Here is a 56,795-nt window from a genome sequence, read left to right as displayed (position 1 = left end):
TGGCTGCACTAGCGCTCGTTCCAGTCGCGGCCGTGCTCGTCCTCGCCTTCCGCTCTGCCGACGGGGGAGCCTTCACGATTTCGAACCTGACGCGCGTCTTCGCCGGCACCGACGTACTGCTGTGGCTCACCAACAGCCTCGGGGTCACGCTTGCCACCGTCGCTGTATCGGTCGGCGTCGCGGCGCCGGCTGGGTACGTCCTCTCCCGAAGCCGCAACCGTGCCGTCTCGGCCTACTCGCTCCTGTTGTTCGTGGTTCAGTCCCTTCCCGTCATCACCATGGTGATCCCGCTGTTCATGCTGTTCTCACGGATCGGCCTGGTGGACAACCTCCTCGGACTTGCCATCGTCTATGTGGGCAGCACTATGGCGGTCGCCACCTGGATGATGGCGGCCTACATCGACACCATTCCGCGTTCTCTCGAGGAAGCGTCATGGGTGGACGGGTGCTCCGTGTTCGGTTCGTTCGCTCGAATCGTCCTGCGCAACTCGTTGCCCGGCGTCCTTTCCAGCGCTATCTTCGCCTTCCTCGTCGCCTGGAACGACTACCTGATCGCGCTGGTCTTCATACGCTCCAGCAACATCTTCACGCTGCCCGTCGGTGTGCAGAGCTTCTTCCAGCAGAACTCCACCGACTGGGGCGCGGTTATGGCCGTCGCGGTAGTGATGCTGCTGCCACCGGTCATCATCTTCGCGCTGCTGAACAAGTACTTCAGCGTCGGTGGAATTGGCGGAGCGCTAGCCGGAAAGTGATTTGGGACTCGATCCTCATCGCCCACACCAGCTGCACAGACCTAAGAGTGCTCGACTAGGAGACAAATGCCCCTGCCCGTAGCCTTCCCGCAACCCGATCTGTTCCGTGAGGACTCGTCCCCGCCGTTGCGGTGGGGAGTGATTGGTCCCGGATGGATCGCCTCGGAGTTTGTGCGTGCCCTCCATGCGCACTCGAGCCAACGCGTTGTCGCGGTCGCGTCGCGCGCCGAAGACCGTGCCGCTGAGTTTGCGGGGAGGCTGGGCATCCCGCACCACAGCGGCAGCGTCGATGAGGTCGTTAATCGCGACGATGTCGACATTGTCTATGTCGCGGCACCGCAGAGCGAGCACAACCGCCTGGCAAGAATCGCGATCGGCGCGGGCAAGCACATCCTTGTCGAGAAGCCGCTGGCGACCTGCGCGGACGACGCACGAGCATTGTTGGGAGCGGCCCGCGGGGCCGGAGTGTTCGCGATGGAGGCGCTCTGGAGTCGCTACCTTCCGCAGGCGTCCATCGTTCGGCGGTTGATAGAGGACGGCGAGCTGGGCGACGTGGACGTCCTCCTGGCCGATCAAGGGCAGGCCATCCCTCCCGGGCACCAAATTATGGACCCGGACCTCGGAGGCGGGGCGCTCCTTGACCTGGGGGTCTATCCCGTCGCGATGAGTTCCGAACTGTTCGGTGCTCCTGAGCGGGTGGTCGCCACCGGATCGCTCACCGACACAGGCGTGGACTCCTATGCCAGCGTTGCACTCGAGTTCTCCAGCAACCGTCATGCCGCGCTCACCGCGAACATTCGTACGCGCACACCTGGCAAGGCTGTGATCGCCGGTAGCCGCGCGCGCATCGAGATGGGCGGCGCACTGCCGTTCCATGCGCCTACCACTCTCACACTTGCCGAACCCGAATTCTTCGGTCCGACCATGACCTGGACCGACCCGACCGGACTGGCTGGCTTCAGCGGTCTGGTCTGGGAGGCGAACGCAGCTTCCCGCTTCATCAGCGAAGGGCGCCTCGAGTCCCCGCTGCACACGCATGACGAGACGGTTCAGATCCTCAAGACATTGGACGACGCCCGCCGTCAGGTCCACCAAGGAGCAGCGGAGTGAGCATGAAAACTCTTGGTGTCGGGTTCGTGGGAGCCGGTCCGGCCACTCAGGCGATCCACATACCGACATTGGCGAGACTGACCGACTCGTTCCACGTAGCCCACGTCATGGACGTCGACGCGGAGGTCGCGAAAGCCGTCGCCGACCGAGTCGGTGCCGCCCACTCCGCCAGTTTGGAGGAGCTGCTCGCGGATCCGAGCGTAGACGTCGTCGCCATCTGCAGCCCTCCCCAGTTCCACACCGAACAGGTGGCGGCCGCATGTCGAGCCGGCGTCCGCGCCGTCCTCTGCGAAAAGCCCTTGGCGACGAGCGGACAGGATGCCGCACGCATCGCCGAGGTCGTCCGAGAGACCGGCGTTCCGCTCGTCGTCGGGGCGATGCACACCTTCGACCCAGCGTGGCAATGGGGCTTCGAACGGATGGACGCCATGCCCCATACCGTGCGTTCGCGGATCGTGCTCCCCCCTAACGCCCGCTTCGAGGATGCCGCGACCGAGGTCATCGAACGACCCGAGTTCCCCAAGCGGGACCTCTCCACCCCCGAGGCTGAGGCCGCGTTCCTGTCCGGCGTGCTGTTCAACCTCGTGATCCACGACCTTCCGCTCGTGCGCCGCTTCGCACCCGACGTGGACCGAATCGAGTTCGCCCGCGGTATCGAGCCGTTCGCCTACGTCATGCGCTATCGCTCCGGCGACACGCTGGTAGACCTAACCGGCGGACTGAGTGCCAACTGGCGACCGGACTGGAGCCTCGAAGCAATCTCGCCCAGTAGGTCGCTGCGGGTCGGATTTACGCCCTCGTATGTCCACGCCGGTTCGGCAGGCGCCGAGGTCTCAACACCCGACGGCACCGAACGAATGCGTCGCGACCGACACAACGGCTATGAGGGCGAGTGGGTTCGCTTGGCCAGGTACGCGCGAAGTCGAACTGCGAACAGCACAGAGGTCCAGGAAATGGTTCAGGACCTCCAGTACACGGTGGATCTGTCCGCCGCTGTCGCTACAAAGGTTTTGGAGGATGTCCGATGAGTGCGCGAATCTGGGCCGACGACGAGGCTAGGGCGATCGCTTCGACCGTGGTCGCGAGCCTGCCGCTATCGCTCGAGTGGGCGCACAAGGACGCCGACGTCCTTGTCCTCGGCGGTTCCGGGGGCTGGACGAGGCGAGCCGCCACAGCCATGGGCTCTTCCTCAACGCAAGCCGCGGTCATCGTCTCCCCGTCACCCACGCCGCCGTACGAAGTCCGGAAGTTGCGGATGGCTGCAGGTGGCACACCTGTCCTGATCGACAACGACTACATGTCCGACCCGGCGGTGCAGACGCTCTGGAGTTGGCGGCCCGACGGCCCGGGGCTCCTCGAATGCACCGTGGCTGCCCCTCTCAATACCGACCCATATGCTGGCCTGCTCGACGCGGCGCTTTTTCTCGGCACGGCGTTCGGCGCTCTGCCGCTGGTCAGCTCCGCGATCGTGGAGCGAGACCGGATCGCCGTCGCAGGTGGTCTGTGCCTCGCAGGTGTGCGAGGTGTGGCGTCCCTCAGAGTAATCCTTACCGACAGCCTCGAGCCGAGTCTGTGCGTGAGCTGGGTCAGCGCGACCAATCACCTGCGCGCCACGTTGTATCCGAGCGAGACCGCGCGCCCCGCTCTCGTGCATCTGAGCGACGACGATGGTGAAACACTCCTTCCGACCCTCTACGAGTCAGGTCACCGCGCCTCCGTCCGACGATTGCTTAAAGCCCTGGACGCCGGCGGAGCCACCGACGACCTCGACGACCTGCTCGACGCGCTCACTTTTGTTGACGAGGTTCGTGCACAGGCATCCGTGAAAGCCGCGACCCTATGACGACGACGCCCAGGCCCGCGAGACAATCATCGGAAGAGGATCAGTCGGTGCGCACCCGGTTCCGAGACCTGAACCACAACGGCACGATGGACCCCTACGAGGACCCGTCCAAGCCGACCGCCGAGCGCGTCGAGGACCTGCTCGGGCGGATGACGCTCGAGGAGAAGGCTGGACAGATGGTCCAGGACAGCGTCCGGGCCGGAAGGGACGGTGAGATCGCGGCCGGGGCTGCAGGGTTCACCGGTCGGAGCCTGGGAGAACGCGTGTCCAACCTGCACATGAGCCACATGAACGTGCACGCACTACCCGAACCGCGGCTGGCTGCGAGATGGGCGAACCGTGTCCAGGAGCTCGCTGCCACAACGCGTCTTGGCATCCCCGTCACGCTTTCGTCCGACCCCCGGCACGGGTTCGTTGAGAACGTGGGTGTGTCTTTCGAAGCCGGTCACTTCTCCAGGTGGCCTGAGCATCTCGGTCTGGCGGCAATCCGGAACGCCGACCTCATCAGGCAATACGCGGACGTCGTCCGTCAGGAGTACAGGGCCGTCGGGATCGCCTCGTCGTTACATCCCACCGTCGACCTGGCGACAGAACCGCGCTGGGCGAGACAGCTCGGCACGTTCGGACAAGACCCCGTACTCGCCAGCGAGTTCGTCGTCGCTTACCTGCAGGGAATCCAGGGGGAACGGCTAGGACCCTCCAGCGTCGCCGCCATGACCAAACACTTCCCCGGCGGCGGGCCCCAGCGCGATGGTGAGGACCCACACTTCCCGTACGGGCGAGAGCAGGTTTACCCGGGCAACCGGTTCGAAGAGCACCTCCGACCGTTCCGTGCGGCCGTCAGCGCGGGCACCGCAGCGGTTATGCCCTATTACGGAGTGCCCGTCGGCTTGGTCCGCAAGGGTGAGCCGATCGAAGAGGTGGGCTTCGGGTTCAATCGACAGGCCATCACCGGGATCCTGAGGGAGGAGCTCGGCTTCGACGGTGTGGTGTGCACGGACTGGGGCCTTGTGTCCGAGACCGTGGTTCCACGGGAAGGTGGTGGCGCCCCGCTCAGGTTGCCGGCCCGGGCGTGGGGAGTCGAACATTTCGACGCGCTCGCACGTGTCGAGAAAATCCTTCACGCTGGCGTGGACCAACTGGGCGGTGAGGATGCGCCCGAACTGATAGTCGAGCTGGTCACGATTGGAAGGGTTCCTGAGCCCCGGATCGACGAGTCCGTCCGCCGCCTGCTCAGAGTGAAGTTCGAGCTCGGACTCTTCGACCATCCCTTCGTCTCCGAGGAGACGGCAGCGGAACTGGTCGGCAACGACGACTTCGTGGCGCTCGGCGAGGCCGCACAAAGACGCGCCGTCACGGTCCTGCGTGGAGGAGCGCCGTCCGGGCCGGCACGGATCTACGTCCGAGGTATCGATCGACTCACCGCTGCCGACTACGCCGAGGTCGTTGAACGACCCGAGGATGCCGACCTTGCCGTAATCAGGATCATGGCGCCGTACGAAGAACGCGACGACCTCTTCCTCGAGTCGAAGTTCCGCGCTGGCAGTCTCGAATTCCCCGACGACCAGGTCGAGGAGATCCGCACAGTCGCTTCCACGACTCCCACGCTCGTGGACGTGTTTCTTGATCGACCTGCGGTCGTCGGGCCGCTTCTAGACCTCGGAGCGGCGGTGACGGCTACGTTCGGTAGCTCCGACCGTGCCCTTCTCGATGTCGCTTTCGGACGCGCAAGGCCCGAAGGGAAGCTGCCGTTCGATATCCCGTCGTCGATGCAGGCCATCGAACGCAGCGAGCCAGACGTAGCCGGTGATAGCGCCGACCCGACATTCATTGCGGGACACGGTCTCACCTCGTTGACACTGGATGCCGGAATGTTTGAGTACCCATGATGGGTGGCGACGTCGGAAGACCAAGGGCGGGATCCCGGCCCCTGGGAAGGAATGCGTGCCGTAGCCGAGCCAACCCGAACACACACTCCCCCAACGTCCTCATCTTGGGGTGGGGTTGACCCCCGTTTCGTCGACATCGGTTAAGCGGCTCGTGCGGTCTGAACCGCCTGTAAGTCTCTTCGTGGCTGGCCTGGGGCTGGCTGGCAGGGTTGGTGCTGGTCCTTCTGCTCGGGCGTGACTCCTGAATCGTCCTGGGGTTGGTGGAGACTCGTGAGTTTGGGAACGAGGATGGAGTCATGCCACGAGAAGGGATCGCTGGGAAGCCGTCGACGCGTCGCTACAGCGAAGAGGAGAAGGCTGCTGCGGTGCGGATGGTCCGGTCGCTGCGCGCCGAGCTGGGCACGAGTCAGGGAACGATCAGCCGGGTCGCCGAGCAGCTGGGCTATGGGACCGAGTCGGTGCGGATCTGGGTGCGCCGGGCTGATGCCGCCGAGGGTATCGAGGGCCCAGCCCCGCCGGTGAGGGCGGAGAAGTCCGAGCGCGAGAAACAGCTCGAGCAGGAGGTCCGCGAGCTGTGGCGGGTGAACGAGATCCTGAAGCGAGCTGCGAGTTTCTTCGGGGCGGAGCTCGACCGCCAACACAAGTGATCACCGCGTTCATCGACGCCAACCGCGACGAAGTCGTCGAAGGGCGCCGGCTCGGGGTCGAGCCGATCTGCCGCGTGCTGAGTGAGTACGGGATCAAGATCGCCCCGAGTACCTATTACGCCGCCAAGACCCGGCCGCCCTCGTCCAGGGCCGTGCGTGATGAGGAGCTCAGGCCACGGTTGCGTCAGTTGTGGGAGGCCAACTACCGGGTCTATGGAGCCCGCAAGCTCTGGAAAGCCGCCCGCCGGGCGGGGATGGGCGTCGGGCGTGACCAGGTCGCCCGGCTCATGCGCGCCGAGGGCATCGCCGGGGTGAGGCGGATGAAGAAGGTGCGCACCACCCGCCGCGCGGAGGCCGGCGCGCGCCATCGCGATCTAGTCGAGCGGAAGTTCACCGCCGAGGCGCCGAACCTGCTGTGGGTCACCGACCTGACCTACGTGCCCACCTGGGCCGGGATCGCGTACGTGTGCTTCATCATCGACGCCTACTCGCGGATGATCGTCGGCTGGCGGGTCGCGTCGAACATGCGCACTCAGATGGTCCTGGACGCCATCGAGATGGCCCGTTGGCGACGCGGAACCAACCTCCCCGGACTGCGGTGTCACAGCGATGCCGGAAGTCAGTTCACGTCCCTGCGATACGGCGAGCGGCTCGCCGAGATCGGCGCCACGCCTTCGATCGGCAGCGTCGGGGACTCCTACGACAACGCCCTGGCCGAGACCGTCAACGGCTACTACAAGGCCGAACTCATCCGCGGCCCAGCCCGAGCCGAGCAGGGCCCCTGGAAGTCGGTCGAGGACGTCGAGCTAGCCACCCTCTCCTGGGTCCACTGGCACAACACCGCCCGGCTCCACGGCTACCTCGACGAACTACCACCAGCCGAGTACGACCAGGCCCACTACGCTGCCCGCCAAGACCCCGAAGTCCTGATGGAAACCCAATGAGATGAGCCTCCATCAAACCCAGGGCGCTTCAGCTGCCGAGGTCGGCGTAGGTGAGTTGGTAGGCCTCGTCGACGAGCAGGACGTCGGCGTGATAGGTCGTCGGGTCGATCCACTGCCACCGGGCGGTGATGGTGACGACGCGCCGTCGCGGCTGGTCAGCCGACGATTCGTGGTGATGCGCAGATCCGGGTGGGCACCGGAGGGTGGTTTGCCGTCGGAGGTGACTAGGTGAGTGACGGCTCCGGTCTGGGCTGTGTGGTTGCCGACGTCCAGGGCCTGCGCGCGGGTCTGCCCGGCGATGGCCACGCGCATGTTCAGCCGCGTGGTCAGTTGGTGGGCAAGGTGAGTGATCAGGTGGGTCTTTCCTGCGCCGGGAGGCGAGGAGATGACGACGGTGGGGTCTCCGGAGGGGACCGCGAATCGCGCCTGACCCAGCGTCGGGTTCATTGGCGCTGCCGTCACCGTCTGGTCCGGTCGCGTCGGCGTGGTGGCCGCTCGGCCCGGGGAGATGGTCCCTGTCCCCTTCATGCCTCCAGACCACCGCGAGCCACTGACACCGGACAACCGGGTGCAGTGTTAGCCATCGTCACACGAAAGATGATCCGCGGCAGGTGCCGCTGGCACAATGGCTTGCCGCTCGGGGAACGCGCACCGAAAAGTACACCTTCAATGGCGTCGCCTATACCGACGTGAACGAGATCGATTGGCGGCGCGCTAACGATTACTGGACTACACCACGGCCCTAGATCGTCTATCAGCGATCGACGATGAGGTGGATGATGCGCCATCCGTCGGGGACCTGGGCGTAGAGCTCCTCGCGCCCCTGGTGACAGGCGCTTGCGCTCGAAGTGATGCCTCGACCTCGAGCGGCGGCTCCTGCTGCGTATTCGAGCTCGAGGCGTCTGGGATGGGGTTCGAGCCGGGCATAGACGGTTGTCACGGCGTGTGAGCGTAGGTCGTCGGTCAGACACCTTGATGTGCTATTGGGTGGTTTGACCCACGGGCCTTGCCACCGGCGGTGAGGGTTGTTCCGCCTCAGGACTGCCTCCGTCGCGGGGACCTATTGGCATCCGACGCCTGATCCTGAAGGAGTGGGGCGCTTGCTGGCTTCGTCGGGGACTGGCTCAGAGGTTACGAGCCGACGTTCTCGCTCGGAAGCGGTGCCATGGCTCAGATCCTTGCCGGCCAACTGCGATCGCGTGAAGCTGCTAAGTGCTTTGGTGCGTGCTGCTCCCAGGTGGGGGTGTCGCCTGCCAGCGTGCGATCGACGATTCGAGGTAACGAGTGATGTGATCGACCAGGTCGATGCCCGGGGTGAGAAACCACTGGATCTCGATTCCGTCGAGGACTGCGAGGAGCGTGTGTGCCTCGTAGCGCAACGTGGCCGCGTCCATCGCTTCGACCTCACCGGACTCCATCGCCTCACGCAGCCACTGTTCGAAACGGCGTTGGGTGCCGGCGTACCGCAACGTCATGTAGTCATGTGCCGGATGGGACGGGTCGGTCGCTTCAGTGGCTAGGGTCAGGTAGAGCTCCAGGAGTCCTGGGTGCTCGGTGTGCCAGATCATCCGGTCGCGCAAGCCGCGTATCGCGTCGAGGCCGGTGTGCGTGCGCGGCGACTCGACCTGGGCCTCGTCCCAGACTCGGAGCACCTCGAGGAGGAGTTGTTCCTTGCCGCCAAAATGCTTCATGACCGCGGCCGGGGTGATGCCGACGCGGTCGGCGATCTCGCGGATGGTGCTAGCGCGGTAGCCGAATGAGCTGAACACCTCGACGGCCTTCTCGATGATCTGTGCCCGACGTCGTATGCCGCTGCGGTAGGGGCCCCGGGTGCCTCGAACGGTCGTGGTTTGGTAGTCGGTCACTGAGTCTCCTCTGCTCTGGCTGGGGTCACGGACAGTCTGCCCCGCTGCCTTGACCCATGCTGGCCGCCGAGCTACGCTCAACAACCAAAGGTATCGCGGACAAAACTATTCGCAGGAACCGCGGTTCACCGGACGGACAACGAGGTCGTCGAAGGGACAACATGCCATCTCGAATTGCCCGCGTCGGTGTCGTCGGCGCAGGAGCCGCAACCCAGGCCATCCACCTGCCGACGTTGGCACGGTTCCAGGACACATTTCGGGTCACCGCGGTCACTGACGTTAATGAGGCGCTCGCCGCCGATGTTGCTCGTCGGGTCGGCGCAACGGCGGTCTCGTCGCTGTCAGACATGCTCACCGATGACGTGCCCGACGTCGTCGTGATCTGCTCGCCCAACCCGGTCCACGCCGAGCAGGTGATCGCCTCGTGCCGCGCTCGGGTCGGAGCGGTGCTGTGTGAAAAGCCGCTCGCCATGTCCGTGGGGGAGGCCGAGAACATTGCCCGGGTCTCACGCGAGACCGGAGTACCGGTCATCGTCGGTACCATGCACAGCTTCGACCCGGTATGGCAGACCGTGAGCCGACGCTGGGCCGAGTCCGGCGCGAGTGCACACACGGTCCGCATCGCCACCCATATCCCACCCAACCCCGTGACGGAGGACCTCGCAACGGAGGTCACCGGCCGGCCGGCGGGCCCGAGCGTTGCTTCACCTGCGCCCTCCCGGCCGTCACTGGACGATCGCATCGCCCGCCTGCGCGGCGGTGTGCTCGGCCTGGCGATCCACGACCTCCCACTGGCCCGGCAGCTGTTGCCCGACGCACCACTCCGCGTAATCGCGGTCAGGGAACCCGCCCCCGGCGGCTACCTCATCTTGGCCGATGTGGGGGGCCACCTGCTCGAGGTTTTCGGCGGTTCGTCACGAAACTGGTTCCCCGACTGGCAGCTCGAGGCGATCGGCGACGACAACGCGCTCCTCGCCGACTTCGGCCCCTCCTACGTCCACGCCGGATCCGCCGTCGCCGACCTGACCGCGCCCTCGCCGGAGACCGGGTTCACCAGCACCCGCATGGGGCCGACCACCGACAACGGATACATGCGCCTGTGGCGCTCGATCGGTGACCTCCTCGACGGTCGGGGCACGGCACCGGCACTCGACACGTTGGTCGCGGACCTCGCCTTCGCAATCGAGCTCGCTGACCAGGCCACAAACCTGCTGGCGACGCAGCCGGCACCCACAGAGGTGAGGGCGTGATCACAATGCCGCTGACATTGAGCCTGAACGAGCTCGACGACAAACGCGACCGTGACCGGCTGAACACGGTGATCGGATCGTTGCCGATGACGTTCCGTCCCGCCGACGACGCCGCAGTCACAGAACCCAAGGATGTCGTCGCCGTCGGTGGCCCGCGGTGGGCGGGCCGGATGATGGCAGCCGCAGCCTCAGGGGCCCGCGCGATCCTACTCGCCGACCCGTGGCCGCTCGATGCCGTGTCCCTGCGTGAAGTCGCGTCCGTCACCTGCCCGGTCGTGATTGACGCGGGCTGGCGTCACAGCCCGGCGGTGGACGCGATTCGCGACGGCGTCGCCCGGTACCGCAGACCTGACGCCGTCCTCGAGGTTCGGTCGACGGCCGTGCCCGGTACGGACCTCCTCCGGGCCTCCGTGGGGCTGCTCGATCTCGTCACGGCAACTGCCGGTGGGCTCATCGACCTGGCGGTGCTGCGCCGCGATGAGCGTCACTTGGTCCTGAGCGGTCGGCTAACCGACGAGACGATCGCCATGATCACGATCGTCACCACTCACGCCAGACCCCGGTGCGCCTCGCTGTCCATCTCGGGCAGCGACGGCCGGGCACAGCTGCTGCTCCCGGATCCGGCCACCGCTGCGTCGCCCATTGCAAAGGTGACGGACCCGAGCGGCCAAACCATGCTGCCGATCGGCCACGAATCGGCACACCGCGTCGCGATGAAGCGACTGGCGGCCGCGGTCATCGACAGCACAGCAGCACCCGACGACCTCCCACGTTTTGTCGATTACGCACGACTGCTGCTGATAGCCGTGGAGCAAGAGCCCGTGTCGTCAGGTCCACTACGAATCGATCACGGAACGGGGGCCATGTAATGCCGAGATCGCTCTACCCGAGGCCGGGCACCATGAGCAGGCGGACGGTTCTGCGAGCCGGGATGGCAACAGTCGCGGCTCTGGGGCTTTCCAGCTGCGCCCGATGGGGATTCTCCGGCTCGGACACTCGCCTCAAGTTCTGGAACATGCCCTGGGGCCAGACGAACTTCTCCGAGGTGGACCGTGCGATCACGCTCGGTTACGAACCCGAACCGGGAACACCGCCATCCAGCTATCAAGTGATCCAATGGGCCAACTTCATCCAGACCTTCACCTCGGCAGTCGCTTCACGCACCGGGCCGGCCGTCAGCTCGGGAGGCAGCACCCTCGCGTTCCAGTTCGAGACCCAAGGTGCCATCGCCTACGCCGATAATCTGATCGACAGCTGGAAGTCGAACGGCCTGTACGACGATTTCCTGCCGGGCCTGCTAGAGACGATGAGGGTGGCCAACGGCTATGCGGCCGTGCCCTACAACCTCGACATGCGCGTCATCTGGTACAACCGCACGCTCATGGAAAAGGCCGGCGCCGAACCGCCGACCGACTGGCAATCCTATCTCGACGCGTGCGCGGCGCTGAAGAAGATCGGCGTATACGGCTACGGCACCGGTTCCGGCGCTGGTTCCTTCACCGGAAGCCACGCGTTGACGTCATGGATGATCAACAACGGTGGCGGACTCTTCGACGCGAACCAAGAACCGGCGTGCGTGACCCCGCAGAACATCGAGGCGATGGAATTCGTCCTCGAGATGGTTCACAAGGGGTATGCCGATCCTAGGAGCCCGACCTACACCAGCGACAACGTCCTCACCCAGTGGAAGCAGCGGACCTTCGGGATGGGCTACGACACCGGCGGTCTCGCAAACAACGCCGGCGGGGCGATCAAGGACGAGCTCGAAGTCCTTTCCCCGCCGACGGGCCCCTCGGGAGACAAGGGAGCGCTGTTCTTCCCGAACAACATCATGATGTATAGGGACACCCCGAGCCAGCAGGCCTCGGAGGCATTCATGACGTACTACTTCCAAAACATGGCGCCACTGTGGACCGAAAACACAGGTATTGGGCTGCCGCCGCTAAAGTCGATCACCCAAACGAACGAGTTCCAAGCCGACAAGAACAACACCAAGATCATCGAAGAATGGCAGCCTGTGGCTCGAACCTGGGCTGCCCCGGGCGGTGACGCATTGTTCTTTGGCGTCACGGCCGTTGACGCCACGCCCGTGATGACCAACTTCACCCAATCGATCCTGAGCGGTCAAACCGACGCCCGGGCTGCGCTCGCGCGGCTTCAGCGTGAGGTCGAAGCCACCATCAGCAACTCCTAGATCGGGGAATCGAATATGTCGACACGGTCGCTGAGAGAGGGGCTGGACCGAGCCCGACAGGGAATCGCCGTCTCGGGGCAAGGTCGCCCCGGCCGACCGCCGACTCCGCGACAAGTCGGTCCGGGTGGCCGGACACTGCTGGTGTTCGCCGCACCTGCAGCCCTCCTGCTCCTCCTGATCAACCTCTATCCGTTGATCTATGCAGCCATGCAGAGCCTGCGCGACGGCACCTTGATCGATACCGGTGACTTCGTCGGTCCGGCCAACTACCGCGAGGTGCTGTCCGACCCGGGCTTCTGGAACAGCGCCGGGTTTACGCTGGTCTTCACGCTCGTGGGCGTCTTCGGTAGCTGGGTCATCGGGCTCGCCCTTGCGATGTTGCTGCGCACGCACATCCCCGGGGGAACCCTGTTCAAGGTACTGCTCCTCCTCCCGTGGGTCGTGCCGATCGTCGTCTCGGCCACGGCGTGGAACTGGCTCGTGGCGACGCCGCAGAGCCCGATCCCGGTGATGACGCAGGCGATCGGGCTCGGGAACATCAACTTCCTGGCCGACCCGACGTTGGCGCAGGTCACGGTCTGCGTGTTCAAGGTCTGGATCAGTTTCCCGTTCATGATGATGATGATGTCCGCAGCGTTGGCAGCGGTGGACAACAACGTCTACGAAGCGGCAAAGGTCGACGGTGCGAGCCGCTGGCGCGAGTTCACGCAGATCACGTTGCCGCTCATCTCGAAGTCGACGTACATCAGCTGGATCTTGATGACGATCTTCTGCGTGAACGACTTTCCGACCATCTTTCTCCTGACCGGTGGTGGGCCGGTGAACGCCACCAGCACCTTGGTCGTGCTCGCCTACCGCACCGTGTTCCAGGAGTTCGACACAGGAACGGGCGTCTCGATCGCCTTCCTCATGACGGCGGTCCTAATCGTGGTCTCGGTCGTCCTCTTCCGGCGCATCAGGAAGGTAAACGTCACATGACCAACACAGACCTGCGCACCACGACAGTGGGAACGGCGGCCCCGAGCCGCCGACGCCCGAATCTGAGCCAGAAGGAGATGCGCGGCCGATGGTGGCGTTTCGCGGTGATGGCTGCCATCACCGCGCTCGCTCTGATCCCGATCGGCGCCGTCGTCGTGCTGTCCCTGCGGCCGTCGCTGGGCAGCACCACCACGTCAGCGGTCACACTGGAGAACTTCGTCACGATCTTCCGCGAGACCGACGTGCGGCTCTGGTTGGAGAACAGCCTCATGGTCAGCGCGGTCACCGTGGCGATCGCCCTAGTCGTCGCCGCACCGGCCGGCTATGTGCTCTCCCGCGGCCGGGGTAAGCTCGTGTCCGGCTTCTCGCTGGCGCTGTTCATCGTTCAGTCACTGCCTCTGGTGACTGCCGTGATCCCGCTGTTTATCCTGTTCGCCGAGCTCGGGCTAGTCGATACCTTGAGTGGCGTCACGATCGTTTACGTCGGTATGACGATGTCCGTGGCGATCTGGATGATGGCGGCCTACTACGACTCGATCCCCATCAACCTCGAGGAAGCCGCTTGGCTAGACGGATGCACCGTATTCGGCGGCTTCGTCCGCATCGTGCTCCGCAACTCCCCGCCCGGCGTGCTCTCGACCGCGATCTTCTCCTTCCTGCTCTCCTGGAACGACTACCTCGTCGCCCTGGTGTTCCTGCGCTCCGACTTCGTCTACACGCTGCCCGTCGGCCTGCAATCATTCTTCCAGCAGAACGCAACCAACTGGGGCCTCGTGATGGCAATCGCAGTAGTGATGATGCTGCCCCCCGTGCTGCTCTTCTCCGTGCTGAACAAGTACTTCAGCATCGGCGGGATCGGCGGATCCCTAGCCGGCCAGTAGAACCCGGCCGACCAGTGGGTCGGCGTGATGCCCGCTGCCTGGACTGAGCCCAATTTCCGACAGAACTCCGCGGTTGGCTCACCACGGCACCTAAGACTCAGCGGGCGGGTAACTCCTCAGACGATCTTCAAGCGCCTTAGAGCGAAGCGCTCGCAGCAGGTGAATTTGAGGGTGCCTACGGCGGGATCACGGCGCTCCCAGAAGATGATCTTCGACAATTCTCACGAGTACAGCGCAGTTGTCAGCGACGACTGGATTGCCTGGCTGGACCGGAGTCCTACTCGGTGGCCGATGCAATCGTGAGGTGGTTACGAGCTGCCGCCTCGAGATGCGTCAGATCGCTCGCAATAGTGACGCCCGTGAATCCTTGGGCCAGCCGGCGATGCGCAGTTCGTCCGTCAGGTGTGTGGATGACAGCCGCGATTCCCACCTCGCTCGCAACGTCACGGACTTGTACGAGGGCTCGCTCGAAGTCGTCCGCAACGGCTGGGTCCTTGGGGTGGGACGCTCCCAGGCCAAGTGCGAGGTCTGACGGGCCGACGTAGAGACCCGAGATGCCTGGGACTGCAGCGATTTCCGGGAGGTGGTCGAGCCCACGGGCGGTCTCGATCATCACGAGGACAGCGACATTCGCGTTCGCGACGGCAGGCTCAGGACCGATTCGAAGGCGGGAGCGCATAGGGCCGAAAGAGCGCTCCCCGAAGGGCGGATACATGGCAGACGCCACGGCTGCCTTTGCCTCTTCGGCGCTGTTGATCATCGGGACGATGACGCCGCTCGCGCCGGCGTCGAGTGCGACGCCGATATCGGCTGGGGTGTTCGCGCGCACGCGGACAAGTCCAACCGTTCCGGTCTTCTGCGCGCCAGCATCCACAGCCATGAGATCGGCAAGCATCCCGGAATAGCCGAGCAGCCCGTGTTGGGCGTCGACCGCAATGTAGTCATAGCCGACAGTGCTGAGCCACTCAACTGCTACGGGAGCGTCGAGGACCGACCAATATCCGATGACCCGTTCACGTCGCCTGAATCGGGCGGATAGATTTTGCAAGACGTTTCCCTTCGATTACCGCTTGTAATGGGGTACCGGCCCGGCCAGCCAGTTGCCGATCGCGTCCACGGCTGAGACGAGTTCGGCGTCGAGTTGGCCCTTCGCTGCCATGTCAAGGTTCTCGGCGACGTGGTTTGTCTGAGAGCCTCCGACGAGGAGGCCTGAGATTTGGGGTTTGCTGAGCAGCCAGCGCAGTGACAGCTCGGCCATCGACAATCCGGACCGTCCAACGACCGTTCGCAGACGGTCGATTGCCTCGAATATCCGGGGGTCCCAGTATCGTTCTATGTACATCGCTCCGAGGCGACCTTCGCCGAACCGACCATGCTGAGGCTTGTTCTCATACCGGTGACGGTCGGTGAGCAGTCCACCGGCAAGTGGGTTGTATGCGATTATCGGGGTGGCAGCGTATTTTGCGGCTGCGACGAACTCATCCTCAATCTTCCGGCAGATCGCGTTATACATCTGCTGGCTCGCAAGCGGGGCAGCGAGCCCGATCGAAGAGGCGTTGTTCGCGAGATCCACAAGTTGCCACGAGGCGAAATTGGAAAGGCCCCAGCTGCGAATCCGTCCCTCCTGGAGTAGGCCAGCGAGGGTCTCGAGTGTCTCCAGAATCGGTGTGTCCGGGTCGGGCTGGTGAAGGTAGTAGAGGTCGATCTGGTCGCGACCCAGCCGACGTAAGCTTCCGTCGATGCTCCTGAGGATAGCCTCGCGGGACAATGGTGGGAATCCCTCGGAGTCGGGATGTGGGATGCCCACCTTGGACGCAACGAACAAGTCGTCCCGACCGCGCAAGAGACTGCCAAGGATCTCTTCGCTGGCGCCACCCGCGTACCCGTTCGCGGTGTCGACGTGGCGCCCACCAGCAGAGAGGTAGATGTCCAAGACGGATGCGGCGTCAGACTCACCGATCGAGTCTCCGAACGTCATCGTGCCGAGGACCACTCGGCCATCGGGGAGCGTCACCTCGGGGTTCATTTTGCCACCGTCTCGGGGCCCACGATCACGTGTTTGATCGCCAGCCGATTGTATGAGTAAGTCACGTGGACCTCTCTACCGACGACTATCACGGAGGGATAACTCATCTCGTTCTTACGCTTGTCGCTCGCGGCGCGGAGATCTTCTTCTGGGACCTGTCCTGCTTGTTCAAAATCCACAACATGCACCCAGGTGATTCCTCGGTCATCCGAACGCAAGAGCGACAACGGGATGCGCGGCGGTCCCCACACGGCATGACGGTCGATCGGTGTGGTCTCGCCCGGGGCAATGAGCTTTCCAGGGTCAGTGGATCGAGCGGGATCGCCATGCTCACTCCCAGGAGGGGCTTGGACTGGGTTAAGTGCCGCCACGAGGGTGTCAGGACCGTACTCAGGAGCCGCGCGCACCTGGATGGACGAGTTGTTGTTGGGCACGTCGAGGGGGCTGGGTGGCGTCCATGTCTGACCGCCGTCGTTGGATTCGCTCCGGTAGACGTAGTCAGCCCACCGCGACCGGAAGAATGCCACCAGCCCTCCATCCTCGAAGGGCACAATGTTCATGTGCACGGCGCCGACGCTGGCAGGCACCTCGACTTCGTCCCAAGTGCGGCCTTGATCGGTGCTGCGCAATACGACGCTGGTGTCTGCGTCTCCGTGCCACTGCCTTCCCGGCAGGACGGTGCAATGGAAGGCGGGAAGTAGCAGAGTCCCGTCCGAGAGCACGATCAGGTCGTGTCGTATGAACACGCCCGTCTTCTCAAGAAGCGCCGCCGGCTCGCTCCAGGTCAGGCCATTGTCCAGAGACACGCGGCGCATGACCCTCGCCGTGTCCTGCGCGCCTAGGTGCTGCGACGTGTAAAGCAGCCACAACTCACCTCCTGGAAGGCTCGCAAGAACTGGGTTTTGGTCGGAGCCGTCTGTGTCCGGCGACAGCTGTTCGGCCTTCCCCCATGTACCCATCTCGCGCACGGACCAGTAGATCCTAACGTCGGGCCGACCCTCTCGCGAGCCACCGAACCAGGCAACTGCGAGTCGTTCGTCCGGTAGCCGATGGAGGAAGGATGCGTGGTTCTCGGGACATGGTGTGGGGACCAGAACCCCTTTGGGACGTGTGTTCATCTGGGCCAACTCGCCTCCTAAGTTGCGCTTTTCGCGCAGCTAGAGTAGCACGAAACACGCACATCAGTTAGGGTGGGCTCGTACCGTTAGCGAGTCGATCCGGAGGGTGAGTCGTCCGCAATGAGAGCGTCGGAAACACGCCGCGAGGCGATCCTCGATATGGCGACCGAGCTCGGGCTGGCGAGCGTCGATGACTTGGCCAGGCGGTTCGGCGTCACGGCTTCGACTATCCGGCGGGATCTCGCCGTGCTCAGTGCGAGCGGGCGATTAGCACGGACCTACGGTGGAGCCATCTCGACGTCCCACCTTCCTGAGACCTCCCTGCTGCAGCGTCGCAACGAGGCTCTAGACGCCAAGCGAGCCATCGCTGCTCATTGCGCGAAACTCGTCGGCGATGCGGACTCTGCCTTTCTGGACGCAGGCTCGACCATCGCCATGGTGGCTCGGGAACTTGCGACTTCGGCAGTCGAAGCAGACGTGACTACATCTAGTTTGCCCGTCCTGACGCACCTACAGTCGAGCGAGTGCTTACGAGTGCAGTGCATAGGTGGCCGGCTGCGGCCGCTCAGTGGCGGCTTCGTCGGGCCGCTGGCCGAGATGTCCGTCAGCCGGATGACGTTCGACATCGCATTTGTCAGCGCCGACGGTGTCTCGGCCCGGTACGGCCTCTGTGAGGCGGACCTGGAACAGACGCGATTCAAGGAGCTTGTGGCCGCCCGAAGTCGCGCCGTCTACGTACTCGCCCACGCGGCGAAGTTGAACCACGAGCCGTTCGACGCATGGACGCATTTGGGCGCTCAGTGGACGCTCGTTACTGACACAGACGCAGACCCTGGCGTAATAGATCAGTTCCGCGCCGCAGGGGTGGACGTGGTATTGGCTGCCGATAATGGCACCCGGTAACGGACTCCCCGAGAATCTCGGGTACCTAACCAGCCAACCCGCCACCGTGCTCGCAGACGACCTCACGGGCGCGGCCGAGTCAGCAGGGGTGCTCTACGAGGTCTTCGGCGGCGCTCGACTCAGCCTCGGCGTCGCCCTCGACCCAGCGCCCCAATCCCCGCTCGCGATAGACCTGAGTATTCGTGACGAGCCTGGAGCCACGGCGACACATGTCCTGATCCGCGCATTAGCCACGGTTGGCAATCGGAACTGCTTCTTCAAAGTCGATTCCCAGCTCCGCGGGCCCGTCGGATCCATGCTCAGTGCAGCCCGGCGGCGTGGACCTGTGGTCTTCTGTCCGGCGCTCCCGGCCCGTCGGCGCGTGGTCACAAACGGCGAACTCACGGTGAACGGCCGCGTCCTCCGAGACAGTCCTGCCTGGAAGGCAGAGGGCGTCTCCGCGCCCCCGCACCTGGCTGGCCTCGCTACGTATGACCTACCGATCACAGTAGTCGCGCTCGACGTCGTGCGATCCCCAGACCTTTCGAGAGTGCTCACTTCCAACGCGGTTGGCGGACTCGTCTCTGCATGTGACGCCGCTACGGATGGCGACCTTGCTGCGATCGTGCGTGCAGCCTCGGGACACGTGTTGGTGGGTAGTTCGGCCTTGCTGCGAGCCGCACTGGGGCAGACCCTAGGGCGCTGTCATGAAGCCGGACCGCGCGGCGGCACTGATCTGGTTGGCGTACATACGAATGTCACCGCGCCACGGACGATCCAACACGGTTCCGCAACTCTCGTTGTGCTCGGCACCATGGACCCCGCCGCCCGCCACGAGGCGCAAGCGGTCACCACTGCCGAGCGGCACCTGCAGGTCGACATCGCCGCACGGAAGTCCACGAGGCGAGCCTTGTCTCCGTCAGACGCCATCGATACCGCGAGCCGGATGCTGAGTGATGGTGGCACGGTTGTTATTACCGCCCTAATCGAGCGCGGGAGGCGAAATCTGCAGGCGTCCGTCCGACTCGCCGAGATCGCGACGGCGGCCCTGCAGCAAGCACCTCCAGAAACCGCGGTGGTCATTCTCGGTGGCGAGACGGCCCATGCCACCTTGACCCGGCTGGCGAACCAAGGTGACGAATCCGCGGTGCTCGCCGTCACCGATCAGTTCCACGTCGGAGCGGTCGCGCTGCGCGGCAGCTCCCGCCGAGACATCGTGCTGCGACCGGGGAGCTTCACCGACGGGACGTCGCTGTCCTTGATTCTCGACCACCTCAACAGACCGGCCACCAACCCAGCTCAAGTGAACGAAAGTGAGACGCCGTTGCCTGTTGCTTCGGAAACCCAGACCACCCCGCTCATCGCCGTCTCGATGGGGGACGGGGCCGGCATAGGTCCAGAAATATGCTTGCGTGCCATCTTGGAACTCTCGTCTGACAGCTCGCTACGCCCATTTGTAATCGGTGACATCTCCCGCCTGCGGAAGGCTGCACGTGTTTGCGGGCTGGAGCCAACATTCGTGCCCATTTCTTCCCCCGAGGAGTTCGACATTGGCCTCGGACGCGTACATGTTGTCGACCTCGACCTGCTACCTGAGTCGCTCTCATGGGGACAGATTTCTGGCGCCGCAGGGGAAGCTGCCTATCAGTACATCAAGCACGCTGCTGAACTCGCGGTGAGCGAACGGATCGATGCGATTTGCACTGCGCCGATCAACAAGAAGGCCTTACATCTCGGCGGTCATGCCTACCCAGGGCATACCGAATTGCTCGCCGAGCTTTGCGGTGTTGATGAGGTATCAATGCTGCTCTCCACGCCTAAGGTGAACGTCGTTCATGTCACGACACACATCGGGCTGATCGATGCGATCGACAAGATCGAGCCAGGCCTGGTCGAACGGACTACGCGCCGCGGGCACGATGCCATGGTCCAGGCAGGGATCGTGTGCCCCCGTATCGCGGTGTGCGCCATCAACCCACATGCAGGGGAGAATGGCCTGTTCGGGTACGGTGAAGAAGAAAGCAAGATCGTGCCAGCGATCTCACGCATGCAGTCCGACGGTCTCGCCGTCGAGGGCCCGCTATCGGCGGACACCGCGTTCTTCCTGGCATCTCGTGGTGACTACGACCTCGTTGTGGCGATGTACCACGACCAGGGGCATGGTCCCGTCAAGGTGCTTGGAATCGACGCTGGCGTCAACGTCACTGTCGGACTCCCCGTGATCCGGACGTCCGTTGACCACGGCACCGCGTTCGACATCGCCGGCCGCGGCGTTGCCGACCCAGCCAGCATGGTCGAAGCCATCCGTCAGGCAGCTACGATGAGCCGTGGCCGTCGAGAGATCAGCCACCGGCGTCGTGAGCCTTCGGCAGCTCGAGAGTGAGTGACTAAGCCCCCGCACAGACGTCCGCGGATCGTGGTCGAACCATAGACGCTGCACATCAGCGAGAAGCAGCCGTGGCCCGGTACTGCAACTTCTGGTAGCCGACAAGGTCAATCGACACCGTCAGCATCACCATCGGCGAGATGGTGAAGAAGAACGCGAGAGCCGGCCACCGACCGAAGACAAACGAAAGGGCCAAACCAGAGGCGACCACCAGCATCGTTCCGAGCGGATGGGTGAATCCATAGAACAAGCTGGCCCGGATCAGATGCCGCCACGACGCCTCAACATGCGCCAACATGAAGGGTAGGTGGACAACCACGCTAAGAAGTGCCATGCCGGCCGCTATCAACAACCCGAGAACCGGGATACGCAACGCTAGGTAATCAGCGGTCGCTGCCACTGAGATTCCGACGTAGATCACGTATCCAACGGCGAGGACGCCGTAGCCCCACAGATTTCCGGAAGCCGCCCGATCCAACACCAGCTTGAGGTAACGCCGCACATAGGGCTGCTCGGCGGATTTGGGTCTATGTCTCCAGTCGCGCACAAGCTGAAAGGCGGCCAATGTCGCTGGAAAGACGCCGAAGACGCCGAGCCCTGCTAGGCTCGCGGCCAGCCAGAGCAGGTTCAGCAGCGCAAGACGGCTGACCCATGCAGTGCCGCTCGTGACAAGTCCCTGAAGCACCTGTGCTCCTCAGCCCTTGACTGCGCCTACGAGGATACCTCTGTTGAAGTACCGCTGCGCGTACGGGTAAAAGATGAGGACGGGGACGATCGCAAAGACCATGGTCGCCGCCCTGATGTTCTCAGGGATCACAAGGAACCCGTTCGATATTGTCCGTTCGAAGTTCAGGGACTGGTCGCCTGATGCCAGGAGCAACCGGTACAAGACGACCTGGATGGGCTGCAGCGAGGCATCTCTCAAGTAGATCAGTGGCCATAGGAACTGATTCCAGGTCTGCACGGCGTAGAAGATTGCGATGGTGGCGATCACCGGTTTGCAGAGCGGCAGGTAGACACGGAGCAGGATCTGAAGGTCGTTCGCGCCATCCATGTATGCTGACTCTTCAAGTTCCGTAGGTATCGACTCGATGAAGGATTTTGTGACAATCAGTAGGAAGGTGCTGATTGCCAGCGGCAAGACCATGATCAGAACATTGTTAACCAAACCGAGTCGACTGTTCACGATGTAGGCCGGCACGATGCCCGCCTCAAAGATCCAGGTAACGACAAACGTAATCATGATGAACGTGCGGCCCGGCAGTCTTGGCTTCGATAGCGGATACGCGACGGAATATGTGAGAACGACTGCGACAACGGTGCCAGCCACCGTGTATCCGATCGAATTTAGTAATGCTCTGAGGACACCGAGGCGTTCATTGGCGAGAATGTATCGAAAGGTCTCGACATTGAGGTCAACCGGCCACAGAACCACCTGATCCTGGAGGACCGCATTTCCGTCAGACGCCGCCACTGCGACGATGTACATGAACGGATAGATGCATACGGCCGCAGCGAGGATGAGTAGGAATCCGTTCACTACACCGAATAGCGACCAGTCCCGATGCCGGCGTCGCATCTCAGGTACCCGCGTAGTAATCATTTCACAACACCTTCGAGTCAGTGAACTTCTGCGACGCCTTGTTCGTTAGCAGAACGAGGACGAAGGCGATGGCACCCTGGATGAGCCCTACGGCCGCGGCATAGCTATAATCCGGGAACCCTTCCGACGCGAAGGCCAGCCGGTATACATATGTCTGGATGACGTCAGCTGTGGAGTAAACCGCCGGGTTGTACATAAGGAGGATCCTATCGAGATCAATCGTCAGAATCTGGCCGACGTTTAGGATCAACATCACCGCGATCATGGTCGAAATGCTGGGAATGGTGATGTTCAGGATCTTGCGCCAGCGTCCTGCGCCGTCAATATCTGCGGCCTCGTACAGGGTCGGATCGATCGCCGACATTGCAGCCATGTAGATGATTACCGAGTAGCCGAAGTTCTGCCAGACGTGCATGAACGTGTAGAGGGGCCGGAACCAGGCCGGCTCGGTGAAGAAGGATATGCTCTCTCGACCGAAGGCTTCGAGGACGACATTCACAACGCCGCCGTTGGGTGAGAACAGCGTGTACATGATGCTGACTAGCACTGCGGACGACACAAAATACGGGATGAAGCTTATTGTCTGGACCGACCTTCGGAGCCACCGGAGCCGTACCTCGTTGAGCATGAGCGCGAAGACCAGCGGGATCGGGAAGCTTACAAACAGGACGAGCACGGCGAGAATGACCGTATTCGCGATCAGTCGCCCGATCATGGGGTCCTCCATGAAGCGCCTGAAGTTCTCGAGGCCGACCCACTCACTTCCCGTGATGCCTAGGAACGTGCTGAAGTCCTGGAATGCGATGACGAGCGCTCCGACCGGGCCGAGCTTGAAGAGCACAAGGTGAATCAGACCCGGAACCAACATGAGGAAGAGGACCTTATTCTTCTTCACGCGCTGCCAGGTCGTTGCCTTTCGCGGCACAGGCGCTGACTTTCCAACTGCCTCCGAGACCGCCGCGTTCGCGAGCCGCTCCCTCGGCGGAGCTGTCTGTTTCATTGTCAACCTCGTCGATCGTCCGTGGGCTCGAGCCAGTCTCATTCGCTCGATTCTTCTGGCGTCAGAGCCTAGGAGCGCTGCGCATCCCAGGCTTCCTGGTCGATCGCGGTGATGTCGCGATAACCCATTGCATCGGCCTCCTGCAGAAAACTATTCCACTCGCTCAGTGGCGTGTCACCACTAACGAATTCGACAAGCTGGGCATCGACGAAGGGTTCTACAGAAGCTAGAAGGCGGGTCCGTTCCTCGAGTTGCTCTGGGGTGTATTGCAACACTGGATACTCTACGAGATAATTCTCGAAGTAGTCTGAGGCGAAGTCCTTCGTGAAGTCATCCTGCCACTTGTAGAAGGCATCGTCGTTCACCGGGGCCGGATAAGTGAGGCGGTCCTGCATGAAGTTCCACACAGGAGTGCCGACATCCTGATCGGTGTTCTCCTCGTATTCGACGATGTACTCAGGCTCACCGTCGACGACCTCGTACGACTCACCCTCGACCCCGTAATGGTAGGTGCGCTGTCCCTCTTCGCTGTACAGATGGTCCAAGAATTTGATTATGGCGAGGGAGTTGTCCGTGTTGGCGCTCGCTACGAAGACGCGTTCGGTGTTATATCGCGGTTCGGCTGGCTGGTACATCTGTTCGCCATCATTCTTCAGTGCGGGCATGGTCGCCATCTGATAGTCAGGGTACGTGTCACGGTCTGCATTTGTCATGAACCAGAAGGGTCGTGTGAAGAAGTCGTTTGAAACCGATATAGCCCCTGTTAGCATCTGTGTTTGCCAGGTCTCTTCTGTGGCCTGCCCCCGCACCCACTCCGGGTCGATCAGCCGTTCTTCATAGAGTGCGTTGTACCACTCGATCATGTCGCGAAAGCCGTCTGCATGGATGTCTAACCCGTGCCCCGACTCGTAGATTCCGTGGACCTCATTCGTCTCTTTATCGATTCTATCGTTAGCACCAAACGCGTACTGATAGTTGATGAAGTCGTCGCGTCCGCCGAGTGGGTAATAGTTGCCGTCGTCACCGAAGGTGGTCTTGAGGTTCCGTAGCGCCTCGGTGAAGTCCTCGACCGAGGTGGGTGCACTCGATATGCCGGCCTCCTCGAACATGTCCTGACGGTAGAAGGAAAGGATCGAGATCCTGGGGTACTCGTTTACAAGTCCGTAGATGCTGCCATCAGTGTTCTGGACCAGGTTGCGGTAGTCGGGGTTCTCTTCGATATACCGTTGAAGATTCGGAGCGTGTTCCTCGATTAGCGGGGCGAGATCCAGTAGTGCTCCCTGGCGTCCGTACACCTGGGCTTGGGCCATGGTGGCGACGGTTGCGTCCTCGAGGGTTCCGTCACCGAGGATGAGGTCCAGTTGCTCGTAGTGGCGGTCTTCGGGTCCGCCGGCGACCAAATTGACCTCGACGCCCGCGCCTTCCTGAAGCGGCTCGTTCCATCTGTTGTCCTCCAACCAGTTCTTGAACCGATCAGGGATCCGGTACGTGAACTCGCTCCCGTCGCCCGACGCCTCGACGTTGCCGCCCCCGGTCGAGCACGCCGCTGCAGCAAGCAGAATTGCGGCAGCCGTGGCGGCAGCTGCCAACCGTGTCTTCCTCATCAGCACTCCTTCGTTACCTGTGAGCGAGCCGCTTGTCCGCATGCATGACGCACAGCCCAGAGAGCGCCGCTGGCCAGTAGTCCGGACCGGAACGATCGGCGCGTCGCGCCATGGTTGCATGAACTGCGCACCGTGTCGACCGGTTCTGCCCTCTGATTGCATGTTTCGCGCAGCCGGCACGCTTGTCGGTCGGGGCGAGGTTGGAACCGTCACTCTTGCCCTTCGTGTCAGCGGGGAAGGCAAGCTCGGGGACGGTGATGGTCACTTCTGTGTCCCTTCTGCGGCATCTGCGCTGACGTGCGAGGCCATCCAGCACACGATGCGGTCCTGCCCGAGGCGTTCGGGCACTGGCAGGCGGTGGCCGAACGCCACCTGCGCTGGTCCAGCGATGGCACCTGCGAACGCCTCTTCGCCGCGGTCCGCGAGCACCTCGGTGACGACACCGACGACCTGGCTGAGCTGCTGGCGGTGGGCTCGACCGGCGTGCGGGCCATCAACACGCTGCCGGCGCCCGCCCCGCCAGGTCCGTGAGCCCGATGATCACGCGCTCCGGCGCTCACGGGGCGGCCTGGCCAGGATGTCCACGCATTGACCTGACCTTGGCTGGGCCCCCGTGAAGATCCTGCTCGGCCCCAAGGCCAGGGCGGGGCAACTCGAACCTGTGCCCCCGAATGGACCAGCCGGCAGCAGACCACCGAAGTTGGAACCGTCTCTGCAACGACCGCAACACCGACGAAACGCGGCTCAACCGGCTCAAGCAGTGGCGCGCGGTCGCCACCCGCTACGACTAGTGCGCACTGACCTTCCTCGGCGGCGTGCTCCTGACCGCAACCGTCATCTGCCACCGCACGCGTCGATCACAGACAAGGCCCCTAACTGGCTACCAGATATAGGCCATTGCGATCAGTCTTCGGCCGCGGCGATGACGATGTCGAGGGGGACGTCCCGCCGTTTCGGTTCTTGCCGGCCGCGTCCGGCAAGCCAGTTGCCGTCGTGGGTGTACCGCCGTCGCAATGCGGTGCAAGCGCGCTGCTGCATGAACAGGTCGGTGCGTGCAGGGCGTAGGGTGACTGTCGCGCCGACGTCGAGGAGTCGCTGTCCGACTCGCGCGCCGGTGCAGACGGTTTTACCGATGGTCACTTGCAGGTCGCCTCGGGCGTTGATGCTGGTGGCGGTGACGACGGCGTTGCGCACGAGGTGCTTCCGGCTCTTCGCGCCCAGACTCGGGGGTCCGATCCAGCCGGTGACCTTCTGATCCTGTCGGAATCGGGTGAGTGGGTGACTCGCGGCGATGACGTAGACGCCTCGGTCTGGGGCGGCGGTCACGGTGCCCGTGAGGACCTCACCGGTGTAGATGGCGCGTGAGGCGACGAGGGGGTCGACCAGGAGGAGCGAGGCGTAGGCCTCGGCGTGGTCGCTGCGCGTGGCGAGCCCGAGTGCGGCCTCGGTCCTGGAGTCGGCGGTGCGCCAGTCTCGGCCGGACGCGCCATGTGCGTAGGTGGTTGTCGGCCTCCGGGGCAGTGCCGATGGCGTATCGGGCCCTGGCCGCTTCGGTGAGTACACACACGTTGCGCCGCTGCCGGGGTGGTCTGCTCGCTGGACCCACAAGTCGACGACGGCGGCTGCGTCCCGGGCGCGCCATGCACTCCGCTGCGCGCCAGGCGGTCGAGGTGGTCCGGTCGCGCCGGTGGGCGACCACCAAGGTCCGGTGGGTCTGCCTCAGCCCGACACCGCAACCGGCAAGTGCGGCGAAGGTGTGTTCCGGATCCGCGGTGGCTTGGTGGCCTGTCGCCGTTGCGAGATGAGCGGTCCCGTCGGGGTCGAGGTGGAGTGCGACGGCTGAGGTCGGCGGCAGGATCGGCGCGTACACGGTGCGCGGAAGGGGATGGCGCTCTCGTGCCGCGCGCAGCCGAAGCGCGGCGTCGTACAGCTCGGCTCATGACCTCACCTCCACGAGGTCCGGGCTGGTCCTACCAGCACTGGGAGAGGCAGTGGCCGCCGCTCGCCGCCTCGCTGCTCCGTGCCGCGGAAGACACCGGTGCGGTTCTGACCGTCATGGGCAACCTCTACGGGTACGGGCCTGTGGACGGGCAGATCACCCGCGACCTACCGCTCTCGGCCCCCGGGCACATGGGCCGGCTCCGCGCGCGGATGTGGCAGGAGGCGCTCGCCGCTCACCAGGCCGGCCGGATCCGGGCGACCGAGGTGCGTGCCTCCGACTACATGGGCGTGCTCTCGCCCTGGAACGGCATGCTCGTGCTCTACGCCGACTCCGCCCGGCGTGGCCGACCGGTCTTCTCCTTCGGAGACCCCGACGTCCCGCACAGCTTCAGCTACGTCCCCGACGTGGCGGCGACCCTGGCGGCCGTCGCCACCGACGAGCGCGCCTGGGGGCAGGCGTGGCACGTGCCGTCACCGCCGGCGGTCACCGTGCGCAGCGCCCTGACCGACGTCGCGGAGGTCGCCGGTGCGCGCCGGCCGCGGATCGTGCGGATCCCGCGAGGTCTGCTCCGGCTGAGCTACCCGTTCGTGCCGCTGATGCGGGAGCTGGACGAGCTGCTCTATCAGTGGGACCGCCCCTACGTGCTCGACGCCTCGGAGACCACGCAGACCTTCGGCATCGAGGCGACGCCGTGGGGCGAGGTGGTCGAGCGGACCGTCGGGGGCCTGGAGCGAGCAGGCAAGCGCGCCGCTACCCCAGCGCTCTTCCCGAGCCCCGGTGATCACCCGAGGCCGGCGCGGTACGCGCAACTCTGGGCCGTAGGCTTGCCCTATGTCATCTAGTAGCGCCTCGACCCCGTTCCGGGCCTCCCGCCGGGCGCTGCGTGACGAGGTCTACGACGCCCTGCTGGAGATGCTGGTCGACGGCCATCTCGGGGCGGGGGAGGCCCTCGGTATCGATCCTCTCTCGGTCCAGCTCGGCGTCTCGCCGACGCCGGTCCGCGAGGCGCTGGTCCAGCTCGAGTCCACCGGTCTGGTCACGCGGACGGCGCTGCGTGGCTACAAGGTCGCACCGCCCATGTCCCGGGAGGCCATGGAGCAGCTGTTCGACGCGCGCGTTCTGCTCGAGGAGGGCGCGGCTCGCCGTGCCGTGGCGCACCGGGAGTCGCTCGTCCCGCAGCTGCGACGGGTGCTCGAGGAGCAGCGCGACCACGGTGCCGCACTGGTTGACGCGCCCGAGGGGGACGCCTCGGTGAAGGATCTGAGCGACTACCTGGCGGACGACCGGGCCTTCCACGACGCCATCTTCCAGGCAACCGGCAACCGGTTCTTCATCGAGATGGCCCGCCACATCTCCGTCCACGGCCAGCGCCTGCGCCAGTTCGTCGAGCACCACCACGTCGACGCCGAGCTGGCGGTCGCCGAGCACGAACGCATCCTGCGAGCCATGGAGGCCGGCGACGCCGACGAGGTGGCCGAGACGATGCGCGTCCACATCCTCGCCGTCCGGGAGCGCACCTTGAGCGACGCCGAGTCCTGATCGCGTCTTCTTCCTGCGCCCCGGTCGGCTCGTCGAGAACCGGTGACGATCGGCCGACGCGAGTGTTGATGTTGGCGCTATGACGACGAGATCAGCACTCTCGTTCGGCGGCTCGTGGGCCACGGTGCGACGGCGGCGGGTCCCGGCGTCGTGCGTGCGATGTTCGGGTGCGGATGACGAATCGGCACGCGGATGACGAATCGGCACGAAGTGGGTCGGGCGTCGCGAACTTCCTCTCAGGACGCGGCGATCTCGAGCAGCCTGAGGTAGCCCTCGAGGTTCCAGGCGGTGCGTCCGACGAACAGCCCGTCGACGCCGGGCACGCCGAGCAGCGGCCCCGCGTTGTCGGTGCTGACCGAGCCGCCGTAGAGCACGGCACGGACACGTCCGCCGTACTCGGCCTGGAGCGCCGCCATGGGTTCGGCGAGCTCGTCCTCGGTGGCCGGGCGGCCGTGCTCGCCGATCGCCCAGATCGGCTCGTAGGCCAGCAGGACGTCGCCGAGAGGCGCCCCCTCGAGGCCCTCCAGCGCGCCGCGGGCCTGGTCCAGGATGTACTCGGTCGAACCGCCGTCGTCGCGGACCTCGGCCGGCTCGCCGACGCAGAGCAGCGGCACGAGGCCGTGCCGCAGCGTGGCACGAACTTTCAACCGGGTCCTCTCCACCGTCTCGGCGAAGTGCTGACGCCGTTCGGAGTGACCGATCTCCACCAGGCGGGCCCCGGCGTCCGCCACCTGGGGGACGGAGACCTCGCCGGTCCAGGCACCGGCGTCCTCCCAGTGCGCGTTCTGCGCCCCGAGCAGGACGCCGCCCGGGCCGCCGGCGGCGCCGAGCGCGTCACGGACCGTCGTCAGGGCCGTGAACGGCGGGATGACGAACGGCTGCATGCCGCTCGTGAGCTCGGGCCGTTCCGCGAGCGCCGCGGCGAGGCCGGTGGCGTAGTCCCGCGCCTGGGCGAGGGAGAAGTTCATCTTCCAGCTGGTGCCGACCCAGGTGGTCACATCACAGGCCTTCGTAGGCGTCGATGGCGTCGACCTTGGGGCCGGAGCTCGAGGTGGGGTCGAACTCGAGGCCGACCCACTCCTTGACGAGCGTGCGGGCCAGCTCGAGGCCGACGACGCGCTCTCCCATGCACAGCACCTGCGCATTGTTGGACAGCACCGAGCGCTGCACGGAGTAGATGTCGTGCGCCGTGACGGCCCGCACGCCCTTGACCTTGTTGGCCGAGATCGCGACGCCTAGGCCGGTGCCGCAGATCAGCAGGGCGCGGTCCGCCTCACCGGCGGTGATCTTCTCGCCCGCCTCGATGGCGACGTTCGGGTAGTACGTCTCATCCTCGGAGCCGATCACGCCGACGTCGATCACGGCCTCGACCCGGTCGTCCGCCTCGAGGTCCTTCTTGATGGCTTCCTTGTAGCTGTAGCCGGCGCTGTCCCCGCCGACGACGATGCGCTGTCCCATGGTGTCTCTCCTTCAGTGGTCGCCGAGATGGTCGGCGAGTGCGGTCGCGAGCAGCGTGAACGACTCGGCACCGGGGTCCGGCGTGCCCACGCTCTTCGAGCCCAGCACCCGTGAACGACCCAGGCGAGCGGTGAGGTCCGCGGTCTTGTCCGCCGCCTCGCGAGCGGCCGAGGCGGCCGCGGCCACGGACGCGGCCAGGTCACCCGTCCGGTCGAACTCCCCCTGCAGGGTATCCACGAACGGGACGGCGGCGTCGATCATGGTCTTGTCGCCCACCTGCGCCCCGCCCAGGCGGCGGACGGCGTCGACGGCGGCGACGATGGCGGCGACCTTGCGGCGCTCGTCCGCGCCGTCGGAGTCCTCGAAGGCCCCGCCGGCGGCGGTCAGCGCGGCGCCCCACAGGGCGCCGGAGGTCCCGCCGGCCGACTCCGACCACGCCGTACCGGCGTGCACGAGCACGGTGCGGGCACCGGCCCCGCGCTCGATCGCGGTCTGCCCGGCGGCCGCCGCGCCGTGGGAGCCAGCACGCATCCCGGCGCCGTGGTCGCCGTCCCCCGCCACGGCGTCGAGCCGGCCGAGCTCGTGCTCGTTGTCCGCGCACACCTGCTCGAACAGCGCGAGCACGTCGCGGAGACGGCCGGCCAGCTCGCGCGAGGGCTCGCTCGCCTCGGGCACCGGCTCCTCACCGACCTCGTAGACGCTCGTGCGCTCGGTGCGCTCGCCGGCCACCTCGCCGCGGCGATACGCGGGAGTGTCGGCCGGCGCGAGCCAAAACCGCTCGAGCTCGTCGTCGAGGAAGACGACGGTCAGCGACAGGCCCGCCATGTCGAGGCTGGTCACGAACTCGCCGACCTCCGGGCGTGCGACGTTCAGACCACGCTCGGCGAGCCGGTCGGCGATCTGGCCGTAGACCACGAAGAGCTCTTCGTACTTGACCGTGCCGAGCCCGTTGAGCAGCACCGCGACTCGGTCGCCGTGGCCCTCGGGGGCTTCGTTCATGACCCCGTCGAAGAGCAGATCGGCCACCTCGTCGGCCCGGCCCATCGGTACGTCCTCGACGCCCGGCTCGCCGTGGATCCCCAGGCCGATGGCCATCTGGCCGTCCTCGACGTGGAACAGCGGCTCCTCGGCACCGGGCAGCGTGCAGCCGTCGAAGGCGAGGCCGAAGGAGCGGGTCGCGTCGTTGGCCTTCCACGCCACCCGCTCGGCCTCGTCGATGTCGGCCCCCGCTTCGATCGCCGCCCCGGCGATCTTGAACACGGGCAGGTCCCCGGCGATGCCGCGCCGGTCCCGGTGCTTGTCCGCGGTGTTGGAGGCGATGTCGTCACTGACCATGACGATGCGCACGTCGATGCCCTCGGCGCGCAGCTTCTCCGCGGCGGCGCCGAAGTGCAGCACGTCACCCGCGTAGTTGCCGAACCCGAGGATGACGCCGCCGCCGTTCTCCGCCGAACGGGCGACCGAGTACACCTGCGAGGCCGACGGCGACGAGAAGATGTTGCCGCACGGGGCGCCGTGACCGATCCCGGGACCCACCCAGCCCGCGAACGCCGGGTAGTGCCCGGACCCGCCGCCGACGACGAGCGCCGGCTGGCCGGGAGGAGTTTCCGTGGAGCGCACGACTCCGCCGTGCACGGCGGTGACGTACTGCGGGTGCGCGGCCGCGAACCCGCGCACGGCTTCGGCCGCGAAGTCGGCGGCGTTGTTGATCAGGTAGGTCATGGTCGTCCCTCGGGCATCGTCGGCCGGCGGCCCACCGGGGACCGGGCTCGTGCTGATCGGTCGCTACTGACGGTAGTCCTCGCGGCGCGCCGCCCCGCAATCGTCCATGGAGAGAGGCTGCTCGCGGCTCGGCCCCTGGGGCTGCGTTGACGTACGGTCACCATCACCCAATATCGTATAGGGAACTACCAGACGGAGGATCCGGATGTATACCGCAGACAGCTGGCCGATCGCGTGCAACATGCTCTCGTTCGGCAGCACCGCGCCCGACGGGACGCCGATCGAGGACGCACCCGCGTCAGTGTGGGCCGGCCAGCTGCGGCAGGTGCGCGAGCTGGGTTTCGACCACATCGATCCCACCGACGCCTGGGTCCCACTCGGGAAGCTCTCCGACGCTCGCGTCAAGGAGTTCCACAGTGTCCTCGCCGACGAGGGTCTCGCCGTCTCGTCCATCTCGATGACGCGCAGCAGCGTCGTGGACCTCGAGAAGGGCGAGGAGAACCTCCGGATCGCGCACCGCCTGATGGATCTCGCGCCCGACTTCGGCGCGAGCGTCGTCAACACCGGGTTCATGCAGGCGCTGACGCCCGCTCAGCAGAAGGCCCTGTGGTTCTGGCTCGCCGACGGGCACGTGGACGACCCCGAGCTGCGCCCGCTGGCCATCCAGCGGGTCCGGGAGCTGGGCGACCACGCGCAGCAGAACGGCCTGCAGCTCAGCCTGGAGATGTACGAGGACACCTACGTCGGCACCCCCGAGGAGGCCGTGCGGTTCGTGACCGACGTCGATCACGCTGCCGTCGGCCTCAACCCGGACCTCGGAAACCTCATCCGTCTGCACCGGCCGATGCCGCCGTACACCGAGATGTTCGAGAAGGTGCTGCCGTACTCGAACTTCTGGCACATCAAGAACTACACCCGCGACGAGGACCCGCAGACCGGCTCCTACTCCTCCGCCCCGATGCCGCTGAAATACGGCGTGATCAACTACCGCGCCGTCATCCGCAGAGCACTCGAGCTGGGGTACAGCGGCCCGTTCTGCTGCGAGCACTACGGCAGCGACTCCATCGGCGTCTGCGCCGAGAACCGCGACTACATCCGGCAGGTGCTGCAGTCCGCCCTCCGGTAGGGCACGTCCATCCCCGCCACGACGCCGCGGCACCAGCCGCCCCACGCACCATTCGAGGAGACCGACATGAGCAGGACCATTTCCACCGTGACCGTCGTCGGGGCGGGGTACATGGGCGGCGGCATCGCCCAGAGCCTCGCGCTCGCCGGCATGTCCGTCGAGATCGTGGACGTCGACGTCGACGCCTCCGTCAGGGGCCTCGAGCGGCTCCTCCAGGAGGCCCAGGAGTTCGAGGACCAGGGGCTCTACGAGCCCGGCAGCACCGAGAAGATCCGCGGCAACCTGCGGGCGGGACGCACCGTCGCCGAGGCCGTCGCCGACGTGGACTTCATCGAGGAGGCCGTCTTCGAGCGGCCGGACGTCAAGCGCGAGGTGCTCGCCACGATCAGTGCGCACGCGCGTCCGGACGCCATTATCGGCACCAACACCTCTTCCATCCCCGTGCACGTCCTCGTCCCGGCGGTGACCAACCCCGAGCGGTTCCTCACCGTGCACTTCTCCAACCCGGCACCGTTCATCCCCGGCGTCGAGCTCGTCGCCGGAGAGTCGACGACGCCGGACGTCGTCGAGGCCGTCAAGGACCTCCTCGCGCGAGCCGGCCGTGAGGGCGCGCAAGTGGCGGACACTCCGGGAATGGTGCTGAACCGGCTGCAGTACGCCCTGCTGAAGGAGGCGACCGCCGTCGTCGAGGAGGGCGTGGCGACCGTGGACGACGTCGACACGATCGTGCGGACCACGTTCGGCTTCCGTCTCGGCTTCTTCGGCCCCTTCGCGATCGCGGACCAGGCCGGCCTGGACGTGTACGAGAACGCCTTCGGCACGCTCGCGGACGCCTACGGCGAGCGCCTCGCCACGCCACAGCTGATCAAGGACGCCGTCGCGGCCGGCCGCAAGGGTGTGAAGAACGGCAAGGGCCTGACCGGGGACTTCGACGACGAGACCAGGGCCGAGCTCATCGCCTACCGGAACAAGGCCTACTCGCGGATGGGTGACCTGCTCCGCGAGCTCGGTCCCGCACCCAAGGGCGCCGACCCGGAGAACTGACACAGACGTAGGGTCCCGGAGCGCTCGCTCCGGGACCCGGCTGCGTCGCGCTCGCGACGCGGCATTCGCACGACCCCTTGACCCACCCACCGAAGGTGCCCCATGCCCGGCATGCTCCTCGCGGCGCAGGACGACCTCGTCCTCGCCGACCGGCCCACCGGCCTGCTCGTCGCGATCGCCGTCGCGGCGATCGCCCTCCTGCTCGTCCTCATCATCAAGGTGCGGCTGCACGCGTTCTTCTCCCTCGCCGTCGTCAGCATCCTGACGGCGCTGGCCGGCGGGATCGGAATCGGTGACGTCGTGGACGTCGTCGTCGAGGGGTTCTCCTCGACGGTCGGTGAGGTCGCCCTGCTGGTCGGCTTCGGCGCGGTGCTGGGGCGGCTGGTCGAAGTCTCCGGCGGCGCGCAGGTGCTCTCGGACAGGATGCTTCGGACGTTCGGGGAGAGGAAGGCGCCGCTTGCGCTCGCCGTCGCCTCGCTCTTCTACGCGTTCCCGATCTTCCTCGATGCCGGCTTCATCGTCATGCTGCCGATCATCTACACCGTCGCTCGGCGGCTCGGCGGCTCCTTCATGCTCTACGTCCTGCCCTCCATCGGCGCGTTCCTCATGATGCACGCGCTCACCCCGCCCCACCCCGGCCCGACGGCGGCAGCGACCGTGATGGGCGCGGACGTGGGGCTGGTGGTGCTCGTCGCGCTGCTCGTGGGCCTGCCCACCTGGTATCTCGCCGGCTACCGGCTGAGCCTCGTCATCGCCAGGCGCTACCCGAACATGCCCGTGCCGAACCTCCTCGGAGAGCCTGAGGACACGGACGAGGACGAGCGGCCGGGCTTCGGCGTGATCATCTTCTGCCTCCTCCTGCCGCTGGTGCTGATCTTCTTCAACACCCTGCTGACCACCCTCACCGAGACCGGCGCCCTGGACCAGGAGAACGTCTTCTTCCGCCTGTCCGAGCTCGTCGGCGCCACACCCATCGCCCTGCTCATCACCGCCCTCGTGGCCATGTGGCTGCTCTACGTCCGTCCGCGCAGCGGCCGCGCCGTCGGTGGTGTGCTCGAGGACCTGGTGGACAAGGCCCTCGCGCCGGTCTGCTCGATCATCCTCATCACCGGTGCCGGCGGCGCGTTCGGCGAGGTCCTGACCGCCACTGGTATCGGCGGCCTGGTGGCCGGCGGCCTGGACGAGGCGGGCCTACCGGTCATCCTCGCCGGCTTCCTGGTGGCGGTCGCCTTCCGGGTCGCCCAGGGTTCCGCCACGGTCGCGGCCACGACCGCCGGTTCGATCATGGCGCCAGCCGTGGCAGAGCTGGGCCTGAGCGGGATCGCGCTAGCCGCGATCGTGGTGGCCATCACCGCCGGATCGATCACGTTCTCCCACGTCAACGACTCGGGCTTCTGGCTCATCGGCCGTTTCTGCGGCTTCGACACTCTGACCACCCTGAAGACCTGGACGGTGATCGCCACCGCGACCGGGTTCTGCGGGTTCGGGCTGAGCTGGTTGGTCTTCGCCATCGCGGCGTAGGCCGCGCGACTGCGCCGCGCGTCGCGGATCAGCGGTCGGGCAGCTCCAGCTGACGCAGGCGGGAGTAGGCGCCGCTCATGTGCTTCTCCACCGCCGCCCGCGCCGCCTGCGGATCGCCCTCGCTGAGCACCATCCGGAGCTCGTGGTGCTCCGGATACCCGACCGTGGGGAAGTCGGGGAAGTTGATGTTCCGCGTGTGCAGGAAGAACGAGACCTGGCTGCGGATCGAGGTCCACACACGCAGCAGGCGGACGTGGTCGGCGGCGTCGTAGATGACGTCGTGGAACGCCAGGTCGAGCCGTACGGCCTCCTGCGGCTCGACGCTGCCGGAGGTCATCTTCATCGCCTCGAGCACCCGGTCCATCTCGGCGAGGTGGCCGCTGGTCAGCCGGGTGGCCGCACGCTCGCCCGCGAGCGCCTCGATGGCGGCGCGCAGCGTGTGCACCTCCTCGACGTCCTGCTGGGTCAGCACGCTGACGAAGGCGCCGCGGTGCCGGCGGATCTCGACCTGCCCCTCCGCCTCGAGCAGTGCCAGCGCCTCGCGCACCGGGCCCCGGCTGACGTCGAGCGCCGTCGCGAGCTCGGCCTCGCGCAAGTGCTGTCCCGGGCGCAGCTCGCCGCGGGCCATCTTGTCGCGCAGGATCCGGACCACGTAGTCGCTCAGCGTCGTGCGTGGGGGAATGGTCTCGAGCGATGTCGTCGGCCGGCTCATAGCGTCCACGTCGACACGCTAGCCGCGCTGCCCGTGACATCGCGCGGGCGGGCCCTCCGTCGTCGCCTCATCTCGTGCCCCTCTCGATCATCGACCTGTCGGTCTCTCTCGGCGATGTTCCCGCCAGCGTTCGGCGAGTTCGCCGTCCGTCCTGCGGTTTTGTGCCGATCTTGTCGGTGCCGCGAGTGCCGCCGGTGCGGGCCTCGAAGCAGACGGCTCGCGATCGCAGCATCGCAAACGATATATCGTTGACAATCTGCAACCTACCTGACTAACGTCCGGAGCGGCGTCAGCGATGACGGCTGGCATCCCCGATGAGGAGAGGCGCGCAAGGTCGTGAGCACTACGGATCTGAACCCAGGCATCGGCGCGGACGAGGCGGTCTTCCCCAAGTCCGCCCCGAGCGACCCGGACGCACCCCATGTCCGCACCGCGCGAGTGCGTATCGACGCGCGGGCCGACCGCGGGGCGCTGGCCCGCATCTGGGAGAGCATCGGCTACGACGAGTTCAACTGGACCTACACCGCCACGGGGCGCAAGCTCCTGCAGACCTTCGGAGAGATGACCGACCGGGGTTTCCACGTCCGGCCGCACTACGTCTTCTGCTCCGGCAGCGGCTTCGGTCTGCCGCACTGGGGCAACGGGAACGTCTATCACGAGGACGCGGACGGCAACCCGTTCTACGACTTCTCCCTCGTGGACAGCGCGTACGACGCCATCGTCGAGGCCGGCCACCACGTCCTGGTGGAGCTGGCGTTCACGCCCCGCGACCTGCTGCCCGACCACGCCGCCGACCTGACGGTGGTCCCGAGTCCGACCGTCTACAGCAACTACGAGGCGGGCGCCTGGGCGTACCCGCCCAGGGACTATGAGCGCTGGGGCGCCCTGGTGGCCGCCCATGCGCAGCACTGCCTCGAGCGGTACGGGGCCGAGGAGGTCCGCACCTGGCTCTGGGAGCTGTGGAACGAGCCGGACATCTTCTACTGGCGGGGCACGCCGGAGGAGTTCTACGAGCTCTACTCGGTCACCGCGCGAGCGGTGCGCAGCGTCATCCCGGACGCGAAGGTCGGCGGACCCGCCGTGACCGGCTCCGGCGTCGAGTTCCTGCGCGGCTTCCTGCACCACACCCGGGAGCAGCAGGACCCGATCGACTTCGTCTCCTTCCACACGAAGGGCTCGGCCTTCAGCCCCTGGCGGGTCTACGGGCCCACCGGCGGGCCCGCCCCCCAGCAGCAGAATCCCTCGGCCAACAAGATGCTCTTCGAGGTGCGCCGCATGCTGCGGGTGATCGCTGAGTTCGAGGAGTACCGGGACCTGCCGGCGATCGTGGACGAGTGCGACGCCGGCGTGCCGGCCCACCACAGCGCCTACGACAACGCGAACTTCCAGTTCCAGAACACCGAGTACTTCCCGGTGTTCCAGGTCAAGCTCATGAAGAAGCTCCTCGACCTGAACGACCAGGAGCAGGCCGCGGTCCAGCAGGCCACCTCCTGGAGCTTCTACTTCGAGGGCGAGCGGTACTTCGAGGGCACGAGGGCGTTCCTGACCGCCGGTGGCATCGAGAAGCCGCTCCTCAACGCCTACCGGGCCCTCGCGAGGCTCGGTGAGCGCCGGGTCGAGGCGGTCTCGGACGCCGCGCAGCCGGTCGCGCTCCTCGACGAGGCGCTCGGCCGCAGCATGCCCGAGGAGATCGACGCCCTGGCCTCCCGCTCGGCGGCGGGGACCGTCGCCGTCCTGGTGTGGCGGCACACCGACGACCAGTACCAGCGCGACGACGCCGAGGCGGACGTGGCGCTGCAGGTCACCGGCCTGGACGCCGACGCGTACGACGTCACGCACTGGCGGATCGACGCCGACCACAGCAACTCGCACACCGCCTGGAGCGCCCTCGGCTCCCCGCAGACCCCGACGGCGGACCAGCTCTCGACCATCCGCGATCGCCAGGGCCTCGAGCAGCTCGAACCGGCGCGGCGAGCCGAACCGGTCGACGGCGAGCTCGCGCTCACGGTGTCCCTGCCGCTCCCGGCCGTCTCCCTCCTGGTTCTGGAGCCACGATGACCACCGCGCTGAGCTCGACCCTGGAGCTGCCCGGCGGGGTGCGGATCCCGCAGGTGGGTCTGGGTGTCTTCGAGGTTCCCTCGGCCGAGGCGCAGGCCGTGGTGGAGCAGGCCCTGGAGGTCGGGTACCGCCACATCGACACCGCCGCCGCCTACGTCAACGAAGAGGGCGTCGGTGCCGCGGTGCGCGCCTCCGGGCTTCCGCGCGACGAGCTGTTCGTCACCTCGAAGCTGCGAAACGGCGACCAGGGTTACGACAGCACGTTGCGCGCGTACGACGACACCTGTGCCCGCCTCGGGCTCGAGGCGCTCGACCTGTACCTCATCCACTGGCCCAACCCGGCCGCGGGACTGTGGCAGGACAGCTGGCGAGCCCTGCAGACGCTCCGCCGGCAGGGCCGGGTACGGGCGGTCGGCGTGTCCAACTTCCTCGTCGAGCACCTCGAGGAGATCGTCCCGCGAGCCGACGAGCTACCGCCCGAGGAGCTGCCGGCGGTCAACCAGATCGAGGTGCACCCGACGTACCAGCAGCCCGACGTCGTCGCGTGGTGCCGCGAGCACGGCGTCACCGTCGAGGCGTACTCACCGCTGGGCCGCGGAGCCGACCTCGAGCACCCGACCGTGACCACGATCGCCGACGAGCTCGGTGTCACGCCGGCGCAGATCGTCCTGCGCTGGCACCTCGACAAGGGGCACGTCGTGATCCCCAAGACCGTGTCGGCCGAACGGATGCGCCTCAACGCGACACTGGCCGACATCACGCTCAGCCCGGCCCAGCTGACCGATCTGGACCGGCTGGACAGCGGTGCCCGCACCGGCAACGACCCACGGACCTTTTCCCTCAGCCAGATCCGCTGAAGATCCCGACCAGGAGGGGTGCTCGATGGCGAGTCAGTCCCTGACGGCCGCACCGTCGGCCGCGCCGCCACGACCCGGCGTGCCCTCACGACCCGGGCAACGGGCGCGGCAACGCCGACGCAACCTGTGGATCTACGCCTTCCTGCTGCCGACCTTCGTCCTGTACGGGCTGTACACGATCTACCCGATCATCGCCAGCTACTGGTACTCGCTGGTGCAGTGGAACGGGTTCAGCTCCGACATGCGCTTCGTCGGCCTGAGCAACTACGAGGCGGTCCTGGCCGACCCGAACTTCTGGAACTCGGTCAAGGTCAGCATGGTGTTCCTGCTCGTGGTGGCCCCGCTGCGGGTGTTCGGCGCCTTCGCCCTGGCCGTCCTGCTGAACTCTCCGAAGCTGCCGTTCAGCCGGTTGTTCCGGACGGTGTACTTCCTGCCGGTGGTGACCACGACGGCGATCGTCGGCGTGGTCATGCGGTTCATCCTCGACCCGGCCTCCGGTCCGGTCGCCGCCGTGCTGGACCTGTTCGGCATGCCGCCGGTCAGCCTGCTCGGCCAGTCGTCGACCGCGCTGTACACCGCGAGCATCCTCTACGTCTGGAAGTTCTTCGGCATCACGATGATCTACTGGCTGGCCGCCCTCCAGACGATCCCGCAGGACCTGTACGAGGCCGCCAGGATCGATGGCGCGGGCGGCATGCGCATCTTCCGGCACATCACCCTGCCGATGCTGCTGCCCTTCCTGCTCATCATCTCGGTGCTGACCGTCGAGGACTGCTTCCACAACTTCGACCTCATGTACACGCTCACCGAGGGAGGCCCGTTCTTCAGCACGGAGATCATCGAGATCTACATCTACCGGTGGGCGTTCGCCGCCTCGATCCCGCAGCTGGGCTTCGCCTCTGCCGCGGCGGTGCTGTTCGGCCTGCTGGTCCTGGTGATTGCGATCCTGCAGGCCTGGGCCACCGTCGCGTCCCGCCGAATGAGAGGACGAGCATGACCACCACCGTCGTCCCCACGCAGCCGCCGTCCGCCGACCAGTCCCTGACCGGCCCCCGACCTCCGGGCCGCCGGATCAAGCGTCGGGGCTGGTGGATCGTCGCCGCCGTGCTCGCCGGCCTCGGCTTCGTCTGGGTCTTCCCGTTCATCTGGATGGTCTCGGCTTCCCTGAAGACCTCGGGCGAGATCTTCGAAGGCGGTCTGGGGCTGATCCCGGAGGCCGTGCAGTGGGAGAACTACGCCCGCGCGTGGACCGACGGGCAGTTCAGCCACTACCTGCTCAACACCGTCATCGTCACGGTCGCCACCACCGCCATCGTCGTGGTGCGGTGCGCGCTCGCCGGATACGTGATCGGCCGTTACCGGTTCCCGGGCTCTCGCCTGATCATCGGCATCTTCGTGGCGACCCTGTTCGTGCCAGCCGGGTACACGATCATCCCCATCGTCAAGGTCTCCCTGGAGCTCGGTCTGCTCAACACGCTGACCGGCATGATCCTCGCCCTCGGCGGTGCCTCCAACGTCGCCGCCATCCTGATCTACGCCGGTTACTTCCGCGGGATGCCGGCGGAGCTGGAGGAAGCGGCGATCGTGGACGGGGCCGGCTTCCTGCGGGTCTTCATGAAGATCATGCTGCCGCTGTCCATGCCGGTCACCGCCACCGTGGCGATCATGACGTTCCTGTTCACCTGGAACGCGTTCCTCCTGCCGCTGGTCTTCTCGTTCAGCAACCCGGCCCTGCGCACGGTCAGCGTCGGCATGCAGGCGTTCGTGGGCGAGAACTCCACCGACTGGCCGGGGATGGCCGCCGCCGGGGTGATCGCCCTCCTCCCGGTGATCTCCCTGTTCTTCTTCATGCAGAAGTACTTCGTCGAAGGCATCGCCGGTGCCGTCAAGTCCTGACAATCCGTCAAACCACCTCAAGAAGGAGACAACGATGTCTGTCTTGTCACGTCGCCGGTTCATCGGCGGCCTCAGCGCGGTCACGATCGCCGGGGCGCTCGCCTCGTGCTCGGAGAGCCCGCCACCCGAACCCAACGGTGGCGGCAACGGTGGGGGCGGCGGCGGAGGCGGATCGGGCCTGCGCTGGTGGGACCACTTCGGTGGTCTGCAGGACCTGCACGCCGACTGGGCGACGGACTGGTCGCAGGAGCTGGGCGTCAACATCGAGTACAGCTACAACGAGCCCAGCCAGCACACCGAGGCGCTCCAGCTCGCCAATCAGTCGGACCAGCTTCCCGACGTCTACTCCAACACTCTCGGCCTGCCCCTGCCGGCCCTGGTGGAGGCCGGCTGGCTGCACCCGATCGAGATCTCGGACGAGGCCATGGCCCGCCTGCCCGAGGGCGCCTTCACCGACGGCATCACCATGCTCGACGGGCAGATCTACGGGCTCCCGGCCCTGTCCGACCGCCAGTACTGGGCCTGCACCTGGTTCAACGAGGAGATCCGGCAAGAGGTCGGGTTCGAGGGACCGAAGAGCTACGACGACATGCGCGCCGCGCTGCAAGCCATCGCCGACCACGGCGAGTACGCCCCGATGACACTGGCCCTCGGAGACAGCGGGCGGATCGGTGACCAGGTCGATGACCTGGCGCAGGCCGCCGGCTTCCCGGGCTGGCAGGGTCAGCGGTACGACACCGGCGAGTACGCCTACCACCACGAGTCCTACATCGAGGTGATCGAGTTCCTGAAAGAGATCTCGGACAACGGCTGGCTGCTACCCGGGAGCAGCTCCTTCGGCATCACCGACGCCCGTGGCCGGTGGGCGGCCGGCAACATCGGCTTCTTCATCGACGGTCCTTGGTCCCCGGGCGGATGCCGTGCGCTGAACCCCGACCACCTGCCCAGGATGGCCACGTCCGGCCAGCTCACGCCGGGGGGCGAGGAGCTGATCATCACCCGGGGCGCCCCCGCTCCGACCTGGTTCGTCGCCTCCAGCACCGGCAACGCCGAGGCCGCGAGCGGACTCGTGGAGTCGTTCACCGCGGACGACTACCAGGTGGGTCTCGCCGAGGCGATGGACCAGCCGCCGATCAACCTCGACGCCGTCGAGAAGGCCGACGTGATCGAGCCGTACGCCTGGCTCGTGGCGGACTTCCAGAAGCGCGTGTTCCGCGCTCCGGAGCCGCAGGTGCGCAACATCGAGGTCACCGAGGCCCAAGCGTTGATCTCGCCGGTGTCGCCCGAGATCGGCAACATCGTCCAGGGGTACCTCGGCGGCGACATCAGCGACCTGGAGGGTGAGCTGACCAAGCTCAGCGCCGCCCACTCCGAGGCGCTGGACGCGGCCATCGAGCAGGCCCGGGCAGAAGGGGCGGACGTCTCCCGGGAGGACTGGGCGTTCCCCGACTGGGAGCGCGGCACCGATTACACCTATTGAGAACACCCGGCACCGACCACCACTGATCTGAGGAGAACCGGATGGACAGCTTTCCCGCCGAGCGGTCGGCGATCGTCACAGGAGCGGGCTCCCGGCGCGGCATCGGCCGGGCGGCCGCCCGGCGGCTGGCAGCCGACGGCTGGTCACTAGGGCTGCTCGACGTCGACGGGTCGGCGGTTCATGAGCTTGCCGAGGAGCTGCGCGACGAGCTCGGTGTCCGGGCCGTCGGCATGGGGGTGGACGTCAGCGACAGCGCCGCGGTGAGCGCGGCGGTGGACGAGATCGAGAACGCCGGTCTGCCGCCGGTCGTCGCGCTCGCGAACGTCGCCGGGGTGAGCTCTCCGACGGCGTACGAGGATCTCGACGACGCCGAGTGGGAACGGGTGCTGCGCGTGAACCTGTTCGGGGTGCACTACGTGACCAGGCGCGTCGCGCGCTCGATGGTCGCGAACGGCGGTGGCCGCATCGTCTCGCTGTCCTCGGTGTCGGCGCAGCGTGGCGGCGGAACCTACAGCAAGACCCCGTACTCGGTGTCCAAGGCGGGCGTCATCGGCCTGACCCGTGCTCTCGCACGCGAGCTCGGGCCTCGAGGGATCACGGTCAACGCGATCGCGCCCGGCCCCATCGACACCGACATCATGGGCGGCGCGCTGACCGACGAGCGCAAGGCGCAGCTCGCCGAGGACCTGCTCGTCGACCGGGTCGGCACGGTGGACGACATCGCGGCGGCGATCAGCTTCCTGGTCTCGGCGGACGCCGGCTACATCACCGGGCAGACGCTCAACGTGGACGGTGGTCTATACATGCACTGAGTCCGTCACTCGCTGCCCGGCAGGAGGCCGGCGCACTCCGGGACCGGCGTCAGGACCTCGCGGCGATCGAACCATGCCGCGAGGTTCTCGGCGGCGAGCTCGGCCATCGCCCGTCTGGTGGGCACGCTGGCCGAGCCGACGTGCGGCAGCAGCACCGCGTTGTCCAGCGCCAGCAGCTCCTCCGGCACGTGCGGCTCGTTCTCGTAGACGTCCAGACCGGCGGCGTGGATGGTGCCGTCCGCAAGTGCGGCTGCCAGGGCCTCCTCGTCGACGATCGAGCCGCGCGCGACATTGATCAGGACACCGTCGGGACCCAGCTCGGTCAGCACGTCGGCGTTCACCAGGTGGTGGGTGGTCGCGCCGCCAGGGACCGCCACCACGAGGACGTCCGCCGTCCGCGCCAGCGCGGAGGGCGTGGGGAGGTGGCGGTAGGGCACGTCTCGAGCCGTGCGCGTGTGGTAGACGACCGTCATGTCGAACGCCTCGGCCCGCCGAGCGATGGCCTGACCGATCCTGCCCATCCCGAGCAGGCCGATCGTGCGTCCGCGCAGGGAGAGATCGGTCAGCGGGTATGGACCGTCGGACTCCCAGCGTCCTGCGCGCAGGTGCTGCTCCGCCCGCCCGAGCTCCCGCACCGCCATGAGCAGCAGGCCCATCGCGGTGTCGGCGACCTCGTTGTCGTTGGACCCGGAAGCGTTGGCGACGAGCACCCCGCGTGCCACCGCCGCCTCGATGTCGACCGAGTCGTAGCCCACGCCGACGTGGGCGATCAGCTCTAGGTTCGGCAGCCGGTCGAGCAACGACACCGGCACCGGGCTGTGGCCCGGGTTCGCGACGGCGACGACCTCGCCGCCGTGGTCGGCGAGGTAGCGGTCGGGGTCCGCCTCCTCCCACAGCCGGAGGAGCCGGAACCGGCCGCAGGCCTGGAGCAGGAAGTCGTCGGGGGGCGCGGGAACGAGAACGATCTGCTCGGTCATGATGCTCAGGCTCGCACGTGCGGCCCGTGACCCGGCCGGTTGTCGTGCGGCGAGCCGAGCACCCACGCGGCCAGCGAGTGACCCATCGCGAGCCGGTCCCGCGCGCCGTCGCCACGCAGCAGGGCGATGAGGTACCCGGCGGCGAAGGCATCCCCGGCGCCCACCGGCTCGACGACGTCGACCGTGCGTGCCGGTAGTCGCGTGACCCCCGCCCCGGCGGATCGGTCAGCTCCGGATCGGTCGACCTCCACCGCCTCGACGTCGCCGTCCTTGACGACGACGCGGCCCGCGCCGGGGAACAGGGCGGCGACGTCCTCGGCGGCGGCCGTGCCCCAGAGGGTCTCGGCCTCGTCACGGCCGACGAGCACGACGTCGGCGCGGTCGGCGAGCGGCCGGAGCGTCGCGGCGGCCTCGTCCGCGCTCCACAGGGCCGGCCGGTAGTTGACGTCGAAGCTGATGCCGGCGCCGACCGAGCGGGCGGCGTCGACGACCGCGGGGAGCAGCTCGCGGCAGGTGGCCGACAGCGCCGGGGTGATGCCGGAGACGTGGACCCAGCGGGCACCGTCGAACGGCCACGACCGCACGTCCTCGGGGCCGAGGCGGGAGGCCGCCGAGCCGCGACGGTAGTAGTACACGCCGGCGCCCGGGTCCTTGACGTACAGGCCGGTGTTGGCTTCCGGGTCACGGGTGACCCAGCGGGTGTCGACACCCGAGGAGTGCAGCACGGCGACGATGCGGTCACCCAGCGGGTCGGCGCCGAGTGCGGAGACCCACGCCGTCGCCAGTCCCATCTCCGCCAGATACTGCGCGAGGTTGGACTCGGCACCGCCGGCACTGACGGTGAACGTCTCGGACGTGGCCACCGGGCCGGCGTCCGCCGACGTGACCATGGCCATGGTCTCCCCGATGCACAGCACCTCGGGGTCGCGGGCGGGCGTGGCCGGTCGGCCGGCCACCGGTGCGTTCATGCGCCCGCTCCACGCGCCGCGGCGACGGCGGACGCCGTGAGGGACTCGATCGTGGCGCTGTCACCCGCCGCGACGGCGTCGGCCGGCACCATCCAGGAGCCGCCGGCGGCGACGACGGAGGGCAGGGCGAGGTAGTCGGCGAGGTTCGCCTCGGTGACGCCACCGGTGGGCACGAAACTCATCTGCGGGAAGGGCGCCGAGAGCGCCTTGATGGCGGCGGGGCCGCCGGAGACGCCGGCCGGGAAGAACTTCACGGTGCGCAGCCCCATGGCGAGCGCGGCCTGGACCTCGGTGGCGGTGACCGTCCCCGGCAGCGCGAGCACGCCGTGCTCCTGGCAACGCTCGACGACCGCGCGGCTCAACCCGGGGGAGACGACGAAACGGGCTCCGGCGGCGACGGCGGCGTCCACCTGCTCGGGTGTGACCACCGTCCCGGCGCCCACCAGGAGGCCGCTGCCGTCGGCCGTGGTGATGCCGGCGTCGGTCATCGCCCGGATGGAGTCGGCGGCCGCCGCAGTCCGGAACGTCACCTCGGCCACCGGGAGCCCGCCGGCGACCAGGGCGCGGGCCAGCGGGACGGCGTGACCGGCGTCCTGCAGCACGACCACCGGCAGGAGCCGCAGACCCGCCATGCGGTCGAGCAGGGCGGTGTGGGCGGCGGTGACCGTGCCATCGCCCATGACGCCTTCGTCGTCGCCGACCATGTCTTCCTCCTCGAGGGGCGCGCTGACGCGCGATCGAAGCAGCGTGGATCCGGTCACCGTATCGCCACCCGGGACCGCGCGTTTACATCATCCGCCCGTTCCCCATACGCTTCTGGCAGTTCCTATAGGAAGGCCCACGCAGTGGTGATCATGGACCCGAGGTACCCGGCCGACGCGCTCGTCACCCTGGGGGCGCGCGCCCTGGAGGCGGCCGACGTCCCGCCGGAGGACGCCGAGCTGACCTCCCGCGCCCTGGTGGAGGCCGACCGCCGCGGCATCGCCTCGCACGGGCTGCTGCGCCTGCCGCTCTACACCTCGGCCCTGCAGGCCGGCGGCATCAACGCGCGCCCCGCGATGACGTGGGTGCGCGAGCACGGCGCCACCGCCGTCCTGGACGCCGACTCCGGACTCGGCCAGGTCGCCATGGCCACCGTGACCGAGCGCGTGGCGAGCATCGCCAAGGAGCTGGGCACCGGCGTCGTCGCCGTCCAGAACAGCACCCACTACGGGGCCGGCGCCTACTGGACCGAACGCCTCGCCGCCGACGGGCTGGTCGCCGTCATCACCTCCACCACCGGCCCGAGCGTCACGCCGTTCGGTGGCGTCGAGAAGATCCTCGGCACCAACCCGCTCACCATCGCGGCCCCCAGCGCCGGGCCCGGAGCCCTCACCGCGGACATGGCGACAAGCGCCGGTGCGTACGGGAAGGTGGTCGCCGCACGAAACCAGGGCGAGCCCGTGCCCGAGGGCTGGGCCGTGGACGCCGCCGGCCAACCCACCACAGACCCGGCGGAGGCGCTCGCCGGCGCGCTGCTGCCGTTCGGCGGGGCCAAGGGCTCCGCCGTCGCCGTGCTCCTGGAGGCCCTGTCGGCCTCCCTGACGACGGCGAGCTACGCCTACGAGACGGAGGACATCTGGGCGAATCACGCCTCCCGGATGAACACCGGCCACCTCGTCCTCGCGATCGACACGGCGGCCTTCACCTCCCGCGAGCACAGCGAGCGCCGGGTCGCCGAGCTCCAGGAGAAGGTGCGTGGCTCGGCCGGCCCGGACGGGACCACCTTCGCGCCCGGCGACATCGAGCACGCCAACGCCGAGCGGCACCGCAGCTCCGTCCCGCTCGCCGACTCCACCGTCACCCAGCTGGTGGAGCTCCTGAACTCCCTCGGCCTGCCCGCCGACCAGCTCGTGCCCGAGCCGGTCGAGTGACGGGTCCCCTCCCGCGCCCTCTCCGCCCTGTCCGCCCTGTCCGCCCTGTCCGCGTGCGCCCCGTACGCCACCTGAAGGAGTGACCATGTCACGCATCGAGTCCGTCGACGTCAGCGACGTCCGTTTCCCGACCTCCCTGGAGCTGGACGGCTCCGACGCGGTCAACGTCGACCCCGACTACTCGGCCGCCTACGTCGCGGTCACCACCTCCGACGGTGACACGGGCTACGGCATGGTCTTCACCGGCGGGCGCGGCAACGAGATCGTCTCCGGCGCCATGGAGAGCTACGGGCGCCTCCTGCTCGGCAAGGACACGGAGGATCTCCTCGACGACCTCGGCGGTGCCTCCCGGCTGCTGGTCCACGACTCCCAGCTGCGCTGGCTCGGCCCGGAGAAGGGCGTCTCGCACATGGCCTGCGGCGGGCTCGTCAACGCGCTGTGGGACCTCAAGGCCCGCCGGGCCGACAAGCCGCTGTGGTTGCTGCTCGCCGAGATGGCGCCCGAGGAGCTCGTCGCCGCCGTCGACTTCACCCACATCCGCAACGCGCTCACCGAGGACGAGGCGCTCGAGATCCTGCGCCGTGCCGAGGACGGCAAGGCCGAGCGGATCGCCGAGCTGAAGCGTGACGGCTTCCCCGCCTACACGACCACGCCCGGCTGGCTCGGCTACAGTGACGACAAGCTGGTCCGGCTCAGCAAGGAGGCCGTCGCCGACGGCTTCGGGATGATCAAGCTCAAGGTCGGCGGCGACCTCGACGAGGACCGCAGGCGGATGCGGCTGGCTCGCGACGCCGTCGGGCCCGACATCCGCATCTCCATCGACGCCAACCAGCGCTGGGAGGTCGGCGAGGCGATCGAGTGGGTGGGCGCCCTCGCCGAGTTCGAGCCCTGGTGGATCGAGGAGCCGACGTCGACCGACGACATCCTCGGGCACGCCGAGATCCGCCGCGGCGTCGCACCCGTGAAGGTCGCCACCGGCGAGGCCGTCGCCAACCGGATCGTCTTCAAGCAGCTGCTGCAGGCCGGCGCGATCGACGTCATGCAGATCGACTCGACCCGCGTGGCGGGCGTCAACGAGAACATCGCCAACATCGTCCTCGCGGCCAAGTTCGGCGTCCCGGTGTGCCCCCACGCCGGCGGTGTCGGGCTGTGCGAGCTGGTCCAGCACTTCTCGTTCTTCGACTACGCGGCGGTCAGCGGATCGATGGAGGACCGGTCCATCGAGTACGTCGACCACCTCCACGAGCACTTCACCGACCCGGTGCGGGTCGAGGGCGGGCGGTACCTCGCGCCGGAGCGGCCGGGCATCAGCGCACAGATGCAGACCGCCTCGGTGGCGGCCTGGGTCTTCCCCGGCGGGGCGGGCTGGGCCGAGGTCGGCGAACGTGCCGCCGTCACAGGAAGGAGAATCGCCCCATGACCACCATGGCCGCAGAGACCGGACCGACCGACCTCGACATCCTGGTCCACGCCGCGCACGAGGCCTACCAGGGCGCCTACGGCGTGCCCCCACGCGAGCGCGCCGGCTGGCTCACCGCGATCGCCGACGCGCTGGACGGCGCGGCCGACGAGCTGGTGGATCTCGCGCAGGAGGAGACGCACCTGCCCGAGCCGCGACTGCGCGGGGAGCTCACCCGCACCACCTTTCAGCTGCGCCTGCTCGCGGACGAGGTCGTCGCGGGGCAGCCGCTCGACGCCACCATCGACCATCACGATCCCGACTGGGGCATGGGCCCGCGGCCGGACCTGCGCCGCGTGAACGTGCCTCTCGGCGTCGTCGGCGTCTTCGGCGCGTCCAACTTCCCCTTCGCGTTCAGCGTCATGGGCGGCGACTCGGCATCGGCGCTCGCGGCCGGCTGCGCCGTCGTCCACAAGATCCACCAGGCCCACGGTCGGCTCGGGAAGCGCACCGCGGACATCGTGATCGACGCCCTCGGTGAGACCTCGGCACCGGAGGACCTGTTCACCGCCGTCACCGGGCAGGAGGCCGCCGAGGCCCTCGTGGACCACCCCCTCGTCAAGGCCGTCGGCTTCACCGGATCCACCGCCGTGGGCCGGATCCTGCGAGAGCGCATCAATGCCCGGCCCGAGCCGATCCCCTTCTACGGCGAGCTCGGCAGCACCAACCCGGTGTTCGTCACCGAGCAGGCCTGGGCGGCGCGGCGCGACCAGCTCCTGGCCGACTACGCCGGTTCGCTGACCCTCGGCATGGGGCAGTTCTGCACCAAGCCCGGGGTGCTCTTCGTTCCTGATCTCGACGAGTCCGCGACGGCGACGCTGTCCGAGGCGCTCGCGGGCACGCCGCGGTTCCCGATGCTCAGCGAGCGGCTGGCCGAGGGCTACGGCAAGGCCGTCGCCGCCGTGTCCGCCACCGACGGTGTCGAGACGCTGATCGACGGCGCAGACCGCAGGGACCGCGTAGACGCCGTAGCGGCCGCCGAGGAGGACGACGACGGTGACGACGACGACGGCGGAGTCGACGACGAGCCGTCGCCCACCGTGCTCGTCACGACCGCCGAGGAGGTGCGCAGCCGCCCGGAGATCCTCGGCGAGGAGATGTTCGGTCCCGCGGGGCTCGTCATCCGGTACGGCTCGGAGTCCCAGCTGGCCGCCGTGGCCGAGCTGCTCGAGGGCCAGCTCACCGCCACCGTCCACGGCGAGCCCGGCGAGCACCCCGCCGAGCTGCTCAGCGTGCTCGAGACCCGAGCCGGACGCGTCATCTGGAACGGCTGGCCCACCGGCGTGACCGTGAGCTACGCGCAGCAGCACGGCGGTCCCCACCCGGCGACCACCGCCCCCGGCACCACGTCGGTCGGCACCGCGGCCGTGCGCCGATTCGTCCGTCCCGTGTCGTTCCAGTCGTTCGCCGACGAGCACCTTCCCCCGGCGCTGCAGGAGGACAACCCCTGGGGCATCGCCCGCCGCGTCGACGGCGTCTGGCACGGTCCCCACGAGACGGGGGGAGCGTGAGCACGACAGGCGAACCGCGGGCCCACGCGGTCGACGAGGTCCTCCCGGTCGACGCGACCGACGCCGTGCTCGTCGGCCGCGTCTGGGACCCGGTCACGGGCGGGCCGCGCCCCGTCGCGGTACGCGGGGAGGAGGTCCACGACCTGTTCCCCCTCACGCCCACGGTGGCGGACCTGCTCGAGCGGGGCGACGGCGCGGCCGCGGCCGTGCGAGCCGTCAGCGGAGCACCCGCCTGGCGGCTCGGAGACCTGCTCGCCGCGCGGGAGGGCGACGACTCGGTCCCGCGGCTGCTCAGCCCCATCGACCTCCAGGTGGTCAAGGCCTGCGGCGTGACCTTCGCGGACAGCATGGTCGAGCGCGTGATCGAGGAACGCTGCGCCGGCGACCCGGCCCGGGCCGCCGAGGTGCGCTCCGCCGTCACCGACTCGCTCGGGGACGCCGTCGGCGCCATCGAGCCGGGCTCGGAGGAGGCCCGGCGCGTCAAGGAGGTTCTCACCGCTCAGGGGCTGTGGTCCCAATACCTCGAGGTCGGGCTCGGCCCCTACCCGGAGGTCTTCACCAAGGCGCCCGTGCTCTCCTCCGTGGGCCACGGCGCGCGGGTCGGCATCCCGGAGTTCTCCACCTGGAACAACCCCGAGCCCGAGCTCGTCCTCGTCGTCGACTCCTCCGGCGCCCCGCGCGGCGCGACGCTGGGCAACGACGTCAACCTCCGCGACATCGAGGGCCGTAGCGCCCTGCTGCTCGGGATGGCCAAGGACAACAACGCCTCCGCCGCCGTCGGCCCCTTCATCCGGCTCTTCGACGACGTCTTCGCCCTCGACGACGCCCACGACGAGCGCATCGCGCTGCACGTCGAGGGCACCGACGGCTACGTGCTCGACGGCGAGAACCACGTCAGCCGCCTCAGCCGCTCCTTCGAACGGCTGCTCGCCGCCGCGGCCGGCACCCACCACCAGTACCCGGACGGGTTCGTCCTGTTCACCGGCACGCTGTTCGCGCCGACCCTGGACCGGGACGTCCCCGGCTTCGGCTTCACCCACAAGCCGGGTGACCGGGTCTCCATCTCCAGCCCCCACCTGGGGACACTGAGCAACGAGGTCGGGGCGACGGAGGAGCTGCCCGAGTGGCGCTTCGGGATCCGCGCGCTGCTGACCTACCTCGCCGGGCACGCACCGGCACCCACCGAGAAAGGGAACCACTGATGAGATTCATGCGGGTCGGAGCGCCCGGAGCGGAACGTCCTGTCGTCACCGATGACACGGCCGGCGCCGGCCACGATGAGAGGTCGTTCGACCTGCGGCCCCTCACGGCCGACGTCGACGGGGCCTTCCTGGCCGACGGCCTCGCCCGCACCCGGGCGGCGATCGACGCCGGCGAGCTGCCGGAGACCGACATCTCCGGCGAGCGCGTGGGCTCCCCGGTCGCGCGGCCGTCCGCGATCGTGTGCATCGGCATGAACTACGCCGCGCACGCCGCCGAGTCCGGAGCCCAGCCGCCGGCCCAACCGGTCGTCTTCCTCAAGACGCCCAACACGATGGCGGGACCCGACGACGTCGCGTACATCCCCCGGGGCAGCAGCCGCACCGACTGGGAGGTCGAGCTAGGCGTCGTCATCGGCCGCCGCGCCTCCTACCTCTCCGGCCCCGAGGAGTCACGCGACCACATCGCCGGCTACCTCACCGCGAACGACCTCTCCGAGCGCGCGTTCCAGCTCGACGTCTCGGGCGGGCAGTGGTCCAAGGGCAAGTGCGCACCCGGGTTCTCCCCGCTCGGCCCCTGGCTCGTGCCCGCCGACGAGGTGGACACGTCGAACCTGCGGCTGCGCAGCTGGGTCAACGGCGAGCCCCGTCAGGACTCCACGACGGCGGACATGATCTTCGACGTCGACTTCATCGTCCACCACCTCAGCCAGTACATGGCGCTCGAGCCCGGTGACGTGATCATGACCGGTACGCCGCAGGGCGTGGCACTGGCCGGGAAGTATCCGTACCTCAGCGCGGGCGACGTCGTCGAGATCGAGGTCGAGGGCCTCGGCCGGCAGCGCCAGGTCTTCGAGCAGGCGTAGGGGCGGTCCCATGACAGAGATGCCAGAGGCAGCACAGGCACCAACCGGCGAGCTCGGCGGACTCGTCGCCATCGTGACCGGCGGAGCGTCCGGCATCGGGGCGGCCACAGCCGCGCTGCTCGCCGACCGCGGCGCGTCCGTGGCGGTGCTCGACGTCGACCCCGACGCGGCCGAGGCGCGTCACCTGGCGCTGCGCTGCGACGTGACGGACGACGCGTCGGTGCGCTCCGCCGTCACCGAGGTCGCCGACCGGCTCGGTGGGATCGACATCGTCGTGAACAACGCCGGGATCGGTGCCCAGGGCACGGTCGAGGACAACGACGACGCCGAGTGGCAGCGGGTCCTGGACGTGAACCTGCTCGGGGTGGTCCGGGTGAGTCGGGCGGCGCTGCCGCACCTGCGTCGCTCGCGCGCCGCGGCGATCGTCAACACCTGCTCGATCGCGGCGACGGCGGGGCTCCCGGCCCGGGCGCTGTACGGCGCCAGCAAGGGTGCGATCCTCTCGCTGACCCTCGCCATGGCGGCCGACCACATCCGCGAGGGCATCCGCGTGAACTGCGTCAACCCCGGCACGGCCGACACCCCCTGGATCGGCCGGCTGCTCGACAGGGCCGCGGATCCCGCGGCCGAACGGACGGCGCTCGAGGCCCGTCAGCCGCACGGGCGGCTGGTCGCCGCCGGCGAGGTGGCCGCCGCGGTCGCCTACCTGGCTTCGCCGTCGGCCGGTTCGACCACCGGCACGTCGCTCGCCGTCGACGGCGGCATGCAGGGGCTGCGGCTGCGGCCGGAGGGATGAGGGCGCGTGGTGCGTGAGGCAGGGACCCGGCGGCGGACCTCCGAGGAGGTCTACCGCCGGATCCGTGCTCTCATCGTCGAGAACCGCATCGCGCCCGGCCAGCGCATCAACATCGACGCGCTCGCCCGCCAGCTCGGCGTCTCCCAGACCCCGGTCCGCGAGGCCGTCCGCCAGCTCGAGGGCGACAAGCTCATCGTCAAGGTTGCCGGCACGGGATACTGCACCACCTCCCTGCTGGACCTCGACGGCCTGCGGGACCTCTTCGAGTTCCGGCTCCTCGTCGACGTGTGGGCCGCGCGGTCGATCGCGGTGAACCGGCTGACGAACCCGGCGCCGGCGATGAAGAAGGAGATCGCGCGGTTCGAGTCGCTCGTCGACGGCACGTCCGACATCCGCCGCGAGCTCGTCATGCACGACACACGGTTCCACGGCCTGGTCCTGGGCGCGCTGGGCAACGACGTCGTCCGAGAGGCGTACGAGCAGACGCACAGCCACCTGCACACGATCCGGCTCTACGCGGCGGACACCGACGGCACGGTGACGCTGCGCGAGCACCGGAGGATCTGGGAGGCGGTCGACGCCTGCGACCCGGAGCGCGCCGCCGCCGTCATGCGCGAGCACCTCACCGCCGCGTACGCGCGCTTCGCGCGAGCCTTCGAGGAGCCGCTCGCCGAGCTGCGTGAGCCGGACCCGTACCGGATGTTCTGAAGCTCGCCCCCGCCGACCAAGCCCCAAGTGCCCGTCCGGCGCGGCAGACGGCGAGCTAGGGCTTGGTCGGCGGGTGGGTGTGCGGTCAGCGGGGCAGGTTGCGCAGGTTCGACCGCGCCATCGACATGACCTCGCCCATGCCGCCGCCGAGGATCTCCTTGGTCATCGCGGTCGCGAAGCCGCGGATCTGTCCCGAGGAGATCGACGGCGGGATCGACAGGGCGTTCGGGTCGGTGATGACGTCGATCAGCGCCGGCCCGTCGCGGTCCAGGCCGTCCTCGAGCGCCTTGCTCAGGTCGCGCGGGTCCTCCACCCGCACCGCCGGGATGCCGAGTGCGAGAGCGACCTGCCGGTAGTCGACCGACGGCGAGTCGGTCGCGTGCGACGGCAGGCCCTCGACGAGCATCTCGAGCTTGACCATGCCGAGCGAGGAGTTGTTGAACACGACGATCTTGATCGGCAGGTCGTACGCCCGCACCGTGAGCAGCTCACCGAGCAGCATCGACAGCCCGCCGTCGCCGACCAGCGCCACCACCTGCCGGTCCGGGTCTGCCAACGACGCGCCGACGGCGTGCGGCAGGGCGTTCGCCATGGACCCGTGCAGGAACGAGCCGATGACCCGCCGCCGGCCGTTCGGCGTCAGGTAGCGGGCCGCCCACACATTGTTCATGCCGGTGTCCACGGTGAACACCGCGTCCTCGGCGGCGGCCTCGTCGAGCAGTACCGCGGCGTACTCGGGGTGGATCGGCGTGGTCTTCTCGACGTTGCGCGTGTAGGCGCCGACCACCTTCGTCATGATCCCGGCGTGCTGCTTGACCTTGCTCTTGAGGAACTTCCGGGCCGTGCCGGTCTTGGCCCGGATCTGCGGGTTGAGCATCCGCAGCGTCTCGCCGACGTCGCCGTGGACGGGGACGTCAAGCCGGGTCCGGCGGCCGAGGTGGCTGGCGTCGATGTCGATCTGCGCGGTGGGCACGTCCGACGGCAGGAAGGAGTCGTAGGGGAAGTCGGTGCCCACGAGCACGAGGAGGTCGGCCTCCTCCATCGCGTCCTGGCAGGCGCCGTAGCCGAGCAGGCCCGACATGCCGACGTCGTGGGCGTTGTCGTACTGGATGATCTCCTTTCCTCGCAGCGAGTGGCCCACCGGGGCCGCCGCGAGCTCGGCGAGCTCGAGCACCTCGTCCCGGGCGTCACGCGCGCCGGCGCCGACGAAGAGGGTGACCTTCTTGGCGTCGTTGATCGCCTTGGCGAGGGCCGCGACGTCGTCGGTGTGCGGGACCACGCGTGCGGGGCAGGCGCCGGGGACCAGGATCGGCTCGTCGTCGTCCTCGACGTGCTCGTCGGCGACGTCACCCGGCAGCGTCAGGACCGCGACGCCCGGCGCGGTGAGCGCGTGCTGGATGGCGGTGCGGGTCACGCGCGGGACCTGTTTGGCGGTGGAGATCATCTCGGAGTACACCGAGGCCTCGTTGAAGAGCCGGTCTGGGTGGGTCTCCTGGAAGAAGCTCGTGCCGATCTGGTCGCTCGGGATGTGCGAGGCGATGGCGAGCACGGGCACCCGTGAACGGTTGGCGTCGTAGAGGCCGTTGATCAGGTGGAGGTTTCCGGGGCCGCAGGAGCCGGCGCAGGCGGTCAGCTTGCCGGTGACCTCGGCCTCCGCGGCGGCCGCGAAGGCGGCGGCCTCCTCGTGGCGGACCTGGACCCAGTCGATGCCGTCGGTGCGCCGCACGGCGTCGACGATCGGGTTCAGCGAGTCCCCGACGATGCCGTAGATGCGTTCCACGCCGGCGGCGACGAGCTGGGTGACGAGATGTTCGGCGACGCTACGGGCCACAGTGGGTCTCCTCGATCGGTGGGTGATGATGAGGTCCGCCCACGATCCTCCCCTGCAGCCACGTCAGCCGCCAGAGCGGCCATCGACGAGCGTGGTGGCGCCGGCCGGACCCGGCAGGCCGCGCCGTTGCCGTCAACCTGCCGCCGTGTGCTCGGCCAGGGAGGCGATCACGAGGTCCCATAGCTCAGGTGGCGGTTGCTGATGCCCCATGCCGTCGAGTGGTACGAGCCTGGCGCCCGGGATCTCGCGGGCCAGGGCGACGCCGTGACCGAACGGAAGGAGCGGGTCGGCGGTGCCGTGCATCACCAACGTCGGCACGCTGATCTCGCTCAGCCGGGACCGCTGCGACCACCCGTCCTCGACGAGGAAGTGATTGGTCATGCTCGCGGCCATGTTGTGCGTACGCGTGACCTCACGTGTTGCGATACGGCGCACTCTGCCCTCATCGAACCGCATCGTGCCACCGAAGGGCCGTTCCACCTCGACCCGGTAGGTCACCACAGCGTCTTGGTCCTGCCAGTCGGGTTCGGGGGCCGGATCGGTGAACGTTGCCGCCAGCTGCGGGTCCATGGGTGGCAAGCCGTTGTCGTCGTCTCCCGGTCCGGCCGGGCTGGTCGACATCAGGGTGAGTGTGCGGACTCGGTCCGGATGCAGGATCGTCAGCTGCTGGGCGATCCCGCCGCCCATGGAGAGTCCGACCAGATGCGCGCGTTCGACGGCGAGGTGGTCGAGGATCCGCAAGGGGTCTCTCGCCAGGTCCGCCGCGGTGTAGGAGGGCTCACCGGCCGGGGAGGTGGACGACCGGCCGGTGTCCCGATGGTCGTAGCGGACGACATGTCGGCCCACAGCGGCGAGCCGGTGACAGAACTCGACCTCCCACCAGTCCATCGACTGGCCGCCACCCGCGATCAGCAGCACCACCGGATCCGCCCGGGCGCCGTAGGCCTCGAAGCACAGGTCGACCCCGTCGAGGGTCAAGGTTCGCTCGCTCATGAGCACGTCCTCTCGAAGGTTCAGTCAGGCTTCGTGATGTGGAAGATGCGGACGATGCGGCCGGGCGCGCAGGGCGATCGCGACCGGGGCGAGGAGTGCCCAGAATCCCGACACGGGCATCAGCAGCACGCCCCAGGCGGTGACCACCAGCAGAGCCCAGGCCACGAACCGGGGGACGTGGCCGGTGAACCGTTCCACCCAGATCACCAGCGCACCGATCACGATGATCAGCAGGCCTGCGGTGACGTACCAGAAGACCGCGCTCCGCAGGGCGAGAACGTCGGGCTCAGCCTCGATCGACGCGATCACCCGGCTGTCGAGCACGCTAGCCACACCTTCGGGGTACACCAGCGAGGTCGACGCCACGTGCACGGCGCCGATGAGGGTGAGCAGACCACCGACGACAGGGACGCGCCTGCGTGAGTGCAGGAATGC

51 protein-coding genes and 1 pseudogene (2 of these 52 only partly in view) are annotated in these 56,795 nt (G+C 67.5%); 33 read left to right on the top strand and 19 right to left on the bottom strand.

What is annotated here, in order from left to right; translation table 11 throughout:
• The 6 genes from ABD907_RS14980 to ABD907_RS14955 all read left to right on the top strand — a co-directional run.
• On the top strand, window positions 1-752 hold the 3' portion of the coding sequence (locus tag ABD907_RS14980; RefSeq protein WP_486334105.1) for a carbohydrate ABC transporter permease. It extends 106 nt beyond the left edge of the window; only the last 752 of its 858 coding nucleotides appear in the window; its start codon lies off the left edge, out of view; its stop codon occupies window positions 750-752.
• 66 nt (window positions 753-818) lie between these two features.
• The gene (locus ABD907_RS14975; RefSeq protein ID WP_345217071.1) at window positions 819-1,862 is read left to right on the top strand and encodes a Gfo/Idh/MocA family protein; all 1,044 of its coding nucleotides are present in this window, start codon (window positions 819-821) and stop codon (window positions 1,860-1,862) included.
• Window positions 1,863-1,864: 2 nt separating this feature from the next.
• A complete protein-coding gene (locus ABD907_RS14970) occupies window positions 1,865-2,890 on the top strand; it encodes a Gfo/Idh/MocA family protein (protein ID WP_345217294.1) in 1,026 nt (341 codons plus the stop codon).
• On the top strand, window positions 2,887-3,705 hold the full coding sequence (locus ABD907_RS14965) for a hypothetical protein (RefSeq protein ID WP_345217070.1): 819 nt from the start codon (window positions 2,887-2,889) through the stop codon (window positions 3,703-3,705). The genes ABD907_RS14970 and ABD907_RS14965 overlap by 4 nt, the downstream gene beginning before the upstream one ends.
• 47 nt (window positions 3,706-3,752) lie before the next feature.
• Window positions 3,753-5,594: a glycoside hydrolase family 3 protein gene (locus ABD907_RS14960; RefSeq protein ID WP_345217069.1), complete on the top strand. Its 1,842-nt coding sequence runs from the start codon at window positions 3,753-3,755 to the stop codon at window positions 5,592-5,594.
• 296 nt (window positions 5,595-5,890) lie between these two features.
• Window positions 5,891-7,185 (top strand): IS3 family transposase gene (locus ABD907_RS14955; RefSeq protein ID WP_345217068.1). Its coding sequence is split into 2 segments (ribosomal slippage): window positions 5,891-6,203 and window positions 6,203-7,185, totalling 1,296 coding nucleotides; the frame shifts between segments, so codons are not numbered across the junction.
• A 1,208-nt stretch (window positions 7,186-8,393) separates the two neighbouring features.
• Here the strand turns inward: ABD907_RS14955 and ABD907_RS14950 are convergent.
• Window positions 8,394-9,050: a TetR/AcrR family transcriptional regulator gene (locus ABD907_RS14950; protein WP_345217067.1), complete on the bottom strand. Its 657-nt coding sequence runs from the start codon at window positions 9,048-9,050 to the stop codon at window positions 8,394-8,396.
• Window positions 9,051-9,211: 161 nt separating this feature from the next.
• Between ABD907_RS14950 and ABD907_RS14945 the strand changes: the two genes are divergently transcribed.
• From ABD907_RS14945 to ABD907_RS14925, 5 genes are all read left to right on the top strand, one after another.
• The gene (locus ABD907_RS14945; protein ID WP_345217066.1) at window positions 9,212-10,300 is read left to right on the top strand and encodes a Gfo/Idh/MocA family protein; all 1,089 of its coding nucleotides are present in this window, start codon (window positions 9,212-9,214) and stop codon (window positions 10,298-10,300) included.
• Entirely contained in the window at window positions 10,297-11,169 is an 873-nt protein-coding gene (locus ABD907_RS14940; protein WP_345217065.1) for a hypothetical protein, read from the top strand. The genes ABD907_RS14945 and ABD907_RS14940 overlap by 4 nt, the downstream gene beginning before the upstream one ends.
• Window positions 11,170-11,231: 62 nt before the next feature.
• Window positions 11,232-12,494, top strand: a complete 1,263-nt coding sequence (locus ABD907_RS14935; protein WP_345217064.1) for an ABC transporter substrate-binding protein — start codon at window positions 11,232-11,234, stop codon at window positions 12,492-12,494.
• A 135-nt stretch (window positions 12,495-12,629) separates the two neighbouring features.
• Complete coding sequence (locus ABD907_RS14930; RefSeq protein WP_425555780.1) at window positions 12,630-13,472, top strand: carbohydrate ABC transporter permease; 843 nt, start codon at window positions 12,630-12,632, stop codon at window positions 13,470-13,472.
• Window positions 13,469-14,353, top strand: a complete 885-nt coding sequence (locus tag ABD907_RS14925) for a carbohydrate ABC transporter permease (RefSeq protein ID WP_345217062.1) — start codon at window positions 13,469-13,471, stop codon at window positions 14,351-14,353. The genes ABD907_RS14930 and ABD907_RS14925 overlap by 4 nt, the downstream gene beginning before the upstream one ends.
• Before the next feature lie 277 nt (window positions 14,354-14,630).
• Here ABD907_RS14925 and ABD907_RS14920 read toward each other — a convergent pair whose 3' ends face one another.
• From ABD907_RS14920 to ABD907_RS14910, 3 genes are read right to left on the bottom strand one after another with little or no spacing between them, the layout of a single operon-like run.
• Window positions 14,631-15,401: an HpcH/HpaI aldolase family protein gene (locus tag ABD907_RS14920; RefSeq protein ID WP_345217061.1), complete on the bottom strand. Its 771-nt coding sequence runs from the start codon at window positions 15,399-15,401 to the stop codon at window positions 14,631-14,633.
• A 15-nt stretch (window positions 15,402-15,416) separates the two neighbouring features.
• Window positions 15,417-16,379 carry an aldo/keto reductase gene (locus ABD907_RS14915; RefSeq protein WP_345217060.1) on the bottom strand — a complete coding sequence of 321 codons (963 nt, stop codon included), beginning with the start codon at window positions 16,377-16,379 and terminating at the stop codon, window positions 15,417-15,419.
• On the bottom strand, window positions 16,376-17,497 hold the full coding sequence (locus ABD907_RS14910) for a sialidase family protein (RefSeq protein ID WP_345217293.1): 1,122 nt from the start codon (window positions 17,495-17,497) through the stop codon (window positions 16,376-16,378). Before ABD907_RS14910 ends, ABD907_RS14915 begins: the two co-directional genes overlap by 4 nt.
• A gap of 120 nt (window positions 17,498-17,617) precedes the next feature.
• On the opposite strand from ABD907_RS14910, the gene ABD907_RS14905 reads away from it, so the two are divergent.
• The 3 genes and pseudogenes from ABD907_RS14905 (at window position 17,618) to pdxA (ending at window position 20,762) form a co-directional block, all read left to right on the top strand.
• Window positions 17,618-18,400 carry a DeoR/GlpR family DNA-binding transcription regulator gene (locus ABD907_RS14905; protein ID WP_345217059.1) on the top strand — a complete coding sequence of 261 codons (783 nt, stop codon included), beginning with the start codon at window positions 17,618-17,620 and terminating at the stop codon, window positions 18,398-18,400.
• Window positions 18,387-19,046 (top strand): annotated as a pseudogene (locus ABD907_RS21125) (four-carbon acid sugar kinase family protein); the annotation flags it as partial. The gene ABD907_RS14905 and the pseudogene ABD907_RS21125, both read left to right, overlap by 14 nt.
• A gap of 147 nt (window positions 19,047-19,193) precedes the next feature.
• Complete coding sequence (gene pdxA / locus ABD907_RS14900; RefSeq protein WP_345217058.1) at window positions 19,194-20,762, top strand: 4-hydroxythreonine-4-phosphate dehydrogenase PdxA; 1,569 nt, start codon at window positions 19,194-19,196, stop codon at window positions 20,760-20,762.
• Between the two features lie 58 nt (window positions 20,763-20,820).
• Here the strand turns inward: pdxA and ABD907_RS14895 are convergent, their stop codons facing one another.
• The 4 genes from ABD907_RS14895 to ABD907_RS14880 form a co-directional block, all read right to left on the bottom strand.
• Window positions 20,821-21,450: a DUF624 domain-containing protein gene (locus tag ABD907_RS14895; RefSeq protein ID WP_345217057.1), complete on the bottom strand. Its 630-nt coding sequence runs from the start codon at window positions 21,448-21,450 to the stop codon at window positions 20,821-20,823.
• A 9-nt stretch (window positions 21,451-21,459) separates the two neighbouring features.
• Window positions 21,460-22,368, bottom strand: coding sequence for a carbohydrate ABC transporter permease (locus tag ABD907_RS14890; RefSeq protein ID WP_345217056.1), 909 nt, complete (start codon window positions 22,366-22,368; stop codon window positions 21,460-21,462).
• A gap of 1 nt (window position 22,369) precedes the next feature.
• A complete protein-coding gene (locus ABD907_RS14885; protein ID WP_345217055.1) occupies window positions 22,370-23,368 on the bottom strand; it encodes an ABC transporter permease in 999 nt (332 codons plus the stop codon).
• A 68-nt stretch (window positions 23,369-23,436) separates the two neighbouring features.
• Complete coding sequence (locus ABD907_RS14880; RefSeq protein ID WP_345217054.1) at window positions 23,437-24,972, bottom strand: extracellular solute-binding protein; 1,536 nt, start codon at window positions 24,970-24,972, stop codon at window positions 23,437-23,439.
• Window positions 24,973-25,269: 297 nt separating this feature from the next.
• Here ABD907_RS14880 and ABD907_RS14875 point away from each other — a divergent pair, with 297 nt between their 5' ends.
• Complete coding sequence (locus ABD907_RS14875) at window positions 25,270-25,503, top strand: hypothetical protein (RefSeq protein WP_345217053.1); 234 nt, start codon at window positions 25,270-25,272, stop codon at window positions 25,501-25,503.
• 372 nt (window positions 25,504-25,875) lie between these two features.
• Here the strand turns inward: ABD907_RS14875 and ABD907_RS14870 are convergent, their stop codons facing one another.
• Window positions 25,876-26,166, bottom strand: coding sequence for a hypothetical protein (locus tag ABD907_RS14870; protein ID WP_345217052.1), 291 nt, complete (start codon window positions 26,164-26,166; stop codon window positions 25,876-25,878).
• Window positions 26,167-26,910: 744 nt separating this feature from the next.
• Between ABD907_RS14870 and ABD907_RS14865 the strand changes: the two genes are divergently transcribed.
• On the top strand, window positions 26,911-27,756 hold the full coding sequence (locus tag ABD907_RS14865; protein ID WP_345217051.1) for a Rossmann-fold NAD(P)-binding domain-containing protein: 846 nt from the start codon (window positions 26,911-26,913) through the stop codon (window positions 27,754-27,756).
• Window positions 27,746-28,453 (top strand): GntR family transcriptional regulator, encoded by a 708-nt coding sequence (locus tag ABD907_RS14860; RefSeq protein WP_345217050.1) that lies wholly within the window; start codon window positions 27,746-27,748, stop codon window positions 28,451-28,453. The genes ABD907_RS14865 and ABD907_RS14860 overlap by 11 nt, the downstream gene beginning before the upstream one ends.
• Window positions 28,454-28,689: 236 nt before the next feature.
• On the opposite strand, the gene ABD907_RS14855 is transcribed toward ABD907_RS14860, so the two are convergent.
• Genes ABD907_RS14855 through ABD907_RS14845 form a run of 3 tightly spaced genes read right to left on the bottom strand, consistent with a single transcriptional unit; the run spans window position 28,690 to window position 31,633 of the window.
• Window positions 28,690-29,451: a triose-phosphate isomerase gene (locus tag ABD907_RS14855; protein ID WP_345217049.1), complete on the bottom strand. Its 762-nt coding sequence runs from the start codon at window positions 29,449-29,451 to the stop codon at window positions 28,690-28,692.
• 1 nt (window position 29,452) lies between these two features.
• On the bottom strand, window positions 29,453-29,911 hold the full coding sequence (locus ABD907_RS14850; protein WP_345217048.1) for a ribose-5-phosphate isomerase: 459 nt from the start codon (window positions 29,909-29,911) through the stop codon (window positions 29,453-29,455).
• A 12-nt stretch (window positions 29,912-29,923) separates the two neighbouring features.
• Complete coding sequence (locus ABD907_RS14845; RefSeq protein WP_345217047.1) at window positions 29,924-31,633, bottom strand: dihydroxyacetone kinase family protein; 1,710 nt, start codon at window positions 31,631-31,633, stop codon at window positions 29,924-29,926.
• A gap of 205 nt (window positions 31,634-31,838) precedes the next feature.
• Between ABD907_RS14845 and ABD907_RS14840 the strand changes: the two genes are divergently transcribed.
• The 3 genes from ABD907_RS14840 to ABD907_RS14830 all read left to right on the top strand — a co-directional run bounded on the left by ABD907_RS14840 (window position 31,839) and on the right by ABD907_RS14830 (window position 35,324).
• Complete coding sequence (locus tag ABD907_RS14840; protein ID WP_345217046.1) at window positions 31,839-32,759, top strand: sugar phosphate isomerase/epimerase family protein; 921 nt, start codon at window positions 31,839-31,841, stop codon at window positions 32,757-32,759.
• 66 nt (window positions 32,760-32,825) lie between these two features.
• On the top strand, window positions 32,826-33,803 hold the full coding sequence (locus tag ABD907_RS14835; protein WP_345217045.1) for a 3-hydroxyacyl-CoA dehydrogenase family protein: 978 nt from the start codon (window positions 32,826-32,828) through the stop codon (window positions 33,801-33,803).
• Between the two features lie 102 nt (window positions 33,804-33,905).
• Window positions 33,906-35,324 carry a GntP family permease gene (locus ABD907_RS14830; RefSeq protein ID WP_345217044.1) on the top strand — a complete coding sequence of 473 codons (1,419 nt, stop codon included), beginning with the start codon at window positions 33,906-33,908 and terminating at the stop codon, window positions 35,322-35,324.
• A 28-nt stretch (window positions 35,325-35,352) separates the two neighbouring features.
• Here the strand turns inward: ABD907_RS14830 and ABD907_RS14825 are convergent, their stop codons facing one another.
• The gene (locus ABD907_RS14825; RefSeq protein ID WP_345217292.1) at window positions 35,353-36,036 is read right to left on the bottom strand and encodes a GntR family transcriptional regulator; all 684 of its coding nucleotides are present in this window, start codon (window positions 36,034-36,036) and stop codon (window positions 35,353-35,355) included.
• 336 nt (window positions 36,037-36,372) lie between these two features.
• Between ABD907_RS14825 and ABD907_RS14820 the strand changes: the two genes are divergently transcribed.
• Genes ABD907_RS14820 through ABD907_RS14795 form a run of 6 tightly spaced genes read left to right on the top strand, consistent with a single transcriptional unit; the run spans window position 36,373 to window position 43,139 of the window.
• On the top strand, window positions 36,373-38,094 hold the full coding sequence (locus tag ABD907_RS14820) for a GH39 family glycosyl hydrolase (RefSeq protein ID WP_345217043.1): 1,722 nt from the start codon (window positions 36,373-36,375) through the stop codon (window positions 38,092-38,094).
• Window positions 38,091-38,951 (top strand): aldo/keto reductase, encoded by an 861-nt coding sequence (locus ABD907_RS14815; protein ID WP_345217042.1) that lies wholly within the window; start codon window positions 38,091-38,093, stop codon window positions 38,949-38,951. Before ABD907_RS14820 ends, ABD907_RS14815 begins: the two co-directional genes overlap by 4 nt.
• 25 nt (window positions 38,952-38,976) lie before the next feature.
• On the top strand, window positions 38,977-39,948 hold the full coding sequence (locus tag ABD907_RS14810) for a carbohydrate ABC transporter permease (RefSeq protein ID WP_345217041.1): 972 nt from the start codon (window positions 38,977-38,979) through the stop codon (window positions 39,946-39,948).
• Entirely contained in the window at window positions 39,945-40,847 is a 903-nt protein-coding gene (locus ABD907_RS14805) for a carbohydrate ABC transporter permease (RefSeq protein WP_345217040.1), read from the top strand. The genes ABD907_RS14810 and ABD907_RS14805 overlap by 4 nt, the downstream gene beginning before the upstream one ends.
• A gap of 34 nt (window positions 40,848-40,881) precedes the next feature.
• Window positions 40,882-42,327, top strand: a complete 1,446-nt coding sequence (locus ABD907_RS14800) for an ABC transporter substrate-binding protein (protein WP_345217039.1) — start codon at window positions 40,882-40,884, stop codon at window positions 42,325-42,327.
• 41 nt (window positions 42,328-42,368) lie between these two features.
• A complete protein-coding gene (locus tag ABD907_RS14795; RefSeq protein ID WP_345217038.1) occupies window positions 42,369-43,139 on the top strand; it encodes an SDR family NAD(P)-dependent oxidoreductase in 771 nt (256 codons plus the stop codon).
• Between the two features lie 5 nt (window positions 43,140-43,144).
• On the opposite strand, the gene ABD907_RS14790 is transcribed toward ABD907_RS14795, so the two are convergent.
• From ABD907_RS14790 to eda, 3 genes are read right to left on the bottom strand one after another with little or no spacing between them, the layout of a single operon-like run.
• Window positions 43,145-44,116, bottom strand: a complete 972-nt coding sequence (locus ABD907_RS14790; protein ID WP_345217037.1) for a 2-hydroxyacid dehydrogenase — start codon at window positions 44,114-44,116, stop codon at window positions 43,145-43,147.
• A 5-nt stretch (window positions 44,117-44,121) separates the two neighbouring features.
• Window positions 44,122-45,084, bottom strand: coding sequence for a sugar kinase (locus ABD907_RS14785; RefSeq protein WP_345217036.1), 963 nt, complete (start codon window positions 45,082-45,084; stop codon window positions 44,122-44,124).
• Entirely contained in the window at window positions 45,081-45,788 is a 708-nt protein-coding gene (eda, locus tag ABD907_RS14780; protein WP_345217035.1) for a bifunctional 4-hydroxy-2-oxoglutarate aldolase/2-dehydro-3-deoxy-phosphogluconate aldolase, read from the bottom strand. Before eda ends, ABD907_RS14785 begins: the two co-directional genes overlap by 4 nt.
• A gap of 150 nt (window positions 45,789-45,938) precedes the next feature.
• Between eda and ABD907_RS14775 the strand changes: the two genes are divergently transcribed.
• The 7 genes from ABD907_RS14775 to ABD907_RS14745 all read left to right on the top strand — a co-directional run bounded on the left by ABD907_RS14775 (window position 45,939) and on the right by ABD907_RS14745 (window position 53,536).
• Window positions 45,939-46,997, top strand: a complete 1,059-nt coding sequence (locus tag ABD907_RS14775; RefSeq protein ID WP_345217034.1) for an Ldh family oxidoreductase — start codon at window positions 45,939-45,941, stop codon at window positions 46,995-46,997.
• Window positions 46,998-47,082: 85 nt separating this feature from the next.
• The gene (locus ABD907_RS14770; protein WP_345217033.1) at window positions 47,083-48,417 is read left to right on the top strand and encodes an enolase C-terminal domain-like protein; all 1,335 of its coding nucleotides are present in this window, start codon (window positions 47,083-47,085) and stop codon (window positions 48,415-48,417) included.
• The gene (locus ABD907_RS14765) at window positions 48,414-49,967 is read left to right on the top strand and encodes an aldehyde dehydrogenase (NADP(+)) (protein ID WP_345217032.1); all 1,554 of its coding nucleotides are present in this window, start codon (window positions 48,414-48,416) and stop codon (window positions 49,965-49,967) included. The genes ABD907_RS14770 and ABD907_RS14765 overlap by 4 nt, the downstream gene beginning before the upstream one ends.
• Window positions 49,964-51,169: a fumarylacetoacetate hydrolase family protein gene (locus tag ABD907_RS14760; RefSeq protein ID WP_345217031.1), complete on the top strand. Its 1,206-nt coding sequence runs from the start codon at window positions 49,964-49,966 to the stop codon at window positions 51,167-51,169. Before ABD907_RS14765 ends, ABD907_RS14760 begins: the two co-directional genes overlap by 4 nt.
• The gene (locus ABD907_RS14755) at window positions 51,169-52,032 is read left to right on the top strand and encodes a fumarylacetoacetate hydrolase family protein (protein WP_345217030.1); all 864 of its coding nucleotides are present in this window, start codon (window positions 51,169-51,171) and stop codon (window positions 52,030-52,032) included. The genes ABD907_RS14760 and ABD907_RS14755 overlap by 1 nt, the downstream gene beginning before the upstream one ends.
• A gap of 10 nt (window positions 52,033-52,042) precedes the next feature.
• Window positions 52,043-52,828: an SDR family NAD(P)-dependent oxidoreductase gene (locus tag ABD907_RS14750; protein WP_345217029.1), complete on the top strand. Its 786-nt coding sequence runs from the start codon at window positions 52,043-52,045 to the stop codon at window positions 52,826-52,828.
• A gap of 6 nt (window positions 52,829-52,834) precedes the next feature.
• Window positions 52,835-53,536, top strand: a complete 702-nt coding sequence (locus tag ABD907_RS14745) for a GntR family transcriptional regulator (RefSeq protein WP_345217028.1) — start codon at window positions 52,835-52,837, stop codon at window positions 53,534-53,536.
• Between the two features lie 85 nt (window positions 53,537-53,621).
• Here the strand turns inward: ABD907_RS14745 and ABD907_RS14740 are convergent, their stop codons facing one another.
• The 3 genes from ABD907_RS14740 to ABD907_RS14730 form a co-directional block, all read right to left on the bottom strand.
• Window positions 53,622-55,367 carry a pyruvate dehydrogenase gene (locus tag ABD907_RS14740; protein ID WP_345217027.1) on the bottom strand — a complete coding sequence of 582 codons (1,746 nt, stop codon included), beginning with the start codon at window positions 55,365-55,367 and terminating at the stop codon, window positions 53,622-53,624.
• A 132-nt stretch (window positions 55,368-55,499) separates the two neighbouring features.
• Window positions 55,500-56,360, bottom strand: coding sequence for an alpha/beta fold hydrolase (locus tag ABD907_RS14735; RefSeq protein WP_345217026.1), 861 nt, complete (start codon window positions 56,358-56,360; stop codon window positions 55,500-55,502).
• A gap of 24 nt (window positions 56,361-56,384) precedes the next feature.
• A protein-coding gene (locus tag ABD907_RS14730) for a DUF6463 family protein (RefSeq protein ID WP_345217025.1) crosses the window boundary here: on the bottom strand, window positions 56,385-56,795 show its 3' portion. It continues 33 nt past the right edge of the window; the window shows 411 of its 444 coding nt (coding positions 34-444); its start codon lies off the right edge, out of view; the stop codon is at window positions 56,385-56,387.

This window comes from Georgenia halophila (assembly GCF_039541595.1).
The sequence above is the reverse complement of the archived record's forward strand: the minus strand, read 5'-3'. Positions and strand labels throughout refer to the sequence as shown.

What these genes read in the sequence shown, in the direction of transcription:
- ABD907_RS14975 (WP_345217071.1), top strand. Translation starts at nt 819, where the DNA reads ATGCCCCTGCCCGTAGCCTTCCCGCAACCCGATCTGTTCCGTGAGGAC.
- ABD907_RS14970 (WP_345217294.1), top strand. Translation starts at nt 1,865, where the DNA reads ATGAAAACTCTTGGTGTCGGGTTCGTGGGAGCCGGTCCGGCCACTCAG.
- ABD907_RS14965 (WP_345217070.1), top strand. Translation starts at nt 2,887, where the DNA reads ATGAGTGCGCGAATCTGGGCCGACGACGAGGCTAGGGCGATCGCTTCG.
- ABD907_RS14945 (WP_345217066.1), top strand. Translation starts at nt 9,212, where the DNA reads ATGCCATCTCGAATTGCCCGCGTCGGTGTCGTCGGCGCAGGAGCCGCA.
- ABD907_RS14935 (WP_345217064.1), top strand. Translation starts at nt 11,232, where the DNA reads ATGGCAACAGTCGCGGCTCTGGGGCTTTCCAGCTGCGCCCGATGGGGA.
- ABD907_RS14925 (WP_345217062.1), top strand. Translation starts at nt 13,469, where the DNA reads ATGACCAACACAGACCTGCGCACCACGACAGTGGGAACGGCGGCCCCG.
- ABD907_RS14915 (WP_345217060.1), bottom strand. Translation starts at nt 16,379, where the DNA reads ATGAACCCCGAGGTGACGCTCCCCGATGGCCGAGTGGTCCTCGGCACG.
- ABD907_RS14910 (WP_345217293.1), bottom strand. Translation starts at nt 17,497, where the DNA reads ATGAACACACGTCCCAAAGGGGTTCTGGTCCCCACACCATGTCCCGAG.
- ABD907_RS14905 (WP_345217059.1), top strand. Translation starts at nt 17,618, where the DNA reads ATGAGAGCGTCGGAAACACGCCGCGAGGCGATCCTCGATATGGCGACC.
- pdxA (WP_345217058.1), top strand. Translation starts at nt 19,194, where the DNA reads ATGGACCCCGCCGCCCGCCACGAGGCGCAAGCGGTCACCACTGCCGAG.
- ABD907_RS14890 (WP_345217056.1), bottom strand. Translation starts at nt 22,368, where the DNA reads ATGATTACTACGCGGGTACCTGAGATGCGACGCCGGCATCGGGACTGG.
- ABD907_RS14885 (WP_345217055.1), bottom strand. Translation starts at nt 23,368, where the DNA reads ATGAAACAGACAGCTCCGCCGAGGGAGCGGCTCGCGAACGCGGCGGTC.
- ABD907_RS14880 (WP_345217054.1), bottom strand. Translation starts at nt 24,972, where the DNA reads ATGAGGAAGACACGGTTGGCAGCTGCCGCCACGGCTGCCGCAATTCTG.
- ABD907_RS14865 (WP_345217051.1), top strand. Translation starts at nt 26,911, where the DNA reads ATGACCTCACCTCCACGAGGTCCGGGCTGGTCCTACCAGCACTGGGAG.
- ABD907_RS14860 (WP_345217050.1), top strand. Translation starts at nt 27,746, where the DNA reads ATGTCATCTAGTAGCGCCTCGACCCCGTTCCGGGCCTCCCGCCGGGCG.
- ABD907_RS14850 (WP_345217048.1), bottom strand. Translation starts at nt 29,911, where the DNA reads ATGGGACAGCGCATCGTCGTCGGCGGGGACAGCGCCGGCTACAGCTAC.
- ABD907_RS14845 (WP_345217047.1), bottom strand. Translation starts at nt 31,633, where the DNA reads ATGACCTACCTGATCAACAACGCCGCCGACTTCGCGGCCGAAGCCGTG.
- ABD907_RS14840 (WP_345217046.1), top strand. Translation starts at nt 31,839, where the DNA reads ATGTATACCGCAGACAGCTGGCCGATCGCGTGCAACATGCTCTCGTTC.
- ABD907_RS14835 (WP_345217045.1), top strand. Translation starts at nt 32,826, where the DNA reads ATGAGCAGGACCATTTCCACCGTGACCGTCGTCGGGGCGGGGTACATG.
- ABD907_RS14830 (WP_345217044.1), top strand. Translation starts at nt 33,906, where the DNA reads ATGCCCGGCATGCTCCTCGCGGCGCAGGACGACCTCGTCCTCGCCGAC.
- ABD907_RS14825 (WP_345217292.1), bottom strand. Translation starts at nt 36,036, where the DNA reads ATGAGCCGGCCGACGACATCGCTCGAGACCATTCCCCCACGCACGACG.
- ABD907_RS14815 (WP_345217042.1), top strand. Translation starts at nt 38,091, where the DNA reads ATGACCACCGCGCTGAGCTCGACCCTGGAGCTGCCCGGCGGGGTGCGG.
- ABD907_RS14810 (WP_345217041.1), top strand. Translation starts at nt 38,977, where the DNA reads ATGGCGAGTCAGTCCCTGACGGCCGCACCGTCGGCCGCGCCGCCACGA.
- ABD907_RS14805 (WP_345217040.1), top strand. Translation starts at nt 39,945, where the DNA reads ATGACCACCACCGTCGTCCCCACGCAGCCGCCGTCCGCCGACCAGTCC.
- ABD907_RS14800 (WP_345217039.1), top strand. Translation starts at nt 40,882, where the DNA reads ATGTCTGTCTTGTCACGTCGCCGGTTCATCGGCGGCCTCAGCGCGGTC.
- ABD907_RS14795 (WP_345217038.1), top strand. Translation starts at nt 42,369, where the DNA reads ATGGACAGCTTTCCCGCCGAGCGGTCGGCGATCGTCACAGGAGCGGGC.
- ABD907_RS14790 (WP_345217037.1), bottom strand. Translation starts at nt 44,116, where the DNA reads ATGACCGAGCAGATCGTTCTCGTTCCCGCGCCCCCCGACGACTTCCTG.
- ABD907_RS14785 (WP_345217036.1), bottom strand. Translation starts at nt 45,084, where the DNA reads ATGAACGCACCGGTGGCCGGCCGACCGGCCACGCCCGCCCGCGACCCC.
- eda (WP_345217035.1), bottom strand. Translation starts at nt 45,788, where the DNA reads ATGGTCGGCGACGACGAAGGCGTCATGGGCGATGGCACGGTCACCGCC.
- ABD907_RS14775 (WP_345217034.1), top strand. Translation starts at nt 45,939, where the DNA reads ATGGACCCGAGGTACCCGGCCGACGCGCTCGTCACCCTGGGGGCGCGC.
- ABD907_RS14770 (WP_345217033.1), top strand. Translation starts at nt 47,083, where the DNA reads ATGTCACGCATCGAGTCCGTCGACGTCAGCGACGTCCGTTTCCCGACC.
- ABD907_RS14765 (WP_345217032.1), top strand. Translation starts at nt 48,414, where the DNA reads ATGACCACCATGGCCGCAGAGACCGGACCGACCGACCTCGACATCCTG.
- ABD907_RS14755 (WP_345217030.1), top strand. Translation starts at nt 51,169, where the DNA reads ATGAGATTCATGCGGGTCGGAGCGCCCGGAGCGGAACGTCCTGTCGTC.
- ABD907_RS14750 (WP_345217029.1), top strand. Translation starts at nt 52,043, where the DNA reads ATGACAGAGATGCCAGAGGCAGCACAGGCACCAACCGGCGAGCTCGGC.
- ABD907_RS14735 (WP_345217026.1), bottom strand. Translation starts at nt 56,360, where the DNA reads ATGAGCGAGCGAACCTTGACCCTCGACGGGGTCGACCTGTGCTTCGAG.